At 41.4% G+C, this 57671-nt stretch carries 53 protein-coding genes, 1 other RNA gene, 1 pseudogene and 1 riboswitch (2 of these 56 only partly in view); of the genes and pseudogenes, 41 read left to right on the forward strand and 14 right to left on the reverse strand.

Annotation, left to right across the window (positions count from 1 at the left end):
- The 21 genes from FTV88_RS00740 to FTV88_RS00840 all read left to right on the forward strand — a co-directional run.
- Positions 1 to 157, forward strand: the 3' end of a protein-coding gene (locus tag FTV88_RS00740; protein ID WP_153723934.1) for a PrgI family mobile element protein. The gene continues 188 nt to the left of window position 1, outside the view; 157 of the gene's 345 nt are visible here — the last part of the coding sequence; the start codon falls outside the window, past its left edge; the stop codon is at positions 155 to 157.
- Positions 158 to 193: 36 nt separating this feature from the next.
- Positions 194 to 865 carry a hypothetical protein gene (locus FTV88_RS00745; protein WP_162007833.1) on the forward strand — a complete coding sequence of 224 codons (672 nt, stop codon included), beginning with the start codon at positions 194 to 196 and terminating at the stop codon, positions 863 to 865.
- 8 nt (positions 866 to 873) lie between these two features.
- Entirely contained in the window at positions 874 to 2799 is a 1926-nt protein-coding gene (locus FTV88_RS00750) for a VirB4 family type IV secretion system protein (RefSeq protein WP_153723936.1), read from the forward strand.
- Between the two features lie 100 nt (positions 2800 to 2899).
- The gene (locus FTV88_RS00755) at positions 2900 to 4834 is read left to right on the forward strand and encodes an MFS transporter (RefSeq protein ID WP_153723937.1); all 1935 of its coding nucleotides are present in this window, start codon (positions 2900 to 2902) and stop codon (positions 4832 to 4834) included.
- Positions 4835 to 4845: 11 nt separating this feature from the next.
- Positions 4846 to 6612, forward strand: coding sequence for a peptidoglycan DD-metalloendopeptidase family protein (locus FTV88_RS00760; RefSeq protein ID WP_153723938.1), 1767 nt, complete (start codon positions 4846 to 4848; stop codon positions 6610 to 6612).
- Positions 6613 to 6732: 120 nt separating this feature from the next.
- Positions 6733 to 7056 carry a hypothetical protein gene (locus FTV88_RS00765; RefSeq protein WP_162007834.1) on the forward strand — a complete coding sequence of 108 codons (324 nt, stop codon included), beginning with the start codon at positions 6733 to 6735 and terminating at the stop codon, positions 7054 to 7056.
- 27 nt (positions 7057 to 7083) lie between these two features.
- Entirely contained in the window at positions 7084 to 7284 is a 201-nt protein-coding gene (locus FTV88_RS00770) for a Sec-independent protein translocase family protein (protein WP_151620719.1), read from the forward strand.
- A 123-nt stretch (positions 7285 to 7407) separates the two neighbouring features.
- Positions 7408 to 8109 carry an SAF domain-containing protein gene (locus FTV88_RS00775; RefSeq protein WP_162007835.1) on the forward strand — a complete coding sequence of 234 codons (702 nt, stop codon included), beginning with the start codon at positions 7408 to 7410 and terminating at the stop codon, positions 8107 to 8109.
- A gap of 11 nt (positions 8110 to 8120) precedes the next feature.
- Positions 8121 to 9212: a ParA family protein gene (locus FTV88_RS00780; protein WP_153723941.1), complete on the forward strand. Its 1092-nt coding sequence runs from the start codon at positions 8121 to 8123 to the stop codon at positions 9210 to 9212.
- Complete coding sequence (locus FTV88_RS00785; protein ID WP_153723942.1) at positions 9148 to 10461, forward strand: ATPase, T2SS/T4P/T4SS family; 1314 nt, start codon at positions 9148 to 9150, stop codon at positions 10459 to 10461. Before FTV88_RS00780 ends, FTV88_RS00785 begins: the two co-directional genes overlap by 65 nt.
- Positions 10458 to 11351, forward strand: a complete 894-nt coding sequence (locus tag FTV88_RS00790) for a type II secretion system F family protein (protein WP_153723943.1) — start codon at positions 10458 to 10460, stop codon at positions 11349 to 11351. Before FTV88_RS00785 ends, FTV88_RS00790 begins: the two co-directional genes overlap by 4 nt.
- Complete coding sequence (locus FTV88_RS00795; RefSeq protein ID WP_153723944.1) at positions 11351 to 12142, forward strand: type II secretion system F family protein; 792 nt, start codon at positions 11351 to 11353, stop codon at positions 12140 to 12142. Before FTV88_RS00790 ends, FTV88_RS00795 begins: the two co-directional genes overlap by 1 nt.
- Complete coding sequence (locus tag FTV88_RS00800; protein ID WP_153723945.1) at positions 12139 to 12597, forward strand: prepilin peptidase; 459 nt, start codon at positions 12139 to 12141, stop codon at positions 12595 to 12597. The genes FTV88_RS00795 and FTV88_RS00800 overlap by 4 nt, the downstream gene beginning before the upstream one ends.
- A 47-nt stretch (positions 12598 to 12644) precedes the next feature.
- Entirely contained in the window at positions 12645 to 13526 is an 882-nt protein-coding gene (locus FTV88_RS00805) for a stalk domain-containing protein (RefSeq protein ID WP_153723946.1), read from the forward strand.
- Between the two features lie 145 nt (positions 13527 to 13671).
- Positions 13672 to 19914 (forward strand): hypothetical protein, encoded by a 6243-nt coding sequence (locus tag FTV88_RS00810; RefSeq protein ID WP_153723947.1) that lies wholly within the window; start codon positions 13672 to 13674, stop codon positions 19912 to 19914.
- An 89-nt stretch (positions 19915 to 20003) separates the two neighbouring features.
- Complete coding sequence (locus FTV88_RS00815) at positions 20004 to 21347, forward strand: CpaE/TadZ family protein (protein WP_243137419.1); 1344 nt, start codon at positions 20004 to 20006, stop codon at positions 21345 to 21347.
- A 9-nt stretch (positions 21348 to 21356) separates the two neighbouring features.
- Positions 21357 to 21818 (forward strand): TadE/TadG family type IV pilus assembly protein, encoded by a 462-nt coding sequence (locus tag FTV88_RS00820; protein ID WP_153723949.1) that lies wholly within the window; start codon positions 21357 to 21359, stop codon positions 21816 to 21818.
- A 22-nt stretch (positions 21819 to 21840) separates the two neighbouring features.
- The gene (locus FTV88_RS00825) at positions 21841 to 22386 is read left to right on the forward strand and encodes a hypothetical protein (protein ID WP_153723950.1); all 546 of its coding nucleotides are present in this window, start codon (positions 21841 to 21843) and stop codon (positions 22384 to 22386) included.
- Between the two features lie 8 nt (positions 22387 to 22394).
- Positions 22395 to 23012, forward strand: coding sequence for an HD-GYP domain-containing protein (locus FTV88_RS00830; protein ID WP_162007837.1), 618 nt, complete (start codon positions 22395 to 22397; stop codon positions 23010 to 23012).
- An 85-nt stretch (positions 23013 to 23097) separates the two neighbouring features.
- Complete coding sequence (locus FTV88_RS00835; protein ID WP_153723952.1) at positions 23098 to 23253, forward strand: hypothetical protein; 156 nt, start codon at positions 23098 to 23100, stop codon at positions 23251 to 23253.
- 243 nt (positions 23254 to 23496) lie between these two features.
- Positions 23497 to 25140, forward strand: a complete 1644-nt coding sequence (locus tag FTV88_RS00840; protein WP_162007838.1) for a recombinase family protein — start codon at positions 23497 to 23499, stop codon at positions 25138 to 25140.
- Positions 25141 to 25162: 22 nt separating this feature from the next.
- Here the strand turns inward: FTV88_RS00840 and FTV88_RS00845 are convergent.
- The 3 genes and pseudogenes from FTV88_RS00845 to FTV88_RS00855 form a co-directional block, all read right to left on the reverse strand.
- Positions 25163 to 25261 (reverse strand): annotated as a pseudogene (locus tag FTV88_RS00845) (manganese catalase family protein); the annotation flags it as partial.
- Positions 25262 to 25290: 29 nt separating this feature from the next.
- Positions 25291 to 25572, reverse strand: a complete 282-nt coding sequence (locus tag FTV88_RS00850) for a spore coat protein CotJB (RefSeq protein WP_153723954.1) — start codon at positions 25570 to 25572, stop codon at positions 25291 to 25293.
- Positions 25573 to 25590: 18 nt separating this feature from the next.
- Positions 25591 to 25821 carry a spore coat associated protein CotJA gene (locus FTV88_RS00855; protein ID WP_153723955.1) on the reverse strand — a complete coding sequence of 77 codons (231 nt, stop codon included), beginning with the start codon at positions 25819 to 25821 and terminating at the stop codon, positions 25591 to 25593.
- A 160-nt stretch (positions 25822 to 25981) separates the two neighbouring features.
- Between FTV88_RS00855 and FTV88_RS00860 the strand changes: the two genes are divergently transcribed.
- On the forward strand, positions 25982 to 26197 hold the full coding sequence (locus FTV88_RS00860; RefSeq protein ID WP_153723956.1) for a hypothetical protein: 216 nt from the start codon (positions 25982 to 25984) through the stop codon (positions 26195 to 26197).
- Positions 26198 to 26250: 53 nt separating this feature from the next.
- Here the strand turns inward: FTV88_RS00860 and FTV88_RS00865 are convergent, their stop codons facing one another.
- Positions 26251 to 27429: an MFS transporter gene (locus FTV88_RS00865; RefSeq protein ID WP_153723957.1), complete on the reverse strand. Its 1179-nt coding sequence runs from the start codon at positions 27427 to 27429 to the stop codon at positions 26251 to 26253.
- 200 nt (positions 27430 to 27629) lie between these two features.
- Between FTV88_RS00865 and FTV88_RS00870 the strand changes: the two genes are divergently transcribed.
- The gene (locus FTV88_RS00870; protein WP_153723958.1) at positions 27630 to 29066 is read left to right on the forward strand and encodes a PAS domain S-box protein; all 1437 of its coding nucleotides are present in this window, start codon (positions 27630 to 27632) and stop codon (positions 29064 to 29066) included.
- A gap of 86 nt (positions 29067 to 29152) precedes the next feature.
- Here FTV88_RS00870 and FTV88_RS00875 read toward each other — a convergent pair whose 3' ends face one another.
- Positions 29153 to 30019 (reverse strand): universal stress protein, encoded by an 867-nt coding sequence (locus tag FTV88_RS00875; protein WP_153723959.1) that lies wholly within the window; start codon positions 30017 to 30019, stop codon positions 29153 to 29155.
- A 284-nt stretch (positions 30020 to 30303) separates the two neighbouring features.
- Between FTV88_RS00875 and ssrA the strand changes: the two genes are divergently transcribed.
- The 7 genes from ssrA (at position 30304) to FTV88_RS00910 (ending at position 36631) form a co-directional block, all read left to right on the forward strand.
- Positions 30304 to 30659: a transfer-messenger RNA gene (ssrA, locus tag FTV88_RS00880) on the forward strand.
- Between the two features lie 269 nt (positions 30660 to 30928).
- A complete protein-coding gene (locus tag FTV88_RS00885) occupies positions 30929 to 31882 on the forward strand; it encodes a tyrosine-type recombinase/integrase (RefSeq protein ID WP_153723960.1) in 954 nt (317 codons plus the stop codon).
- Positions 31883 to 32468: 586 nt separating this feature from the next.
- Complete coding sequence (locus tag FTV88_RS00890) at positions 32469 to 33011, forward strand: hypothetical protein (RefSeq protein WP_153723961.1); 543 nt, start codon at positions 32469 to 32471, stop codon at positions 33009 to 33011.
- 346 nt (positions 33012 to 33357) lie between these two features.
- Positions 33358 to 34305: a hypothetical protein gene (locus FTV88_RS00895; protein ID WP_153723962.1), complete on the forward strand. Its 948-nt coding sequence runs from the start codon at positions 33358 to 33360 to the stop codon at positions 34303 to 34305.
- Positions 34306 to 34438: 133 nt separating this feature from the next.
- On the forward strand, positions 34439 to 35011 hold the full coding sequence (locus FTV88_RS00900) for a hypothetical protein (RefSeq protein WP_153723963.1): 573 nt from the start codon (positions 34439 to 34441) through the stop codon (positions 35009 to 35011).
- A gap of 23 nt (positions 35012 to 35034) precedes the next feature.
- On the forward strand, positions 35035 to 35532 hold the full coding sequence (locus FTV88_RS00905; RefSeq protein WP_153723964.1) for a hypothetical protein: 498 nt from the start codon (positions 35035 to 35037) through the stop codon (positions 35530 to 35532).
- Between the two features lie 199 nt (positions 35533 to 35731).
- On the forward strand, positions 35732 to 36631 hold the full coding sequence (locus FTV88_RS00910) for a tyrosine-type recombinase/integrase (RefSeq protein WP_153723965.1): 900 nt from the start codon (positions 35732 to 35734) through the stop codon (positions 36629 to 36631).
- Between the two features lie 854 nt (positions 36632 to 37485).
- Here FTV88_RS00910 and htpX read toward each other — a convergent pair.
- Together htpX and FTV88_RS00920 are read right to left on the reverse strand one after the other, a co-directional pair.
- Entirely contained in the window at positions 37486 to 38364 is an 879-nt protein-coding gene (gene htpX / locus FTV88_RS00915) for a zinc metalloprotease HtpX (protein ID WP_243137229.1), read from the reverse strand.
- A 19-nt stretch (positions 38365 to 38383) separates the two neighbouring features.
- The gene (locus FTV88_RS00920) at positions 38384 to 38932 is read right to left on the reverse strand and encodes a LemA family protein (protein ID WP_153723966.1); all 549 of its coding nucleotides are present in this window, start codon (positions 38930 to 38932) and stop codon (positions 38384 to 38386) included.
- Positions 38933 to 39318: 386 nt separating this feature from the next.
- Between FTV88_RS00920 and FTV88_RS15485 the strand changes: the two genes are divergently transcribed.
- From FTV88_RS15485 to FTV88_RS00945, 5 genes are all read left to right on the forward strand, one after another.
- Positions 39319 to 39516 (forward strand): aspartyl-phosphate phosphatase Spo0E family protein, encoded by a 198-nt coding sequence (locus FTV88_RS15485; protein WP_162007839.1) that lies wholly within the window; start codon positions 39319 to 39321, stop codon positions 39514 to 39516.
- A 393-nt stretch (positions 39517 to 39909) separates the two neighbouring features.
- Positions 39910 to 40341, forward strand: a complete 432-nt coding sequence (locus tag FTV88_RS00930) for a small multi-drug export protein (RefSeq protein ID WP_153723968.1) — start codon at positions 39910 to 39912, stop codon at positions 40339 to 40341.
- Positions 40342 to 40504: 163 nt separating this feature from the next.
- A riboswitch (ZMP/ZTP riboswitch) is annotated at positions 40505 to 40588 on the forward strand.
- Positions 40589 to 40728: 140 nt separating this feature from the next.
- Entirely contained in the window at positions 40729 to 42960 is a 2232-nt protein-coding gene (gene pflB, locus FTV88_RS00935; RefSeq protein WP_153723969.1) for a formate C-acetyltransferase, read from the forward strand.
- On the forward strand, positions 42947 to 43687 hold the full coding sequence (gene pflA / locus FTV88_RS00940) for a pyruvate formate-lyase-activating protein (protein WP_153723970.1): 741 nt from the start codon (positions 42947 to 42949) through the stop codon (positions 43685 to 43687). The genes pflB and pflA overlap by 14 nt, the downstream gene beginning before the upstream one ends.
- A 121-nt stretch (positions 43688 to 43808) precedes the next feature.
- Positions 43809 to 44675 carry a universal stress protein gene (locus tag FTV88_RS00945; RefSeq protein ID WP_153723971.1) on the forward strand — a complete coding sequence of 289 codons (867 nt, stop codon included), beginning with the start codon at positions 43809 to 43811 and terminating at the stop codon, positions 44673 to 44675.
- Between the two features lie 45 nt (positions 44676 to 44720).
- Here the strand turns inward: FTV88_RS00945 and FTV88_RS00950 are convergent, their stop codons facing one another.
- Positions 44721 to 45293, reverse strand: a complete 573-nt coding sequence (locus tag FTV88_RS00950; RefSeq protein ID WP_153723972.1) for a hypothetical protein — start codon at positions 45291 to 45293, stop codon at positions 44721 to 44723.
- Between the two features lie 167 nt (positions 45294 to 45460).
- Between FTV88_RS00950 and FTV88_RS00955 the strand changes: the two genes are divergently transcribed.
- The gene (locus FTV88_RS00955; RefSeq protein ID WP_153723973.1) at positions 45461 to 46174 is read left to right on the forward strand and encodes a YetF domain-containing protein; all 714 of its coding nucleotides are present in this window, start codon (positions 45461 to 45463) and stop codon (positions 46172 to 46174) included.
- Positions 46175 to 46808: 634 nt separating this feature from the next.
- On the opposite strand, the gene FTV88_RS00960 is transcribed toward FTV88_RS00955, so the two are convergent.
- From FTV88_RS00960 to FTV88_RS00985, 6 genes are all read right to left on the reverse strand, one after another.
- A complete protein-coding gene (locus FTV88_RS00960; RefSeq protein WP_153723974.1) occupies positions 46809 to 47999 on the reverse strand; it encodes a pyridoxal phosphate-dependent aminotransferase in 1191 nt (396 codons plus the stop codon).
- A 129-nt stretch (positions 48000 to 48128) separates the two neighbouring features.
- Complete coding sequence (locus FTV88_RS00965; RefSeq protein WP_153723975.1) at positions 48129 to 50213, reverse strand: thioredoxin domain-containing protein; 2085 nt, start codon at positions 50211 to 50213, stop codon at positions 48129 to 48131.
- A 141-nt stretch (positions 50214 to 50354) separates the two neighbouring features.
- Positions 50355 to 50705 (reverse strand): HepT-like ribonuclease domain-containing protein, encoded by a 351-nt coding sequence (locus FTV88_RS00970; protein ID WP_153723976.1) that lies wholly within the window; start codon positions 50703 to 50705, stop codon positions 50355 to 50357.
- Positions 50686 to 50988: a nucleotidyltransferase family protein gene (locus tag FTV88_RS00975; protein WP_153723977.1), complete on the reverse strand. Its 303-nt coding sequence runs from the start codon at positions 50986 to 50988 to the stop codon at positions 50686 to 50688. Before FTV88_RS00975 ends, FTV88_RS00970 begins: the two co-directional genes overlap by 20 nt.
- An 80-nt stretch (positions 50989 to 51068) precedes the next feature.
- On the reverse strand, positions 51069 to 51395 hold the full coding sequence (locus FTV88_RS16265) for a DUF255 domain-containing protein (protein WP_368277433.1): 327 nt from the start codon (positions 51393 to 51395) through the stop codon (positions 51069 to 51071).
- Between the two features lie 24 nt (positions 51396 to 51419).
- A complete protein-coding gene (locus tag FTV88_RS00985) occupies positions 51420 to 51812 on the reverse strand; it encodes a hypothetical protein (RefSeq protein ID WP_153723978.1) in 393 nt (130 codons plus the stop codon).
- Between the two features lie 312 nt (positions 51813 to 52124).
- Here FTV88_RS00985 and FTV88_RS00990 point away from each other — a divergent pair, with 312 nt between their 5' ends.
- From FTV88_RS00990 to FTV88_RS01010, 5 genes are all read left to right on the forward strand, one after another.
- On the forward strand, positions 52125 to 53219 hold the full coding sequence (locus tag FTV88_RS00990; RefSeq protein WP_153723979.1) for a permease: 1095 nt from the start codon (positions 52125 to 52127) through the stop codon (positions 53217 to 53219).
- Positions 53220 to 53325: 106 nt separating this feature from the next.
- Complete coding sequence (locus FTV88_RS00995; protein WP_162007840.1) at positions 53326 to 54225, forward strand: TIGR03943 family putative permease subunit; 900 nt, start codon at positions 53326 to 53328, stop codon at positions 54223 to 54225.
- 136 nt (positions 54226 to 54361) lie between these two features.
- Positions 54362 to 55753 carry an NAD(P)/FAD-dependent oxidoreductase gene (locus tag FTV88_RS01000; protein ID WP_153723981.1) on the forward strand — a complete coding sequence of 464 codons (1392 nt, stop codon included), beginning with the start codon at positions 54362 to 54364 and terminating at the stop codon, positions 55751 to 55753.
- 130 nt (positions 55754 to 55883) lie between these two features.
- Positions 55884 to 56429 (forward strand): DUF4397 domain-containing protein, encoded by a 546-nt coding sequence (locus FTV88_RS01005; RefSeq protein ID WP_243137230.1) that lies wholly within the window; start codon positions 55884 to 55886, stop codon positions 56427 to 56429.
- A 656-nt stretch (positions 56430 to 57085) separates the two neighbouring features.
- Positions 57086 to 57671, forward strand: partial view of an acetyl-CoA hydrolase/transferase C-terminal domain-containing protein gene (locus FTV88_RS01010; protein ID WP_153723982.1) — the beginning only. The gene runs 752 nt beyond the window's last position; only the first 586 of its 1338 coding nucleotides appear in the window; its start codon is at positions 57086 to 57088; the stop codon falls past the right edge of the window.

Raw genomic sequence — 57671 nt, forward strand, 5'->3', positions numbered from 1 at the left:
ACTTGGAGCATACATGGCTTTTTGGCGAATCGAAAAGCATGATATGACAGCGGATCAATACTGGAGATTCCGATTGCTTTATCAATATCGTGACAGAAAGTATCCCTATCGACAAGACAGGCTTGTCTCACTAATAGGTCATTCAAAAGGGGTCTGATTTTCACTGACTTATGTATTGGGCTTACTTAGTTTGTTGGCCGCCGTCTTTGGCGGCTTTTTTTTCTACGAAAAACATAGGCAGAAAAAAGAGAAAGAAGAAACTTTGCCGAGTGCCCAAGAATTTTTAAGGGTTGAAGACATTCGGTATAACACAATCTGTTTGGGTGATGGAGAGTACAGGGCTGCCATCGAATGTGGTTCCATAAACTATTTTTTGCTCAGCATGAATGAGCAGTATGCCATAGAGCAATCCTTTTCCCGCTATATAGCTGGCCTAACTAGAAATGTTCAGTTTCAAATTCAGACTCGTCAAGTAGATATGCGCTGGGCAATCACTCAGATCCGCGGGAATTCACAAAAACAAAACAATGCAGTCTTGCAGGGCTATGCCGATAATCTTGCAAAGTTTCTAGAAGACTGGTCAGCCCAAAGGTCTACTTTAATCCGAAAAAACTACATAGTTGTTTCGTCGAAAAACGAAAAGCCTGAAGAAGCTTATGGAGAGCTGAACAGGCTTGCTCAGACGACCATAGACGCTCTTAGTCGAATGGGAGTCAAATGCAAGGTCTTGAATACACAAGAACTTTTGGATGTTTTATATGTATCTCAAAATAAGGAAAGAGCATCTTATGCGCCTGGTCCAAGTAAAGCCGAAGAACTGGGTTACATGAGCTTACTTGTTGAAGGTAACAACCAAAGTAGGTGATAGCACACATGCTTGAGTGGTTCAGGAAAAAAGAAAAGAAACAAAACCAGGAAAGAAGTAAGCTTACAAAACCGAAAACGGAAGAGGAACTTCAGTTCTCGTTAGAAAGCGAAGAAGAAATAGTTTTCGGACAATCCCTTAAAGGCTCGGTACCGTCTATTAAGGATCTTGTTGCTCCTGATGGATACAAAGAAACAGAGAACTACATGCAAGTAGGCTCCAAAAGGTATTCTCGTGTCTTTGTAATCGCGCAATTACCTAGAATCGTACAGGTTGGATTTTTAGAAATTGTTTACGGCTTAGGTGATGTGGATGTATCCGTTCACCTGTATCCGGTAAACGGAAAAAGCGCGGTAGAGCAATTGACAAGGCAGATAACGCAGTTAGAATCACAAAGAATCATCGAAGAAAAACGTGGTGATATCTATAACCTATCATTGCTAACTGCCACTAGAGATGACCTTTGGCAACTTCGAGAAGCGATTCAAACAGGTAGAGAAAAACTATATCACACGACTATTTTGATCAATTTATCTGCTCATTCACCGGAAGACCTTGACCGAAAATCGCTAATTCTTGAAGAACGACTTGCTGGTAGAGGGATGGAACTACGCTCTATGTTTCTCAGGCAAGCAGAAGCTTATCGAAGTACCTTGCTTCTTGGTAGAAATGAAGTAATGGACATATATCGCACGCTGAACATGGGTGGAGCCTTATCACTTTTTCCTTTTCTAAATCCAGAACTAACACATGATTCGGGTATTTTCTTAGGACGAAATTTTCACACAGGAGCGCCGATCTTTTTTGATTCTTTCAAAGGACAAAACTATTCCATGGTACTTATCGGCACGGCTGGCGCTGGAAAGTCAGTGACCGTGAAAGCAGTGATCAACCGAGGCGCCATTGAAGGAATACGCTCTTTAATCGTCGATGTAGAAGGCGAGTACAAAAACACAACTCTCATGATAGGCGGTGCTCATATTCCCTTGTATCCTGATAAACCTGCAATGTTGAACCCCTTAGAGATCGAAGTAGATATTGACGATGATACAGGTGAAGAAGAAGTTAGGGTAAGGGAAAAAGTTGTTCAGGTAGCTGACCTACTCACAATCATGTGTATGGGTACCCATGGTGAAGCTATCTCTGCTGAAGAAAGGGCTATCATAGAAGAAGCCGTTTTAGAAACTTATAGGGACGACTTTGGTATTAACGAAAAACCAGATAGCCTTTACGAGGAAATTCCCATTGAGTCCAGTGAAGCAGAAGAGATCAATTTGGGATATCGACGAAAAGAGATGCCTACGATTTCTAACGTTTACAATCGAATCGTTCAAAAAGAAGGGGCAATAAGGCTATCTAGGATTCTCAAACCTTTTTTACGAACAGGCACGATGGGAATGTTTGATGGCCCTTCTCAAATCGACTTAAAAGATGTGCCTGTTATTTGTTTTAACTTAAAGCCTTTGGGTGAAAGTTTTTTAAGACCGCTTGCAATGTATATCGTATCTACCTGGGCATGGGAAACATGGATTAAAAGAAATCGTCATGTAAGAAAACGCTTTATAGCTGATGAAGCTTGGGTCATGATGGGATATGAAGAGATGGCTTCTTTTCTAGAGCTTCTTTCAAGGCGTGGTCGTAAATGGAACATTTCGCTCATGGTAGCCTCACAATCATTTGTGGAATTTGTTGAAAACCCAAAAGGAAAAGCAGTCTTAACCAATGCCATGACAAGACTTCTGATGAAACAGTCACCGACAGACATAGATGCTGTATGCGAAGTCTTTAAGCTCACTGAAGGGGAGAGAGAATTTATTGCATCTTGTGGTCAAGGTGAAGGTCTTCTACAGTATGACAAAGAAAAATTGGCCGTAGAGGTGGTGTGTACGCCTGAAGAGTTGGAGTTCTTTAACACAACACCACAAATTGCTTAGTATCACCCTACTAACAGGTGCTTTTTTCTTTGTAATAACGCCAGCATGGGCAAATGGTCCAACAATGCTCGAAAAAATGCTTGCATGGGTAGTCGAGGCAGTGACGACACCACTTACATTAACTTGGTTTGGCTTCAAAACACTTGGTGATTTAGTGACAAATCCAGAATGGTTTCCAAGTGGTGTAAAAACAGTGGCTACGCCAGTTGTGACCACTCTTGCTGCATTGGCTACAGTAATCATTGCTTTATCTCTCGCAAACCAAGGACGCAAACTGGCAACATCAGCAACAAGTAACCCCCAAGAAAGAGCGACAATACAACAGGTGCTTCTTAATCACCTGTTAGCGATTGTTTTGCTTTTTCTTGGGGGTATTATTTTTGAAATCGTTCATGCTTTGGACCAATACCTTGTTGCTGTTTTTTTACAAAATGTAGGCTCAGATTCCATTAGCTATGCGGCTATGATGGGAGAAAACGCAGCAACGTTACAAGCGGAAAGCCCTCTTCTATATGCGTTAACCAATCTAGTACTAACTGTCTTTGGAATCATAATGAACTTCCTCTATTTTAATCGCGACTTAATGCTCTTTACCTTGTGGGTACTAGCTCCTCTAGCGGCCATCGGTTGGGCAGGAGAATCTCGACAAGGATTTATTGTTTGGCTTACAGAGCTATTAAGTTACGGTTTAATGAGTACGGGTCATGCAGCTGCTATCGCTATACTGGCGATGTACAGTAGCGCAAGCGGCTCTCCTTTCTGGCATGTTTTTATCGTGATTCCCTCTTTGCTTCTGATTACAGCATTTATGAGAACTTTTACAGTTGCCTTTTTGGAAGTGGCTGGTGTATTTCCTCGAAAAGGATTAGGAGCTGCAACAGGCCTTGCATCGCTCATGGCAATTGGCGCAGGTGGACTAAGTGCCGTAGGTGCAATGGCAAGTGGTGGCTATGCTCGTTCTTACAGTCCCATAAGTCGATTTGGAATGGCTGGTACAAACACTTCTAGTTTCTCTCAAAATGGGAGTTCCTTAGATTCATCACGTGGGACTGAGTTTTCAGGAGCAGGAACAGGGGCTACTTTCGGAGGAAAAGTAGGTGGAATGGTTGGTGCAGGTGTAGGTTCCATCATAGGATTAGGTCTTGGTCCCATGGCAGGTGGGGTTGCAAGAACTTTCGGTGCTGCCGGTGCTCGTGTTGGCGGTGGTATCGGTGGAACTGTTGGTGCAACAGTTGGTGTAGCTAATCGTTTTCGTCAAAATGTATCGGGCAAAAGTTTAGAACTAGGTTCAAGTGATGGCTCACAAGGAACATTATTTCAAGATCCTAAGCCTACAACAGGAGAGGCTTTTAAGGATGCTCTTGGTCTTGATAGAAATGTAAGCGTTACGCAGGCTACAACAAGGTTCCTTGGCACAGTGGCAGGCGCTGGTCTTGGTGGATTATCTAGCACAAGAGGGGCTGAATCGGGTGCCCAAATGGGTGGTCGATTGGGTCAATGGACAGGAAGCGTTGCAGAAATTCCTGTTTCTAAGGCAATGGAAGTCGGTCAGAGAATTTTCTCGGGTAGTCAAAGTGGTGCTACACAAAACGATTCTTCCATGAGCGCGGTTCCAGATTTCAACACAAGAGCTGAAACGATAGGACAAGAGATCCAAGAGCTAAGGCAGTCTATGCCTTCACCGATAAATCAAGATGAACTTTTTTCTAACAATATGGAAGCAAGGTTGCCTTCCTCTGTAACTTTTCATGGAGGCGGTAAAATTGAAAAGAAAAAGTATGAACCACCTACTCACAAAGTCGATAAGTCTAGATATATTCCTGCAAGCTCCCAATCAGTTACCTCTGTACCTCAAAAAACTGTGAACTCAAGCCATCAAAACCACCCAAAACCGCAACAAAGAACAGGACAGCAGAAACGACAAAACAACAAGGAGACAATCATAAAACAAGAAAGTAACTCCGGTGAAAGAGGAAGTGGCAACAGGCCTGTTCAGAATGCGCCCAATCTATTAGACGGATACCGTCATCGGTAGGTGGGAATACAGTGAAAGATGAACAACAAGCAGGTCAGGTTGCACAAGAACTAATAAAATCAGGCTTATTAGTAGGAGGCAAAGTTGCGAATAAAGTAAGGATAGTCGCAACAAAAGCCCTATGGTTGGCTCTAAAAAAAGCATTATTGTGGCTGGTAGCTCTTCTTGGGTTACCAGCTATTTTAATGATGATGCTAATCTTTTTGCTTCTTGGTGTTTATGCTGTCGTTGCTTCAGGAGATTTAAATTACAGCAAGACTACACTTGGTGAAGATGATAAGGAAATCGCCAAACTTTACTTTGATGTGACAGACGAAATGAATAGGAATGCAGATAGGGATGGTTTCTTGAGAACGAAGCCACCTATCTCACAAGGAAGTTTAGAAGAGTACTACTACCTTGACTGGGAAATCGTCTACTCTGCCGATCTTTACGAGATACAAATAAGCAATCAGGGATTCAATCAAAAAGCGTTACAAAAAGCAAAGGTGTTACGACCTTACTTTAGTTATGAAAAGTCTACAGTTGTTACTTGTTACCCCTGTGGAGATGACGGAAGTACTTGCTGTGATATCGAAACGGTATATCTCCTAAAACGAGCAGATACCTATAAAGCTACATATACCCACTATTACGAACGAGTGAGCGAGACTGTCGGAGAGTACACGATCACCTATGATAAGCTGAATCGCATTGAAGAACTACCAGAGACGCGCTGGAAACGATTCGATGAAGCCTTGTCTTTATGGTACGGAGAAAGTGAGCAGGAGGCAAAAGAGGTCGCTAGAGAGCTAACTTTACAAGCTGCAGAAGGAGTTCGTATGCAGTCTCCTTGGCTAGATTGGCTTGCTACGAAAGATCAATATGTACAAACAATTCGTGATACATGGATGGCAGAAATACCTCCTGTATATCTAGAGTGGTTTAAAGATGCGGCAATAAAGTACGCAAGCCATTTTAATGAACAGGGAGATCCCATAATAGATTGGGCCTTACTTGCTGCGATTGCAAAGATCGAAAGCAGTTTTAATCCTTTAGCAATAGGTTCACCTAATTACACGGGGGAGCTCGCCCAAGGAATAATGCAATTTCTACCTTCGACGTGGAAGAAGTTTGGCGTAGACGCTGATGGTGACAGTGTAGCCAATCCTTTTAGTCCAAAAGATTCAATTTATGCTGCGTCCAATTACTTAAATTACGAGTTAGGGGGTGATGATGAAACTTCTTTGAGAAAAGCTCTTTTTGCCTACAATCGTTCTAATCAATATGTCGATAAAGTTTTACAGATAGCAAATTCACTACGATGGCAAGAGAAGTTTGGCCATGGAAAATACACACATCCCGTAAAGGGATGCTGGGTCGTTAGTAGTGGTTATGGGGAAACCAGATCAACGGGTAGTCATAGTGGTACAGATTTTGCAGGTGAAACAGGTACACCAATTGTGGCTGCAGTAGGTGGTGAAGTCATTCATACAGAAAGCGGCCATAGAAACTACGGAAGTATTAATCAAAATGTCTATGGTAACGTCGTTTGGGTTCGTGGGCATGACGGGAATATCTGGATCTATGCTCATTTAGACAGTCCAGGTCCAGTAGTTTCTGTGGGGATGAACGTAGCCATGGGACAAGTGATTGGTTATCTAGGTAATACAGGCTACTCTACAGGACCTCATTTGCATTTAGAAGTTCGCAATGGCACGGGTGTAGGTTTAAAAGATCCTGAGCAGCTTTTATTTGGTCATAGAGCGTATCGAGGCATGAAGGGATGTAATTCATAACGATGAAAGGGGGTGAACGTTGTTCGGCATATCGGTTTTCTAAGACTCTTTTTATTTTTATTTTTATTTCAGTGCCTGCTTTTGCCAGCAAATGCTGAAACAAATGAAGTACAGACAAAGGTGGTAGATAACGTAACAACAACAGAGCAGATGTTACAAAAGGCTTCAGGCGGTCAATATAGACCTGTTAGCTTAGAAGAAGCTTTTAATGAGTTTTCGGATAAAGGTGGTACTTTAATCACTGGAATTACAGGCGTTACAGGAATCATTGCTGTACTCGGGATACTTGGAGGTACTATATTAGCGGTCGTAGGAATGTTATTCGGTATCGATAAAGTAAAAGGCGCCGGAATCGGTGCTATTTTTATGGGCTTTTTGGCTTTGTTTTTAGCAGGCAGTTTATGGTATTGGGTTGGAGCTACAATGAGCGTTATTCCGAACTAAACTTACATAATGGAGGATTTATTTTTAATGAGTAATTTAAAAGCATGGTTCAAAGACAAAGTTGGAGGACCTTCGATTGAGACAGTTGCTATTATCGTATTTGTTGTTTTAGTGCTATTCGGTGGCTTGCGGTTTTTAGGTTCTACTTTGAGTGATACATTGCAGGGGACAGCAGAAGCGATTCAGGAGCATGCTGAGTCGGGACTTAGCGTAGGTTCAGACCTATAAAGTGGATGCAGTCAAAATTAGTTTCAGTGTAGTTTCATAAGAATAAAGAGAAAAGGCCGTTTCGAGGTACCTATAACTCGAAACGGCCTTTTATTTCTAATAAAGAAAGGTAGGGAGCGGTATTTGCAAAAACAAAAGGTCGTAAGGATAGTTCTTGCCACTGTGGTAGCTTTTGTAAGTTGGTATTTTGCTCTGACAGCAGAAGGTTTTAAAGACGTTGAAATTCGGCATTCTGTTGTCGTTGCAGTGAAACCTGTTCAGGCAGGAGCGGTGATCAATAATTCAATGGTTACAGTCATAGATATTCCTCAAAGTTTACGGGTAACCGATTCAGTGAAAAGTTTAGATCAGGTTGTTGGAAAGGTTAGTACAATCCCTATGGCTGCTAATGAAGTCGTAAGAGAATCACGACTAGAATCAGGACCCATCGTTTCATCAGAATACAGGATTATGCGACTTGGTGTTTCCATGATCACTTCAGGTACGACCATTAAGCCGGGAGATGAAGTAGACATCTTAGCCGTTTCTGATAACGAAACAGAAGTTATTCTGCCTGGTGCAAAAATTCGATTCGTTTATGACAAAGATGGCAAGACACTTTATAACCTTGATGGTACCAAAAGTAAGGAAGCAGCCACTATACCTTCGTTCATCGAAATCTATGTACCGAATGTTTACACTGCCTTGAAAATTCGTCAGGCGATTAAAAATGGTTGGGATTTAAGCGTAGTTGGATATGGCATTTCAGCAATTGTCAATGATGAAAGAGAAGAGAATGAACAAGTCATGGATGCAGAAACAGAAATTGTCGAAAATCTAATTTAGAAGGAGAGGCCATGACCAATAAGATTGGATTAGCCATACCTTGGCTTGAAGAGTTTTCTCTAGTTTTTAAAGAAGCACACTTAGATTGGACAGCAGGAAGTCAGGATTCCTTAAGAAAGATCTTGTCTAGTGAAAAGAAAGATGATTGTGATATTTTATTGCTTTCAAGCAAGCTTCCAGGGATTTTGGGTGCTGATGAACTGTTTGAGTGGGCAATGCAAATTAACTGCGTGAAAAGAGTAGCCTTATTGGAGAGCGACGAAGATGAGCTTGCAAGCAAACTACATAAAACCGGGTGGGAAGTACTACAGAACGGCATCACACCAATAGAGAAAGTAACTTCTTTGCTCGGCTTACATTTCAAAGAATGCATAGGAAACATTGTGAGTGTATTTACTCCTGCTGGTTCTCATACAGCAGTTATTTCGATGGAGCTGGCTTATCAACTGAATCGAAGAGGAAACCGAACGTTATTGGTGGATAGTGGTAGCGGTGCGGAAATATCCAGGCGCTTAAAATGGAGCGAAGGCAAAGGATTGGCTTATCTTATATCTGCCTATGAGGGGCAAGGAACCATTACAGAACAAGATATTGAGCAATCTTTAATCAATTGGTCTGGGGGCGTACTCATTCCGGGGTACAGTAGTTTGAATGACTTTAATCGACTTACAGAAGATTTTGCTATCAAGTTCTTTAAAAAAGCTCAAGAAATGTTTTCGTCGATTGTGGTGGATACTTCGACAATAGCTCTCTTGCCGTTTACCTTTTCAGCACTTTGCTCATCTACTCATATTATTACACCTTATAGAGCGAAGTGGGTTTATGAAATCAACAATGAACAAGTAAAAGAGTTGAATCAGGTGAAGAAAGATATTGAGGAAAAAGTAATTCCTGTAGCTGTAAATATGGAAGCACTTTCGGCAAAGAGCGAAAGAGTTGTATTCGATATGGCCAGGTCAGATGAGCCGATAGAAAAGTGGACAGGATTTGGAGAGCCATTACTTAAAAGAATTACGGTTCAAGAAGGAGGTGCTAGTTTTGGCGCTGGTATCACTGAAGGAAAAAGTAAGCGTGGGTTATTCTCAGTATTTAGATCTTTCTAGCTGGGGTCATCAGAGAGAAGAAATTGTCTCTCAAGTAGTAGCACGAGTTTCATCAGAACATAGTCGTATGTTCAAAGACATTTTTGCTGGAAATATTGAACCCAAAGCTGCTCTTCCCTTTGTTGAAAAAGCAATAAAAGACTTGTCAGTAAAAACCAACTTGCCTTTTTCGTACGAAGTTATTCAGGCAGATGCCTATAAGCGTCTTTTTGGTTATGGTCCTGTCCATGATCTTCTTGAAGAAGTTAGTGTTACGGATATTTTTCTGAACAAGCCCAACGAGATAATAAAGCGTGTCCGCGGTCGAGATGATATTAAGACCAACATTACTTTTTCACCGAAAGAATATGAGAACTTTATACGGTCTGTTGTTACCAGACTAGGTGGTAAAATTGATCCAGTTAACAACCTTCAAGACTTAAAAGATGGAGTCAATCGACTTCGCATTAGTGTAGGGTGGACTCCCTTAGCAGAATATCCTTGGATGAGCATTCGTAAACACCCTGAAGAACACTTTAGCTTGAAGCAGTTAGAAGAATCAGCTATGTTTCCTGAAAAACTAGGTGAGATGCTTCGCATGTTTTTTAGCAATCCATTCAATATCCTTATTTCAGGGCCAACAGGATCAGGGAAAACAACGCTTTTTACAGCAGGCGTGAATGAATGCGTTCCCAAAAGTGAGCGAGTTATGATCTGCGAATCAGAACGAGAAGCAGGGATTAATAGAGAAAACTGCTTACAGCTACAAGAAAAACGTATTGTTGATGAAAACGGAAAGCCCTTACAGGGGCATACTGAAATCAGTGACTTAATTCGAACTGGAATGCGTTCTGCCGTAAAACGTATCTATTTAGGTGAGATGCGAGGAAAAGAAGCTTTAAGTCTTATTCGCGCTTTCGGGAGCGGTCACGATGGTGGAGCTGCTACGTTACATGCTCGGAACATTCAATCAGCTTTACACCAGGCGGCATTTATGTCGTTGTATGCTCAAACGCCACTTACATATGATCAGATTCTATTAATGATTGTAGATACCGTAGATATAGCCATACATCTTGAAAATTTCAGAGTTATTGAAGTTGCTGAAATCGCAGGGCTTAAAGACCATGAGGTGTTGATTAACTATCTCTATAAGTTTGATATTAATGAAAAGACTGGTGAACCAATTCATCACTATTTCGAACCTTCTTCGGAATTCGCTAGAAAGCTACGATTGAGGAAGTTTGTACGCAAAGGGGGAGAAGGGTGAGTGTTTATTTAACAGCTTATCTTGCTTCTTTTTCTACGGCTTACTTAATTTGGATATTTCTAGAGAAGCCAAGCACTGTATGGGTTCCGAAGGTAAAAGAGACCTCTAAGGTAATAAAGAGCTACGAAAACCTAGAGTTATTGTTAAAAAAGTCTCTTATATTGCGTTTCAATGGCCATCCGATTCCCGGATGGGCTTTTTTAGTTTTATGTTTTTTTATAGGTACCATGGTAGGATGGCAATTTAAAGTTTGGCTTAATAACCCCATGGCAGGCGTTTTATTGGCAGGGCTTAGTGGATACATGGTTTTTCATGTTCTGAAAATAGAGTTGCGATGGAATAGAGAGCGTGTTGTGACTAGACTTCCAAGGCTTTTCTTAACACTTTTAAATCATCATCAAGCAACAGGCAATCCTGTACAATCGATGGCTGAAGTTTCAGATTACATGGATGAGCCATTAAGAAGCCTCACAGCAAATATCGCTGGTATGATTCAGTCTGGTGTAAGTGTAAAAGAAGCGGTTCGGCTGACACAAGAAAGAGTTGAGAACAGGCTTTTCATAGAGTTTCTAAAAGACTATGGACACATTGTAGAGTTCGGTGGTGATATGGCTTCTTGTATTAAAGCTTATGTAGAAGAAGCAATTGCTCAAAGTAACCGAGCAGAAAGCTATAAGACCGAAATGAGTGCCAACATAATGCTAGGATGGATTTTCCTTGGCATTACAATTGGTATGTTCTTTTACATGACCTCAACAAACCCTGAAATGATGAATTTACTAAGAACATCAAACCTGGGTAAATGGGCTGTTGTTGCTATTATCATCGTTTCAACATTTTCCATGTATATGACCTATCGATATGCACGATGGGAAGGTGAAGCTCAATAATGAAGGAATTATTGCAACCCCTATCGGTCGGAATGTTTTCTATCTCAATGGGATACCTTGCCTATATGCTAGCTGAAAGAAATCCGTTGAAACAAAGAACTAACAAGAAGAGAAAGGTTGGTTACCGAAAAAGGTTAGAATTTAAGCTACAACAATCAGGCGTTTCGTGGTCAGTTAAGGACTTTCTAGTCTATCAGCTTGGAGCAGCTTTTTTATCAATCCTCAGTTTTTTTATTTTAGAAGGTCTATTAGGAATTGCTGTAGCGGCTCTTGGTACAATGTTTCCTTTTATTTATCTTCAGGGAGAACGGAAAAAACGCGTCGCAGAAATTAGGCCCCATATACCAACAATGCTACGAAGAGTTCAGCGTGGTGTTGAACAAGGTTTGGGTTGGCGTGAGATATTACTTTCTCTTCCTGATTCAGTTCCAGAAGGTGCTTTGCGAGATGAACTAACAATGCTTGCTTCTACTTATATTGCAACACCTGTACTGAAAGATCGGCTAGAAGAGTTTGCCCGAAGAATTAATATGAGCGAGATTGACAGCTTTGCGTTAACACTTGGTCAAAGTGAATCAACAGGTCGAGTTGTTTTAATGCTTCAAAAGCTTGAGGAACTGATCAATCGAGAGATGGAGCATGAAGAGACAAGGAAGATGAAGAAAAAAGCAGAGGTAGCACCTGTTTTTCCGACGATAATGGTGCTAAATATCGTCATATTAATAGGTATGCCATTGTTATTAGCTTTCATGGGCGTGGGTACTGTTTTTAGTGGAGACGTTATGCCGTGATAACAATTAAGTTAGTTCTATTTTTTATTGGGCTTTCTGCGGCAGCATGGATAGATAGGAAGACATTTACAATACCCAATTGGCTCACTGCAAGTATGATTGCGGTGGGCCTCTTCTTTGGTTTTTTTCCAGATGGTTCATTTTTTGCAGAGGCAGGGTTGGTACGAATGATGGAGTCAGCGATCATATTCGTGTTAGTGCTTTTACCTTTTCTGCTGGGAAGGGCATGGTTACTACCGGGAGGTGACGGGAAGCTCTTTATTGCTATTACTGCTTTCACTGGTATATCTTTTGCTGTCTATGCAATTTTAGCTGGACTGATCGTGGCAGTTCTTGAAGCAGTGTTTATAGGTTGGAAAAGAAAGATGACAATTAAAGAACTAAGGCAATTGCAGATACCACTTGCCCCCTCAATTCTTATGGGTGTATTTTTTTCTATGGTTTTTCTCAAGTAGCATTAAACAACCTATCTGAAGATTTAATAATTGAGGAAGTGACAAATATGAATTTCCATAGGAGAATCATTACTGGCTTTCTTGTTGCAACGCTATTAGGAGCTGCCATTCCTATTTCTAGTGTAGATGCTTGGCCAAATGAAGCTTCCAAGCAAGACGCTATAGAATCAGGGAAAAGACATGAGCAACTTGATTCACATTTATTATGGACACCAAAGTATAATCCTCCAAATGACGGTACTGAATGGGCCATATGGAGGTTAGGTGATTCAATTTTTGTATCTGACTCTACCTACGTAGGCAATGAAGATGTTGCGGAAGCGATGCGTTCGGCAATGGATAGTCATGCTTCTAACTTTGGAAACTTTTATCCAGAGAGAGAACTGCTAGTTCTTAACGGAAAGCCATGGCGTACAGATGAGCAAAGGGTAAAAAAGGCTGTAGAAACAATTCGCGGTTTTAATAATGATCCAGAGCCATATCTAAATGGAGGGTGGCCTACTATTCCTCCTGAAGGAAAAAAGCAGCTAAATATGCATATTGGTCTTAGAGCTGTTGGAATTTGGACAAATAATAGTGCTAATGCGACTTATATGGATACTTCTCCTGCTAGAGTAGGTTCAGGCCTCTTTTTCCCTTCTACAGCACTGCGCCTGTTAGATGCAGATGTAAGTTGGAATGCACAAATAGGAGCTGTTGAAGTAAAAGCAAAAGGCAATGAATTTTTAATGGAGCCTGATAAAGTAGTCGCGTATGTAAACGGAAACCTGGTAAGTTTACCGAAGATGGTCATTCAAGATGGAAGAGCTTTGTTACCTGTTGAAATGTTGGAGTATATTGGATTTAGCTATCATTGGATGCACTATATTGATGATGTAGGAAAGGCAAGTAGACGTAATTATATTGAGCGAATTTCAATCGTCAATTAACAAGATTAAACCCCTCGATCTTAGCAAGGTCGAGGGGTTTTTGATTTTAAATGAAAGCTTCAAAAGGAGGTGTTTGCCTTGATTGAACGCTAAGAATTTTTAGAAAGAGGTGATGAAAAGAACAGGAAAGAAGAGGTGACTTTATTTGAACTATCTTACTCAAAAAAACAAAAGAATATCGATGCTGTTATTATTTACTTTTATCTTTACCACGATTATATCGTGGTTACCACCATCAGTTGCAGAGGCGGCTTTTCCTTCATCATGGAAATATTCCAAACCTATAAACAAAGGTGGTTATTTCGTTTCAGATAACAATGGTTTGATCGTTACCGTACCCACGAATGGATTCCCAAGAGATCCAGATATACATACAAGCTCCATTCAGATACCGGCAGGTAGATATGAAGTGTTTTGGGTTGACGGTGTACGAGTCGGAACTCAATCTTATCAGAACTCTGCAAGCTCACCATCTGTCTTAAATTTAAATCAAGTTGGAAGCCTCAAAGATGGCGGTTATCTCATTGTACCTTTCTCAGAACTCGATACGTGGGTGAATCGATTCAAAGGTAATAGAGATTTTGTTCGACATCATGCAGAGCAACATTCTATTACCATAAATGGTTTACGAGTCATCAATCTATCATTAGTAGCTGCTCTATGTGGAGCCATAGGAATTGACTCTGGTTACGACTGGACAAGTCCTTGGGGTAGATTTTCTATCACAAATCCACCTTCAGGTGGACTTAGAATTCTTAAAGGTAGCGCAACTATGAAGCCTGGAGAGGAGCTTGTCATCGGATTTGACGCACAAGCAAACAACGGGGGAGTAAAAAAAGGTTTTTACAACTTGAAGGTGAGCGCTAGTGCAAACTCATCAACAATGAATACCCTTAAAGAGGGTTGGTTTACAACGAGGATAAGTGATCAGACAGGTAATATTGGTGCTACTTTTACGCAACCTGGAACCTACTGGGTTACGCTCTATGTAAAAGACGGTGTTGGAAGAAACTCTGCTGGAACTTCATCAGAGAATTGGATTAACTGGGGAAGTTGGCCTTGGCATAGAGTTGATGCTTATATTGCGGCTACGTTGAAAGTAACTGTAACAAATACTACTTTACCACCAAAAGCACCAGAGCCAGCACCGCCACCAGCGCCAAGACCTCCGGAACCAACAAAGCCAAGGCCGGGAAGCCCTGTAGCTATAGCCACTGTAAACGGAGGTAAGGAAGCAGAAATTTTCGTTGGCGATACCGTTAGGTTACGAGATGCTTCCTATCACCCTTTTGAACCAGATGCATGGATTCGTGAACGCATGTGGATGTCAAAAACGAATCGTCAAGTTATATTTCGTACATGGAATGAACAAAATGCTCGATACACACCATTAAACATCACCTATGGCCCTAATAGTTACTATGACTCCGACATTCCCATGTACTTTGATGCTAAAAGCATGTATTACTTTAATACACCGGGTGTTCATGTTTTGGCATTGTCTGTAACAGGAAGCAATCCTATGTTTGCTGAAGATACTGTTCAAGTTATCGTCAAGGAAAGACCCAATATGGCTCCTATTGCAAAAATCAGTGCAAATCCAACAAGAGCAGTAGAAGGAAAAACGATAACGGTCAGCAACAACAGCAGACATCCTGGAGAGCCATTTGAAAAAATCACAGAATATAAGTGGGATATCTCTGGGAGAGCACCAATTATTCAGACAACAAAACAAAACCTTTCCTTTGGACCAGGGTTACCGTTAGGAATGTTGCCAGTAGGAACTCACACGATTAGCTTAACTGTAAAGGATCAAGATGGCGATATCTCAACGGATGTAACGACGGTTACGGTTTTAGAAGCGAAGCCAGTGGCGGCCATTAGAGCAAGCGCATCTTCAATCGATGAGTTTGAAAATGTTACGGTATTCAACGAAAGCTATCACCTAGGAGATCCCTTAAAGCAGATCGTTGAATATAGGTGGGAAGTACCGGGGCACGAACCTATCGTGCAAAATACAAAACAAAATTTGGTATTCAGTGTGGACTCGCCACTAGGGACGTTAGCCTCGGGTATCAACACGATCAAGCTTACGGTAAAAGATAATGTTGGTGATATTTCAACAGCAAGTACTAACATTGCCGTTAAGATGTTAGAACCGGTGGCTGATATAGCAGCAAGTAACTATTCGATCACAGAAGTTGATGATGTAACAATAATCAACAATAGCTATCATTCAGCGGCACCTAACCTAAGTATTACAGAATATAGATGGACAGTTCCATGGCTAGATGAACCGATTATCCAGACAACAAAGCAAAATATAGAATTTGGTGATAAGAAGCCCTTAGGACCAATACCTTCCGGCTCACAAACGATTACCTTAACAGTCAAAGATGATGAGGGTCGGATCTCGAGTGATAGTGTCACTATAGAGGTCGCTCCTGTTTATCCAACGGGTGAAATCAATATTACAGGTCATGATGGAGAGGTGATTGATAGAGCACTTGCAGGTAGACAGGTAATTATTGAAGGGACTGGTCGTGCCTACGGTGGTCGAAACATTAATAGCTCAAAGACACAGTGGCGTATTACTCATATTGATACTGAGAGCGGAAAAGAAACAGTTACAGAAATCAGTGGCACGATGGCACCAATCAACGATAGTTGGGACAATCCCTTCTTTAACAAAGACGGTGAATGGAAAATTGAGCTCAGACTGACTGATGATGCTCTAAGTCCGAGAAGTTCACAATGGATCAGTAAAAAAATCTGGATTATACAGGATAAGCCACCCATTCCTTTGTTTTCTGTTATACCAGAAGCACTTCGTAATATTATCGATGATTTTACGATTGAAGCTACCCACGGCAGTTATGTTCATCCCGTAGACATGACACTTGGCGATAGGTTGACAGGTATCACATGGAAGCTATTATTTGATGAGAATAATGACGGTACCTATACGAAAGGCCCTGTAGCGGAGCTTCACATGAATTTAGAAACAGGGGAAGTTACAACAACAGAAGATAAGCGTTATGGAAGCATTAGACCTGTTTACAAAGACGAAGGAGAGCTTGATTCAAGAAAAGTTCGGCTTCAATTTAATCAAGTTGGTAGGTTTAAGCTAGAGCTTGAGGCACATGAATCCTATGAAGGTTGGGGGAGAACCATACGAGGTCAGACCGGACATACTTTTCAAAAAGCTATCGAAGAAAAGGTTATTGAAGTGGATAATATTCCACCCTATGCGAATATCGATTTTAGCAAAGGTGATGTTGATTATTACCTTCCCTTTGTATTCAGTTTAGTTGATAACAGAGATCCTATAGTCGGATCGTTTAACGCGAACCAGTTTATGTTGATCAACGAAGGTAAAAGCAAAGGAATAAATCCAATTACTTCATTTACCGAGTATGCGCCTGACGAAGCAAAACAAGTAGACTCTGCTGTGGATTACATTATGAATAACTGGATTAACTATCCTAACAGTCTAGGTCAATGGCAGGTACATACGGCTGGTTCTGTTCCCTCTATTCGTTCAACCGTAAACACGCAGTGGACTGGTTTTTGGAGAGAAGATGATATTAACCGAACTGAAATTGAATTTGAGATGGGTGTTTCGCAGAATGATGGTGATGATGACTGGATCGGTTTTTCTTTTAGAATGAATAAATACGAACCAGGTCATCCCAATAATCCTTACAGTGGAAATATAGATGCGTATGACATGTACTTCTTTGCCATGGACAATCGCGGTATTCGCCATGCAGGACTTTATAAGCTAGAAAAAGCACCTTTTACAAATGATCATGCTGGCAGCCATAGTATGTGGACAGGTCGTTGGGCCGGTGGAGTTTGGACGAACGAGATATCTTACTTCACTCAAATTGGCTCGAATACGCCTAGACAAGAGAATAGCTTTTTACCCGGAAGTCCTGTTCCTGCAAATACCAAAGGAAGACTTCTCGCTTTACAAAAAACAAGTACAGATAACCTTCGTTGGAGATATCACGACTTTTATGGTGTAAAAATAGTTGCGGAAGGTAATCGAATTCAAATATGGGTAAATGGTAAGCTAGAGATCGATTACACGGATCATGATAAACCTATCGTAACTGGAGGTTATGGTCCTTTCGCAGCTAGCCAAGCTTACGGTACTTTCAGAAACATTAACATCAATGGAGCAAGCATTTTTGATGGTATCAGCTATGATGAGTTGCATGACTTGGTAGCGATACAATCATTTGATAAGCCGGCGGATATTAACAAGCGTTATCTCGCAGTTGTCATAGATGCAAGACTTCGTGAAGGTAACGTTACAATGCTTGAACTTATTGAATTGCTACGGGCTAAAGAAGTTACCCCCATCATCATTGCTCCTCCTAATGTTCAAGAGCAATTCATGCCACTACTTAATGAACTAGATGGTTTCGCAGTAGACTTGAACACAAACATGAGAATCCCAATGCTTGAAATAGCAAGACGTATTTTTGGTCAAACCGAAGATGGTACACCTAAAAATGTTATTCTCGTAAACCAACGTATTATAGCTCAAGCAGAAGAGTTTGATGCAGAAAAAGATACGATTACAAACGAAGGTAAGCGCTGGAAGTTTACGCATACAAAACCTTCGCTGGAATACCTCTGGATGGATACGCCTTGGGATACGATGAACTATTTCAACGCAAATAAATGGCATGAATCAGGCAATGAATTGCTGCCAACTAGTACATCTGTAACAAAACCACATTCAACTTGGGAGGGTTCCTTTAACAAGCCAGGACTATACGAAATCAGCTATCGAATTAAGGACCAACCTTCTAATACTCTTCAGCATCCTAACAATTTAAGCCATAGTCAAAATAGCAATCTAAACAAAGAATTCGATGAAGGTGGATATGCGAAGTGGTCTAACTCAGTGGCTGACTATCTCTTGGTAATAAGACCACCTCAAGCAGACTTTACGGTTACAACAACAACACATGGACAACCCATATGGGTAAAAGAAGATTCAGTTGCGCCAGATCGAATGAAAAAAGACGATCCTAATAAGGGAATCGTCCAGAGAGAATGGAGAATTAAGAAGTTAACAGATGATAGCTGGCGTTATGATTATATCCCCGACAGTTTACCGGAACCAGGCGAATGGATCTTTGCTTTAAGAGTTATGAACGAGTTTGGCTATTGGTCTCCGTGGACAGAGAAAATTGTACCTGTAAGCAATACGCCTCCAATCGCAAAGTTTTCGCCTAGTAAAGATCCAGTAACAAGAGGTTTAGCGATTGACTTGATAGATCAAAGTTATGATCCTAACCATGATAAGGTTGTAAAATGGCAGTGGACGATAGAGCATCCCAGCGGAACTATAACGAATGTACCCGTCATTACGAGTCCTATAACAAATGGTCATCTGTCAAATCGAATCTTTAACGAAAATGGTATTTACAGGGTACGGCTAAAAGTCTGGGATGAATTTGGAACAGAATCGTTATGGTACAGTCGAAGCTTTCCCGTAGTTCAACCAACGCCTCCACCAGTTGCTGACTTCGATATTGTCACATCAATAGGCGTACCAAACACTGAATTCATCATGCAACAGTACAGTACAAGAGATAAATCATATGCTTTCCATAATCCTGGCGATCCGACGAACCTGATCGAAAGATGGTTGTGGGAGCTAGAAGATCCTAACGGAAATAAAATTATGAATTGGCAGATCAACAGAAGCGAGCTGACAGGGACAACACTATCAATTCCAGATTTTCAACGAAGAATGTACAGCATAGGTCCAAACCCTAACTGGCCTAAACCGCAGAAGGTGGGCATGTACAGACTTCGCTTGCAAGTCATGGACACTTGGGGGCAAATATCGAATGTAGCTGTTAAGCAGTTACAAGTCATCGCACCTTTGAACTTCGTGAAGGAACCTGTTGCCAATCCTCAACCTGCCTTAGCAGGTGAGCGAGTGAAAATATCATTAGAAAGCGAAGGGTACGCCACGCATGCGTGGGTTCTTATACCTGCTTCTATCGTAGTTGAAGAAGAGAAAATGTTGCCACCTAACAAGGGAAGGGAACCAAGCCCAACGCCAACTGAAACAATTAATGGAGTAGGATATGTAGCCATTCCGTTGACGAAAAGAACCACCTTGTCTCATGAGTATCCCAGTGTAAATGGTATTCCTTTTATGAGGAAGTGGGAAGGAGAATTTATCGTCAATGTCTGGACCAAAGATGGTAAGTATCCAATCTACTATCGCATAGCAAGGCAAGAGCCACCAGGATTCGCGCCTGAAACAAAAATGACATCAGCAAGAGATTTTGAGGTTAAGTACAGTGTATATGACTTAGTGAAGCCAAGAAGAGTGGTCAATCCAAGAGAATAGCTTACGTCGAAGCCCGAAGTCATTCAATGCCTTCGGGCTTCTTTTATGTAGAAGCAAATTTTCACTAAAGGTAGGTGAGCAAGTTGAAAGTGCTTCTGGCAACGGGAGTCAAGCAAATAGATAATGTCGTTTCTCTTTTCACTGGCTTAGAGACGGTTTGGGTTGGCTATAGGGAGAGCGTAGTATTAATGGCTAAGAAAGAGAGCGTTAACCTCGTAATACTATCAGCGTTTTTGCCAGGTAGCGAAAAGATTGAGTGTATCATTACATCCCTTAGACTTGAAGAAATTCGAGTTATTTTACTGGCAGGATCGATTGCTTATGATGCTCCTTTAGTCACAGAGGCCATTCGGTGCGGTGTTTATGATGTCCTTTATAACCCAATAACACCAAGTAAACTTAAACAAGCAATCGAGTCTCCAGCTACCTATCGAGATGCTATGTTGCGGCTAGAGAAAGAAACAGACATTACCGTGAAAGATGGTGGTGATAGAGACAGAAATGACAATAGAAAAAAAGAAATATGCTTGAGCGATTTCCAAGAGCAGAGTAAAGCTTCTAGTAAGAAAAAAGAGATGAGTGAATCGCCCAGTGAAAAAGAAGAGGTCGATTCAGACAATTATGCTCTAAGAACATTAAAGGGTACTACTCTAGCAAAAGAAGTCATTGTTATCACCAGTCCAAAAGGAGGTACAGGTAAAACGGTAATGGCTGTCAATCTAGCTGCTGTAATCTATAAGATTACAAAACAACGTGTAGCACTTATTGACTTAGATCTACCCTGGGGCAATGTAGCGGCTCAACTACAGCTTTCTTTTAATGAGGACTTTTTTCTTTTGGAGTCATTGCCAGAAGTAATCCGAGAAAATGTTCTTTTGGAATTAATGCAAAAACACTCAAGTGGAATATATGTTCTCGCTAATCTTACAACAGGATTATCAGATGAGCAGTTCATAGATTCTAACGGGATAAAGAAGATTCTTTTTAACCTACCAAGGTTTTTTGATTATGTAGTCGTTGATACCGGATCAAATTTGCAGATACATACAATAGAGGCTATTCGTTATGCTACGAAGATCATTTGTTTGAATGGCTTCGATACGGCCACTTTACACAATACTAGGAAATGGTTAACTCAATTAAAAGCGAGAGAGTTAATCGGTGACTTTAATGATGTTGGGCAAGTCTTTAATCGAATTACAGGCAAGGAAGGGATTGATATTTCCGATGCCGAGGATTTCCTTCAGTCAAAAGCATATGGAGCAGTTCATTGGAAACCAGATATACAGAGGATAATCAACCAGGGCAAAATACCAGCTCTGGTTGATTCTTCTTTTGGCGATGAAATTGAAAGAATTGCTAGGAAGCTTTGCACGCAAGTTGAGATGTCAAATGGTATCTTAGACAGACTGAAAAAGTTAGTGTCACGGTAGGGGGAAAACATGTTAAAAACCTTCTGGCGTAATGAACGTGGCGGTGGAGAAGCTCTATCTTTTGCAGCGATAGCTATCATTCTTGCTTTTTTCGTTTTGGCCATGGTAGAGCCTATTCATCTCAGCAGAACGAGCGACAAAATAAACGGCCTTGCTCGTTACGCTCTAGTTCTTGCTGAATCACAGGGAGAATTAAGCAGCCAAGCTTTACAGGACGTACGCTCTAGAGCAGTTCAATTAGGTCTTGAAGTAAGCGAATTAGAAATAGACTTTAGAGCTTTTCACGATGATGGAACGGAAAAACTTAAGGGCGAAAGGGCTGAATACGGGGAAAGGATCGGAGTTCAACTAAGTTACACAAAAAAGTATGACAGAGTAACACTAACAAATTTTGTTTTAGCTTCAGAGAGTAAGACTGCGAAAATTTCATCTCCAGCCATGTACAGCGTGTCAACAAGTCATAAAAGATAGTAAGAAAGGGGTGATGTTTTATTTGTTTTTTAGAAAGTTTATCTATGATAACCGTGGAACAGGCACAGCGTTGACAGGTTTGATCATTGTAGTACTTTTGCTGATTGCATTCGTATCCATGGTAACGATGGCAGAGTATGTAACAAAGAGTAGAGTCATTTACAATGCCATTGATCATGCTTTGATGGCAAGCTATGGCAGTGTAAATAGAATTGATTTAGCAGACAGAAATATTTTCATAGAAGAGGATATGAGAAATAGCTTGATGGCAGATGCTAGAGAGCAATTTGTAGAGGTATGGAAAAAAGAATCTAAAGCGATAAGATATCTAACACTTGACGAAGAGCTAGGCGTTTCTAGCTTTGATGTTTTTAACTATGATGAGGATGGGAGGCTTGATGAAACGGCTCCAGCTCCACATCTTCACCGAATTACGTCCCCTGCTGTCTACGTTCATGTTGAAGGCATGATAAAAATGACTTTCTTGCCCAGTATTCCATTAAGCCTACATGTCTTAATAGATGTTCCTGATATTCCTGAGAGTGAACTGTACAGGTTTGTACGATAGCAAAGGATGTGTTAGAGCTGCAAGTCAACCTACTAAGAAACCATGACAATCTTGTTGAATGTACATTAAATAATATCTACTGTCCAAATCGTTGGTTATTGTTTCGTAAGATACGAGATTGGGATACAGAGCTATTTTCTCATTCTCTTCGAGTTGCGGCATACTCAAGATTTTTAGTCCAAGAACTTTTTAATGAGGATGAAGAAACCGAATCGATCGTGACAGCAGGAGCTTTTTTTCATGATATTGGAAAAACAACCTGGCCCAATAAATTTTCTCACAAAGAACTAACAGAGAGAGATCGTGAAATAGTGAGGTGTCATCCGACTACTGGAACTTATATAGTAGAAGAACTTTGGCCAAATGTCCCAATAGAGATTCTGACAATTATTCAAGAGCATCATGAACGACCCAATGGACAAGGCTATCCTACGGGTAAAAAGGTGACAAACCCACTATCTCTCATTGTTAGCGCAGCTGACATATTCGCTGCTTTGACAGAGCCAAGGCGGTATCGCAAAGTTGTTTATAATGCCGAGGCAGCGGCTCAAGAGCTAGTTCGGCAAGGTTACTCAACGAAAGTAGCAGAAGTTTTAGAAAAAGAATATGAGAGTATGATCGTTTAGAAGAAACACGCAAAAAAGACAGTTCTCCATGGTAGGAGTACCGTCTTTTTTGCTTAGAAGAGCTAAATCAGAGGAGGAAAGATTTATGAAGCCTAGTATTGTAGTTGCGCCTCCTGAAGAAACCCAAGTAAACAAGATTTTCATGGAAAAAACATATGAGTTGTTGGCTCGTTGGGCTATGGAAGATTTAAAACAACAAGCAGAAAATCATGCGAAAGTGCTTGAGAAAAAAGCAGGATAAGAGAAATAGGACAAAGCTCTCTCTGCATAACAATAAACCACAACCCTTTATAATGGCGGTGGTTCATTGTGAAAAGGAAAAAAGAATGGATAAAATACCATATATACCAATTACTTCTAAAATGGGCTATTGAAGATAAAAATGCAAATGATAAGCGGCGGTCAGGGTGAGGAACCCCGACCGCCTTTTTTTTTGAAGGACATATTTAATATTGCCGTTATGGAAATAAAGGGGATGTGTCAATTGGATAAACAAAAGTTTGAATTAGTTGATCCAAAACGTAATTACAAAAACATAGAGGAAATGCCACATTCCAAAGACACCTTAAATCAAAAAGGTATCGCTATTGGAGGTTATGTTCGTGTTTCTACGCAAAAAGAAGGTCAAAAGTCTAGTGTAGAGAATCAACAGAAGTACTTAACAGAATGGGCAGATGTTCATGGTTATCGATTGTTAAAAATGTATATTGATACAAAAAGTGGAGAATACATCAGCTATCGAAACGAACTACAGGAAATGATACAAGATATCCGAGCAGGAAAGATCCGAGGTATTGTAACTAAAGAAATAGCTCGCTCTTCTCGGGATGTAATGGACATTTTAGAGCTTAAGCGAACTTTATCCGATTATGGTGGCTTTATGATTAGCATACGTGAAAACTACGATAGCCGAACCGATGACGATGAATTTTTGCTGGTTATTCATGCGGCTATGGCACAAAAAGAACGAAAAACTACAAGTTCTCGAATTAAAGTAACGCAAATATTAAAAGCTAAGGAAGGTAAAGGAAATATTAAGCCACCTTTTGGCTATAGATACAGCGAAACAGAAAAAGGAAAGTACGAGCCAGATCCAGTTACAGGACCAATCTATAAAGAAATAATATCTCAGTTTCTTTCCGGTCAAGGAAGAGACAAAATAGCTCGTTGGTTAAACAGTAAAGGAATAAAAACTTCAAGGGGCGGTATTTGGAGAGAGAGTGCTATAAAAGTCTTATTAGAAAATCCTGCATACCTAGGATTTATGGTTTATAATACAACGACTCTGCTTCGAACTGCTACGGGTCAAAGAAAACGTGTTCGTCGCCCTATGGAAGAGTGGGTAATAGTAGAAGATGCACACCCTGCTTTAATTACTCAAGAGGAATGGGATAAAGTACACGAGATTATGCTTTCAAGACGAAAAATAGATAATCGACGTCGAATCAGTTTTGAGCGAAAATACCTTCTAAGTACTCTGTTGCGGTGTGGAATTTGTAAAGGAAATATGTATGGCGTAGAAAACAGGTCAAAGCACAAGAGAAAAAGTAAAAACGGAGAAGAAGTTACTTACTACTATTATCGATATGTCTGCCAAGGCCGTAATGGTCGGTGCGATGCCAAAGTAAAAGTCTATGAAATGGAGCGTGTGGATAAAGAAGTTTTCAAACAAATCAAAGCAAAGGTTATTATGTTAACGAATCCTAGTGAAGTAGTTCAATACGTTCAGTCTAGAAAGGATATCTTCACCGATGGATTAGAGAAAGAGCGTCGCAAAAGAGAAGAACTACAAGTTCGAATTAATAAAAATGAAAAAGCTATAAAACGTCAGCAAGAAGCTTACGAAGCCGAGGTAATTGAATTAGAAGAATATCGAATTAGAGTGACCGAGTTGCGTAAGGAAAAAGATGATTTGTTGTTGACGTTAGATACATTAAATAGAAAATTAGCAGAAGTAGACTCAGCCCACGAAACAATACTAAAACTAGCCGAACTAATGGTTGCTTATGTATCTACACTGGACGATTTGAGTCAAGAGAGAAAGCATGAACTTCTTCGTCTGATGGTGCAAGAAGTCTACCTTTATCCTGATTATAAGATAGAAATTAAGTGGTCTTTTGAGCCGTAATTTTTTTTGGAGGTACTTAACAGTCAGGTCCGCCATACTGCGCATAGAGATACTTCGCCATACCAAGGTCACACTTTTCCACCCGCACAGGATACTGCAACTTCTTCTCGTAAATCCACATAGGCCAATACTTCCCTCCCGGTCATCCAATCAATACTTTATCTCCCAGGGCCAAGGCGTTTCAATCCAGTTCCAGGGATAGCGCTCTGGGCAGTAGCCATAAATCGTCAAAAGGCCATACTTCTGCTCATAGGCCAGCTTTAACCGCTTTACTTCCTCAGAAACCCGAGCAAAATCACGTAAAGCCGCTTGCTCTTCAGGATGAGTATCTAAAAAAAGATTTAGCTCCAGAAGGACAAAATCAAGCTCCATAATGCGCTTTAATAGATCTCTCTGGTGGTGGTGATGGTGGTGGTGGTGATGTTGACTCATTCTACCGGCGCCTCCTTTCTAACACTTTTTTCGATGTTTATCTTTAATGTAAGGACGATAAAGGTCAGGAAAAAGCGTTCCTTTTTTCAACGCCTCTGTCGGAGAATAGAAGGGCGGACAATACTTCTGCCACAACACATAAGCTTCTGCCAACTTTGGAGAATCAGGCAACACATCGGGTCTATGCCTATGTGGTGGCGCACAGACAGGTGGCTTTGGAGCACAAACGGGCGGTTTGCATCGATCCATAAAAAATAGCACCTCCTTGTTTTCGCTCCATCATATGCCAAGGACCCCAAAATGGTCCCAGAGAAGATAAAAAAAGCATATTTTAAAGCAACGAAGGCCAAGCTAAAAAGCGTGAAAGGATAAACGAGAAAAGGGTAAGCGAATGATGAGGTGAAAAGCAATGAGTGAAAAAAACAACAAAATCGATGTAAGAAGTCAAATTGATAAATTAAACTGGGAAGAAGCCAAAAAGACAGGTTACACAGAGCGCGGCGTCCACAACGATGCCACCTTTACAGCTCGAACAGAATGCGAAACAGATCTTCGCCAAGACATGCTTGAAGTGGCTGATGAAGCCGAAGAAAGCCAGGAAAAAAACAACAAGAAAGAACAATAGAGAAATCCAATAAAGAACCTCAATTGCAAAAAGGAAAAGAACCTCCCTGCCAATTAAGCGCGGGAGGTTCTTCTTTTCATCTGTATAAAAAGCAAAAGCCCTATAAGAGGAAGAAGAGCCGATGAAAGATACATCAATTGAAAGCCGAGAAACTGACTTAAGCCTGCCCACAGCGCACCAGCTGATACACCCACATCAAAAAAGCTCGTATAAACCCCCATAGCACTGCCTCTTGTCGCTGCAGGTGTCTTCTCAATCACCAGAGCCGTTAAAGCTGGATACATAGCCCCAAAGCCCAGACCATAGAGTGTTGCCACCAGAAGCAGATAAGGCAAAGAGGAAGCAAAGGCGAGTGCCACCATGGCCACAGCCACGACGAGCAAAGAAAAAACAATCAGTTGATAAGAAGAAAAACGTTCTAAAAGTCCCGTAAAAAGACGAATCACCACAACGGCAACAGTATTAAAAACAAAAAATAGCTCAAAAGACGGAATCGCTTGCTGTAAAGCAAAAAGTGGCAACATGGTCACAATGGCACCATTCGTAAAAGTTATCGTAAAAAGGGTAAGACCGGGAATCAGTACGTAAGGACTGCGTAAAGTCTGACGAAAAGGAATGGGCGCAGCCGTAGCACCGCCTCGAGATACTGTTTTTTCCTTTAAAAATGGCAAAATCAAAGCGGTAACCAAAGCTAGGGAAAAACTCATCACCAAGAGAAGAGACAATCCTTCAAAGCGAAAAAAGATTAATAGTCCCAGCGCAGGTGCCATTCCCTTGGCTAGTACAAGAGATATGCTATGCACACCAATGGCTTGTCCTACCTGAGAAGAAGAAACGTTGTCCGTCACCAGGGCAATCACAAGAACGGTAAAAGCACCAATGGTATAGCCAAAAATCAACTGAGCCAAAGCCACCATAGACAGAGAAGGGAAAAACAAAAGCAAAGGTGCCAGCAATGTCAGAAGCACACAAGACCAGAGTAAACCTTTGCGGCCTCGCCGATCACCCAAATAACCAGCATAAATGCGTAAAAAAAGTGACGTAACAAAAAAAAGAGCCATCAAAAAGCCAATCTCAACTTTCGAAGCACCCAGATTGGCCATATGCAAAGGCAAAACAGACAAAAGCAGATAATAAGTTCCAGTAAAAAGAGTCGTCGCTAGAACCAACAAGGTAAAATGCTTCGACCAAAGACGTTCTTGTACGGGCTTCGATGCTTTTGAACCTATCATAACTTCGCCCAACTTCTTCCCCAATTAATCATAGTTGCAACAGAAGAGTGCTTTACAAATTTTTCACAACTCATATCGCTAGTATCTGCCATAACCACCTCTACCAATCAAAAAAATCTTTTACCACGACTTATTTCGACAAAAAAACAATCCTTTATAGTGTAAACTGTAATGAATACTGTATTACGGAGAGAGAAAAGATGAGCACATCCATAAAATGGAGGAAAATCAAAAGAAACATATCAAAAAATAACAAAATCCGCTTTTTTGACTTATCTTTTGACCTCCTCTGCATCACTGGTTTTGATGGATATCTTAAGCAAGTAAATCCAGCATTTTGCAGAATCGTTGGCTACACGGAAGAAGAGCTTTTATCTAGACCTTACATAGAATTTCTCCATAAAGAAGATCAAAGCAAGATAAAAAACTATGACTTCAACAGCTATGATAAAGAAACAATGCAGCTACCACACATGGAAGTGCGCTACATCTGTAAAGATGGAACTTACAAATGGATAGCATGGACAGCGACCATAGACATTAATGAAGAACTCATCTACGGTGTGGGTCGAGACATTACAGATAAAAAAACACTAGAAAAAACCAACATGGAATTAAACTCCATTGTAGAAGCTTCTACCGATGCTATCATAGTTATTGATAGAGACGGTATTATTCAAAGCTGGAATGGAGGCGCTGAAAAGCTTTTTGGCTATAGTCAATCAGAAATCATTGGTCAACCTATTCAAGTCTTTGCACCAGAAGAGAAAAAAGAAGAATGCGACAAAATTGTGCAAAAAGTCTTAGATAAAGGTGCTTTCGAACACTTTGAAACGATACGGCTCAAGAAAAACGGCCAACGCGTTCAGGTTTTTAACATTGTGACACCTATCAAAGATAAAGAGGGCAACGTAACGGGCATTATTGCCCTGATCAGAGACAATACAGAAAAAAAACAATTAGAAAACGAAATCGCTCATCTCGATCGCCTCAACGTCGTAGCCCAGATGGCGGCTGGCATAGGTCATGAGATTCGAAACCCTTTAATGAGCGTCCGAGGATTTCTACAACTTTTAGGAAGACAAGAGGAGTATCAAAAAGATAAAGACTACTTTCACTTGATGATTGATGAACTTGACAGAGCCAATGCTATCATTACCGAATTCTTAGCCATGACGAAAAGAAAACCCTCAAACCCTGAACGAGGCAATCTTAGCAAGGTTATTGAAGAATTATTGCCACTATTACAAGCTGAAGCGATTAACAACAATAAATGGATTGTCAAACAACTAGAACCTGTTCACGATCTTGTCTTTGACAACAAAGAAATCCGCCAATTACTTTACAACCTAGTCCTTAATGGATTAGAAGCCATGGAAACAGGGAAAAAGCTAACCATTCGCACCTATATGGAAGACGCCGAAGTCGTTCTAGCTGTGCAGGATGAAGGAAAAGGCATGCCTGCTGAAGTTTTAGAAAGATTGGGTACGCCTTTTTTGACAACCAAAGAAAATGGAACAGGTCTTGGCCTGGCTTTGGTTTTTCGCATTGCCAGACAACATAAAGCCAGAGTCTTTGTGAACTCAGGTCCAAGTGGTACAATTTTTCACATACGCTTTCCTACACATTCCTTCTAGATCGATAGAGAAAAGGAAAGCAATACAATACAAAGCAGAAAAGCTGCCTTCTAAGAAAAGGCAGCTTTTCTGCTTTAAAGAAACAATTAGGCCTGAGAAGGGGGTATTAGTAGAACAGGAATTAAAGACTTGCGAACGACACTATAGCTCACACTACCTAGAAGCAACTCTTGCATAAATCCTTTACCTTGGCTGCCCATAATGACAACAGAATGCTTCTTCGAGCGAACTTTCTCTAGAATTAACTCTTTGGGCGAGCCAAAGGGGACTTCCAGTTTCACCTCAGGAGCACCGAGAGAGAGAAGTTTTTCTTTAAGAGGTGTTAGTTCATTAATAATAGCACGATTAATATCTTCTAAGCGCTGCAAATAATAAGTCTCCGAGATACTACGATCTTGCACATGCATTAATGTAACAGGACATTGTAACGTTTCTACCACTTTTTCAAGATAGGAAAAAGCAGCACTGGAAGTATCAGAGAAATCGGTGCAGAAAAGCGGTGCAGAGAAAAGCTCTTCAAAAGACTGTTGCATTCTGTCTTCCTTGTTGAGCTCTACGCGTACGAGCAAAATCGGTTTAGAAGTTCTATGTAGTATTTCTGTGGAAACACTACCTAAAGCCGCCTTTTTGAAGATGCCTTTGCCATGGGAACCGACAATAATTGCATCAACAGCATGCTTTTCAGCAGTCTCCGTTAATGTTGGGGCTGGAATGCCTAAGGGCATTTCTGTAGTTACTTTGAACCCTTTATTTTCTAGCGTCTCTTTTTGACTTTGCATACGCAACGTTCTTTTGGCCATAATCTCTGCTTCTAGAACAGGATTATGAGCCTGGAAGACAGCATGAACTAGCAAAACTTCTTCAAGGCCTACTTTTTTTAATGTTTCTACAGCCTGCAGTAAAAGTTCTGATGGCGGTGATAAATCAGTGCATAACAAGACTTTCTTAAACATACACAGCGCCCCCTTTTTTAAGATATCAAAAAAACTTTTGTTATTTTAATGGTAAAGGAGGGATGAACTTGTGTCAAGCGTTCTTTAAGAACAAAGAGCGCGCCTTTTGGGTTGACTTTTTCTTGCCATATGATATACTGTATTGACCTGGTAGAGCGAACTGTTCTGTAGCAAGTGGTAGCAGATAACAAGCTAATAGCAGAATCTGCCTAGCACGAACTATGATCACCCATAGTATGGCTACAGTAACAAGCTTTTGTTCGAAGGGGCATCCTTTATAATATGGGGGCGTAATGGTTTCGACGGGGAACGTATTTGCATAGGAAGCGAGCCGGGTTGCCGCCAGGACCGTAAAAAGGGCGGAAGGCTTTAATTGCCGAAGATAACTACGCTTTAGCAGCTTAAATGCCGCTAACCTCCTACCTTCTGTGCTCTCGGTGAGGGATTTAGGGGGTCATTAATAGAGAGCTAGCTTCTCACCAATTCTCGGAGGTCTGAAGCGAACTTTATCGAGATAGCCTGACCAACGCTTTGTCTGTCGTGCGGAAGGAAGGCGAAATCTAAAACGAGAGACTACGCTCGTAGATGCCTATGTGGGTATTTCTTCGGACGCTGGGTTCGACTCCCGCCGCCTCCACCAGTACTTAAGCGAAAAAGCTTGATATAATAGGCTTTTTTGCATCGACGATACTTTCATTTTAGGCAAAAAAATGCTAGGTCCGAAGGACTTAGAACCATCGATTTTACTCCTTCGGACTCGCTTTAAGTCGTTCGGACTCTAAGTCATTTGAACTCTCACGTAAAATATAAGCTTAAGTCATTCGGACCAACGTTATATCGTTCGGACTTTTTGGACTGAACAAGACGTTGTATCACCTTTTTTGCAGAGAGCAGAGAGGTGGTTTTTTTATGCCCAAGAAACGTTCCCGTGTTGAAAATCTTAACGAAATTAAAAGGGAGATTAGCTGGGAGAAGGCCGTTAGTAATTTTTTAACCTGGAAAAGAGCAGAAGGTCGAGCGGAAAGAACATTGAAGGATTATTCCTACCACTTAGCTCGATTTCAGAAGCTTTATCCTGACGTTCAACTTACCAATGATGACAACTTACGTGAAAAGCTATGGGACTATATGGCCGATGACGTAAAGCCTGCTTATTACAATAACAAACTTGTTTACTTAAGGACTTTTTTGAACTGGTTGGTCGAAGAAGGTTTTTTGACAGATAATCCCTTAAAAAAACTAAAGAAACGAAAAGCAGACGATCGGATTGTTCGCTTAGATGCTGATACGTTGAAGCAACTACTTGCTTTGCCTGATCAGAAAACTTACTCTGGCCTTCGTGACTATGCTCTATTGCTTTTTCAAATCGACACAGGTGTTAGACCAAAAGAAGCACTAACTCTTTTAGTATCAGATCTGAATCTCAAAGCTTACGAAATAAGGATTCAAGCAGAACATGCTAAAACGAGAATTTCCAGAACGTTGCCGATCAGTAGCATAACAGCCAAGGCTATACATAAGCTGATCCATGTAAGGCCTACAGATTGGGATGACTCTGTTACTGTCTTCTGTACTTATGAAGGCAACGATATGAGCGTTGATAGCTGGTACAAGCGAGTAAGCTTTTACGGTTCTCAATTAGGTCAAACAATTTACCCTTATCAACTACGACATACTTTTGCAATCGAATTTTTACGCAATGGTGGCAATGCTTTTGCTTTGCAAAAAGCGATGGGCCATTCTGATATGAATATGACGAAAAAGTATATAGCATTAGCAGACAGCGACTTAAAAGAACAGCATTTGTTAGCTTCGCCGATTTCTAACCTTGTGCAAGAGAAAAAACGTATTAAGAAGATATGATCTTGTTCTAGCTCCTTACTACTATATTCCGTTTTTATATATAAAACGTGACGAAAGCAGCCTTGCTTTCGTTATTTTTTTTGCAACGAAAATGAATAGTCACGAAATAGATAAAAATAAGGAATTATAGTAGCAGTTCATTGTTTTTTGTTTTAAGACCTTTATTCAACAAAATGTTTTTTCTCTTTTTAGTAGTGGCGAAGCACCCTTGAGCGAAGCGAAAGGGTTTGTTTCTTGCTCCAAGTTTCCTTCTCTAAGATACAAAGAAGTAGAGATACAGGGAAGGAACAAAAGACAAAGATACAGGAGAAGAAATTCAGTCTGTTCGCCTCGCTCCAGTCTGAATTTGGCTTCGCCACTTTTACTAAGAAAGAATAAATTTTCATTCTTGGTTATGGGATATATTTTCGTTGAATGATTCAATTCTTATAGGAGGGATAATAAAGGACGCTTTAGCACAAAGGCCGAAAAACCTTGATATATCAACGTTTATAGACTGTTATAGCTTAAAAAAGTGTTTACTGGACTGAACAAAGACGTTCAAAGAAATAAACATGATTCTGGATTTTATTAGGAAGGGGTAAAGATGACTAAGCAATTTATTGATCCCGAAACAGGCGAAATAATCAGTGTTGTTGAAGGTAACGGAAAGTTTAAGAACAAGAGCGACACAGAGCAGTATGTCTTAGTTAAAGCTGAACAAGGTGCTACAGTATCACAGAAAAAATATAATAAGTTTACAAAGACTAAAGAGCCATTCGCAATGATCTACACGGAAGCATTACAAGAACTTTTGTTGAATAATCAAGATTCGTTGATAGGCTCAGAGAAAGAATTCTTATTTACGATAATTCCTTTCATCTCATACGATGGGATACTTTATAAAAAAAATAAATACGATCAAGAAGAGCCGATCAATTATTCGATCATAATGGAGCTAATGGGCTGGAAAAGCAGAGCGACGACCAACAAAGTAATGAATAGCTTGCTGAGGAAAGGGATCATTAACATTGTCAAAAATGGTTCTTCTAAGCATGTAGAGATTAATCCAAGATACTTTTTTCGTGGTCGTAAAGATACGAGAGATAAGAAGATAAATGCCTTTATGGAGCGTTGGCAAGTATCGTGATAAGAGGGGTACTGCTCGCTGAATCTTTAATATATGAAGAAGCGAAGAGGACGCCTGACACGATTCAGGACGTCCTTTTTCGTTGCGTAATATGAAGTAACTGAAAGGTTGAGGGATCAGATAATGGCAGCATGAAAAACGGTAACAGAAATTGTTTTCGAATATAGAGTAAGAGAAAAAATTTACTAGTTATTTCTCATCAAAGCTATGGTGTTGGAAACGCTTCGAAATAAAGCAAAAACAAACATGAAAAAAGAGGAATTTATGTATACAACAAAGAAAGAAAAATAATACAGGTATTACATTTGATTCTTTTGTAAAAGAGGGGAAAAGTGAGGCTGTCATCATGAAAAATATAATTTGTCCCTTATGTGGAGAAGAGACTCAAAACAAATCTAGTGAAGCTGATCGTAGTAGATCAATAACGACATTAGAGTGTAGAACTTGTGGGAAATATTCTTATACAGATGAAGTATTTGAAGATCGCTTAAAATTTATAGAGAAAGAAAAAAGTTTTCTTTCTGCAGTAATTCGAGAAATGACAATCCATAATCGACCTAAGCCTACCATTGTTAATAATTCAAGTTTAGCACATATGCAACAGCCTTTTTACCCTGGTCCATTTTTGGAGATTGTACAACTTATTAACTTATATCCAAAAACGATATCTGATAAACTAGACAGATCACTTAATAATCTGGCAAAGCTATCAGAGTATGCAGGACATGGACATAAGCTAGATTCGAATATAGATTTTCCAATTTTCTTTGCAGAAAACAGAACAGCATATTATTTTCTATTAGATCATCTTAAGTCAGAAGAGCTAGTCAAAGTAAATTCAAACGGATGCTTTTTAACAATAAGAGGTTGGAGTAAAGTAGCAGAAATTGAAAGAACGAAAGAGCAGATATCTGATCAGTGCTTTGTTGCTATGTGGTTTGATCCATCATTAACTCAAGCTTGGGAAGAAGGTATATCTAAAGCTGTAAAAGAGTCAGGTTATCGGCCTGTAAGAATCGACGAAATACATCATAACAACAAAATCTGTGATGAGATAATTGCTGAAATCAGAAAAAGTAAGTTTCTTGTTTGTGATTTTACTGGAAATCGTGGTGGTGTTTACTTTGAAGCAGGATTTGGAATGGGACTGGGCTTGCCTGTTATTTGGACATGCCGTAAAGATGATATAGGTACTATTCACTTCGATACTAGGCAATATAACCATATTTTGTGGGAAAGTGAAGAAGACTTATTTAATCAACTTTACAATAGAATAAGAGCTACTATTTATTGAAAAATATTCTCTTACTTCAAATTCCGAATAATCTTCCATACTAATTCTTCGCTTTATTCATAAAAAGCCTCAATTAATTCTTGTTACTGGCGATCTTGATTTTTAATAACACTAAAACATAGGAGGGTACAAATTGAGAATATTAACCGTCTTTGTTTGTGGAATTTTCCTTTTTATAATTTTATCAGGTTGCACTAATTCTGCCACTCACACTGAAAAGGAATTGAAAGTTAATGAATCAGTTGACAAAAAAGTAAATAGTGAACAAGTAACAATGAGTGAAGCTGAGTACCTTATTCAAAGTGCTACGTCAGACTTAGATTCAGTTGAAAGACTAAATTGGGCTGTTAAGTCAATAACAACATTAAGTGGTTATAAGCCAAATGATGATAAATGGAAAAAGGAGTTAGATAATATTATACTCCAAGTTTCTAATGAACTTGAGAGTTATAAAAAGATTAATCCACCAAAAAACTATTCAGAGCATCACAAAGAAATTCAAAAAGGTCTTGCTGCTGAAGAATTATTTTTCAAAACATTAAAATCCTATGCTGAATCAGGATACTCTTATGTGAGGATTAATTCCGACATTACATTAATGGATTATTTAGAGGCTTCCTTAAAACATGCCAATAATGCTAGGAATATAGTTGAAACATATCGTAAAAGTAAGATAGATGATCAAGTAAATCAGAGAATACAATAGTTTTAACGAAAGGTAGAAAAAGAATGATTTATAAAAAAAGCTATATATTGCCTTCTACATTAATGCTTTTCTTTATATTCCTTTTATTATCTGGGTGTAACACTAAACAAGAAGTTGCAGAAGAAGAAATAAAAGTAGAAAAAATTGACGTAGCAATAGATTTTAGTTATAAAGTGAATAGTAATCGTTTTATTCAATTTACTGTTACTACAAATCTTCCAGATGGAATGAAATTAGGATTAGGAATATCAAATAATGATGGTTATAGTGCAGGAGATAATGTAGTTGTCAAAAACGGAATGGTTAAGAGTACTTGGTTTAGTAACTACAAAAATCTAAATAGCAGTCTAGATCCTGGGGAATATAAGTTTAGAGTTTTTTCAATTGTTCCCAATTTACAGCCAGTAAGCGTAAGGGAATATATTGGTGAAGAAGGAGAAAACTTAACTGGAGAATATGTTAAATATGACTCTATTAGTGGAAATTTAATAAGATTTGAAAAGTATTTTACAATTGAATAGAATTTCAAGTCTGATATATATAAATAGAACCGACACAATTGTACAAGACGATCTATATTTGTAGGTCGTCTTTTTGTTCCTTAACGTCATATTCTCTATACATATATGACAAGTTAATGCTATACTAGAGCCAGAAAGCCTGTAGTTTCGTCTCAGTATCTCCGAAAAATCTTGTCATATATGTGAAGGAGAATAGAATATGCTCAACGATTTTCTTGATTCGCTGAAGCTGCAAGGCAAATCCGATTTGACGATTCAACAATATCAGAGTACATGGAATCGATTAGAAAAATGGTGGATTAACGCTAATAACGACCCCCTACATACCCCCCATACCCCTATCTATGTCCTGCAAAGTATAACTCAATTAGACATAGCAAATTTCAAGCGTTACCTTACCAATAAGTACAAGCCATCTACAACTTCTATCACCTTGACACAACTACGGGTGATATTTCAGTTTTACGTTAATAAAGGCATTATCCCTGATAATCCTGCAACCTATGTTGATAATGTCCCTGTGACGATTTCTTCGCCGAAATGGTTGAACCGTAACGAACAAAACAGCCTTATTCGTGAAGTACGAAAAAATAGTAACCTTCGAGAGATTACTATCATAACATTGCTCTTGCATACAGGCCTTCGAGTAGAAGAAGCTGTAGAGTTAAAACTAACCGATATTCGCTTAACCGATCGTAAAGGTATGATATTCGTAAGAAAGGGTAAAGGTGGAAAGTATCGAGAAATTCCGCTGAATAAAGACGCTAGACAAGCTCTTCAACGTTACTTAGAAGAACACAAGCCGAAAGGACTGTACTTGATCGATACTCAGCGATCAGATAAAACGACAACAAGAGCTATACAGCATATCGTCGAAAAGTACAGAAAGAAAACAGAGATCGATCACCTAACCTGCCATTCTCTTCGCCATACTTTCGGTCATGAACTGGCTCAAAGAAAAATTCCGTTGGATGTAATCGCTAGGCTAATGGGCCATACCAAATCCGATGGCACACCGAATCTTACAATGACCAGTCGATATACCCAACCTGGGGAAGAAGATCTAACGAAAGCAGTAGAAGAGCTAAACTGGACATAGTATCAGTACACTCTAAAATCCTTTCTAAGCCGCTCTAATGTTCTCTAGGTAACAATCTATTAGAAGAAAAATAGAATGGCTTAGAGAGGCAACTATTCAAGATTAACAAAGATATTCGTCTAGAATAAAATGGTTCAAGAAAGATTGAAAAGCTTTCAACCTATATCAACTTAAATTATATTGCTAAAGAACCAAAGTAACTAAGAAACAAATTTTTACAAGGCCAAAGCCAAGTCCTTCGGACCTTATGTCAAATAAATGTTGATGGAACAAGGAAAATAGCGTATGATTAGGTCGGAACCAGTCCTTCGGACCTATAATTCGCATCTCTGATTAAAAAAGGTAGCTCCGAATGAGTTAGAGCTGATATATAACGAAATATGAGGGTAAAAATGACATTAGCTTCTCACCAATTCTCGGAGGTCTGAAGCGAACTTTATCGAGATAGCCTGACCAACGCTTTGTCTGTCGTGCGGAAGGAAGGCGAAATCTAAAACGAGAGACTACGCTCGTAGATGCCTATGTGGGTATTTCTTCGGACGCTGGGTTCGACTCCCGCCGCCTCCACCAAAAACCTTGATTTATAAGGCTTTGTGGACATTTTGATGGATTAAAAATCAACCTGTTCGAAAGACAAAAATAACTTCGAACACCCTACGTCAAATGAAAGATGTGGGGTGTTTTTTCGATATCAGGGGAGACTGATATCGCTAAGCTAACATCTACGCAGCGGGAAAAAACGAGCCGACTCCTGTAAGTTTTGCAGGAGTCGGCTTCTATTTTATAGTCCATTGTTTGCCTACTTCTTGACTAAATAGTATGCTGGGTCTGAACCTCTAGCCGATTTGTTGCAGTCACATCTTCCTCAATCGTGCGACCCGTTCTTCCACAGGTGGGTGCGTTGCAAAGAGGCGGCTCACTTTTTTCTTCAGCGGATCCGCAATATATAAGGCAGCCGAACTTGCTTTGGCACTTTCCACAGGTTCGGGGTGGGTGCTGATTTTTTCTAAAGCACGAGCCAAAGCTTCCGGGTTGCGATTCAGAGCGGCCCCATCGCTGTCGGCTAAGAACTCTCGATTGCGAGAGAGCGCCAGTTGGATAAAAGTGGCCACAAGGGGCGACAAGATAACAAAGATCAAAGCAATGACCAGAATGGCTGGGTGAAGGTTATTATTATTTCGGCGCTTGCCGAAGAAGAACATGCGCATGCCAAAGTCACTGATGATGGCCACGACAGCGACCAAGGCGATGGCGATAGTCGCTAAGCGGACATCGTAGTTGCGGATATGAGCAATTTCATGGGCCACCACCGCTTCCACTTCTTCGCGGTTCAATCGATCAAGCAATCCAGATGTGACCGCAACTGTGGCAGATTCCGGTTTTAATCCGGCGGCGAAGGCATTCGGCGAAGGATCGGATATGATGTACACTTGAGGCATGGGGATGCGAGCTGCTAAAGCGAGACCTTCCACGGTATGCCAAAGGAAAGGATGATGGTCCCTCGATTCAATTCTTTGGGCTCCATTCAGGCGCATGAGCATACGTGTTGACTGGAAGAGTACAAAAGCGACATAAATGACAGCAATAACAGCAGCGGTGATTGCGCCGGAGAGCCAATCGCCTGTTTGAGCGTAACTCAACAAGCCTCCTAAGAGGAGGATGAAAGAAACAAAAGCAAGAACGATGAAAATGCTCTTACGCTTATTGCTTTCGATTTGCTGGTATAATATCATCGTCATTCCTCATGTGCTGTCAAAACTGAACGCGGACGTTTTCACGTTCAGCTTCAGGGATTTGCAGTAACTGTTCTTCCTTGAAACCATGCACAGTCGCTACAAAGTTCGTCGGGATGCTCTGAATCTTGGTGTTATACTTCATGACGGTGTTGTTATACAGTTGGCGTGCATAAGCGATTTTATTTTCAGTCCCGCTTAGTTCTTCTTGTAACCGAAGAAAGTTTTGGTTCGCTTTGAGATCCGGATAGGCCTCGGAAAGGGCAAAGATGGAGCGCAGTGCACCTGTGATCATATTATTGGCTTCAATTTTATCCTGCGGGGAGTTTTCGGGAGAAATCAGTAAATTACGCGCCTTAATAACTTTCTCCAAAGTTTCTTGTTCATGTTTGGCATATCCTTTGACTGTTTCCACCAGGTTAGGGATCAGGTCATAGCGGCGACGCAATTGCACATCAATCTGCGCCCACGATTCTCGCACCCAGTTGCGGTATTTGATCAGCGAATTATAGCTGATAACCCAAAATAATCCAATGATCAAGACGGCAACTATCGTAGGTAGAAGCATGACGTAACCTCCTTTGTGACACTATCTTATGATTTGCTTGTGCTTATATTGAATACCTGAATCTTTTTGCCATAAAAAATGTTCCTGTGGGTAACTGAAAAACCTCTAAATTCCAAGCTTCTCTATTTTTCGAGATCGAAACTTCTAACACGTGATCACAATCACTGTCGAAATAACATAAAAATGATACAATAATTCTGAAAAATGGAAATAAAGCAAAACATTCACTGTCGAAAGCCTTTTTACCTGACACAACTCCTTGCTCAAGCATGCAAAAAGTCAAAAAAGTAATTGAAAAAACTATCACCCAAAAGAAGGTATTTGTAACTACTTGTCGAACTAAGGAAAAAATGGCAACCACGACCTATTATGAAGGAATGAGGGGTATGAAAGAAAAAATCGCCTTGCTCAGGAAAATTAACAAAAAACGGGAGGCCATGTATCAAGCCGTTGAAGCGGGAGAAGCCTACGACAAAGTGTACAAGCTTTCTTGTGAGTTAGATCTTTTAATTGTTGACTATATGAAGAAATATCAGCACTATAAGCAACAAGGATGCAGCAACGGTGCCTTAACATGCTGTTAGTCCAAATAGATAAAGCCTGTGAGACATAAGTCTTCTTCAGAGATAGAGACAGACCTCATTAGCAAAGCAATAAATAAAAAGCCTAGAACTTTTGATCTAGGCTTTCTTCTATTTCTTCGCACCAACTTCCACATTCTACGCACATACTCTTTAGCTTCCTTATCTCTTTTAGGTCACGACACCCGTACCCCTTACTCATATTTACTCCCTCAGCGACCCATAAGCAAACAGAGCCTCTCAGGCATATAATGAAAAAATAGCACGTAAAAGCGAGTTATCCTTGAGAATTTTACTCATTTTACGTTATAATGATTTTAATAACCTAAAAGGAAGTATTAACAAAACTTTGGTACGCGTTTTTCCATTACGTCTTTGTAAAAGAGGTCTGCATCGATGGAGTATATCTTACTGTGTCTAACGGCTTGGTTTCTTGGCTTTGCTCCTACACTCGGTATTTACGTTGCCGTCCCAAGTACCATGCTTATGGGACTTGATCCTATCTCAACGATTATTTGGGCCGGTATAGGTAACTTCTTACCGATTCCACTTCTTGTATACTTTTACGACCAATTTACAAAAGTAGAATGGATTAAGAAGCGATTAGAAGCCCTGAAACAGCATCGTTTTCGCAAGCAAGTCAAAGAGTACGGAGCCTACATGGTACTTGTCACAACACCTTTTATCGGTACTTGGGTAATTGGTGTACTAGCTCGAGCCTTTGGCATGGGGAAGACGAAACTTTTTGCATCCTCTGCAATCAGCATAGCTGCCTATAGTATTGTATTTGCTGCTCTAACCAAAATGGGTGCTGACTTTGTAAAATAAAGAAAACCATGGTTTACAGAGAAGAATCACAGTTGCCTTGCCTTGGAGGCAAGGCTTTTTTCTTGCGAACCCCCATGTCCACCCACAGTTTTTTTTCACCTTGACAGAAAGATGTACACCGACCTATAATCACAGTATACAAATCATCAACAGCAACTGCATAAAGGGGTCACATAACTGGCGGAAGTGGAGTTTACCACAGGGAGTGTGACTATATCTTAAAAAGCCGACCGCCTGGGCGATCTTTGTCCAGGCGGTCTCTCTATTTTAAACACTAGAGTATAGCAAAAAATAGAGAACCCGGACAAGAGAACTATTTTTCACGAAATGTAACACCATCGACCTTAAGCAGCATTGTCAATCAACGCAGAGCAGGAGGTAAAACTCATGAGCAAATCCTGGAATGGATTCAAAGGTGAAAAGTGGAAGAAAGAAATCGATGTCCGGGCATTTATACAAGATAACTACAAACCTTACCATGGTACGAAAGACTTTCTAACAGAAGCAACAGCAAGAACGAAAGAGCTGTTCTCTCAACTTTCTGAGGAAATGAAAATAGAACGACAGCGCGGCGGCGTTTACGACGTAGACACCAACAAGGTTAGCACTATCACTTCTCATGCTCCCGGTTATATTGAACGCGAAAATGAGCAGATCGTAGGTCTACAAACCGATCAAGTCTTAAAGCGATCGGTCATGCCCTTTGCCGGCATCCGTATGGTAAAGCAATCTTGTGAAGCCTACGGCTATGAGCTCAACCCAGAAATCGAGCGTATTTTCACCGAATATCGTCAAACCCATAACCAAGCTGTCATGGATGCGTACACACCAGAGATGCGCAAAGCCCGCAAATCAGGCTTAATCACAGGCCTTCCTGACGCTTATGGACGTGGACGAATCATTGGCGATTATCGTCGTGTAGCTCTTTATGGTGTCGAGCGGTTGATCGAAGAGAAAAAAAGAGAACTCTCTACAGTGGGTCTCGTCTATATGGATGAAGAGAGCATTCGCCTGCGCGAAGAATTGCAACAGCAAATAGTTTCATTAAAAGATCTGATTACCATGGCACAATCCTACGGCTTCGACATTCGTCGTCCTGCAGAAAATAGCCAAGAAGCCATTCAGTGGCTCTATTTTGCCTACCTTGGCGCTGTAAAAGAGCAAAACGGTGCAGCCATGAGCCTAGGTCGCGTCTCTACCTTCTTAGATATTTATATGGAACGAGATTTAGAGCAAGGCCTTTATACAGAGCAAGAAATCCAAGAATTGATGGATCACTTTATCATGAAGCTTCGTGCTGTTCGCTTTCTCCGTCCCCCCGCTTATAACGAACTTTTTAGTGGTGACCCCACCTGGATTACAGAGTGTATCGGCGGCATGGGTCTAGATGGGCGTACTCTAGTAACGAAAAACGCCTATCGCACCTTGCAGAGCTTACGAAATCTCGGACCTGCGCCGGAGCCGAACTTGACGGTACTCTGGTCAGCGCAATTGCCCGAACCTTTTAAGCGTTTTTGTGCCGAACTTTCCGCAGCAACATCAGCCATCCAATATGAAAACGACGATCTCATGCGTCCCTACTGGGGCGACGATTACGGCATTGCCTGCTGTGTATCGGCCATGCGCTTAGGAAAGCAGATGCAGTTTTTTGGAGCTCGTGCCAATCTAGCAAAAGCCCTACTTTACGCCATCAACGGTGGTAAAGACGAATTAACAGGGGAACAAGTGGGTGCGCCTTTTACCCCTATCACCGCGGAAGTTCTTGACTATCATGAAGTGATGGAACGTTATGACACCTTCTTAGAATGGTTAGCACGCCTCTATATGGACACGCTAAATATAATCCATGCCATGCACGACAAGTATGCCTATGAAAGCTTACAGATGGCTCTTCATGATCGAGATATTGTACGGACCATGGCCTGCGGCTTTGCTGGATTTTCTGTTGTTGTCGACTCACTATCAGCCATTCGCTACGCCAAAGTTTCTACCATTCGCAACGAAGCGGGTCTGGTTGTTGATTACAGCATAGAAGGAGACTATCCTGCCTTCGGCAACGACGATCCGAGAGTCGACCAGATTGCTGTTGACATGGTCAAGCGTTTTATGAACAAGTTACGCAACTGCAAAAGTTATCGTCAATCGGTGCCTACGCAAAGCATACTAACGATTACCTCTAACGTTGTATACGGCAAAATGACCGGGAATACACCCGATGGAAGAAGAAGTGGAGAGCCTTTTGCACCCGGTGCCAACCCCATGTGTGGACGAGATCGCAAAGGTGTTTTAGCCGTCATGAACTCTCTGGCTACGTTACCCTATGAACATAGCCAGGATGGCATATCCTACACTTTCTCCATCGTACCCCAGGCGCTCGGAAGCACAGCGGAAGAAAGAATCAACCATCTTACGGCACTCTTAGATGGTTACTTTCAGCAAGGAGGACATCACATCAACGTGAACGTCATAGACCGCCAGCAACTGATCGAAGCCATGGAGCAACCCGAGAAATACCCTCAACTCACCATCCGTGTCTCCGGTTATGCTGTTAACTTCATTAAATTGACTCGAGAACAACAGCTCGACGTCATCCAACGAACTTTCCATGAAAAGTTTTAACGATATAGCAGCGCCTGTTCACTCTATCGAAACATTGGGCACGGTAGATGGTCCAGGCATTCGCTTTATTCTCTTTCTAGCAGGCTGTCCACTGCGCTGTCTTTACTGTCACAATAGCGATACCTGGGATCCATCAGTAGGAAAAGAAACAACAGTATCAGAAGTCATTGCAGAAATAAAACGTTATAAAGCTTTTTACGATCGCTCCGGAGGCGGACTCACCGTCTCCGGCGGCGAACCGACTTTACATGCTTATTTTTTGGCTGAATTGTTTCAACGTTGTCAGGGAGAAGGGATTCATACTTGTCTTGATACATCGGGCTTTTGCGATCAAGAGAAGGCTGAACTTTTTCTCCCTTATACTGATCTTGTTCTACTTGATATTAAGCATATGGATCCGCAAAAACATCGCCAAATCACAGGCGTTGACGCCTACAAGAGCATTGCTTTTTCTCAGTATGTAACAGAAAAAAACATAGCCACCTGGATTCGCTACGTCTTAGTGCCAGGCTACACCGACGCAACAGAAGATATAGAAAAGCTTTGCGCTTATGTAGCTACCATGAATAAGGTAGAACGAATTACATTTTTGCCCTTTCATCAACTAGGCAGCGCCAAGCGTGAAGCACTTGGAATCGCCAATCCTCTCGCCGATCTAAAAGCACCTTCTCCAGAAAAAATAGCAGAAGCACAAGAGATTGCTCAAAAGTATGGCTTAAAAATATAAGCACTTCTTGACGCAGGATAAACAATACTTTACCATTATATTACGAAAGCTTTCACAATGGACAAAGTTGCGAAAGCCCTGTCGTGGTAGTAATCGAAGGTATCAAGAAGGGGGAAGAGCCATGCTAGAGAAAGCACTACTATGCACAGACCTATCCCCACCTGCGGAGAAGCTGTCTTTGTTTGCGGAAAAGCTCGGAAGTGCTGGACTCAAAGAACTTATCCTTGCACACATTATGACAAAAGCACGACACGATGAAGAAGATAGTAAGGTTTCAGAAGAAGTTCTAGAAAAGCTAGAGCAACAAAAGAAAATACTAGAACAACAGGGGCTGTCAGTTACCGTAGAAGTAACCATTGGAGTCCCTGCTGTAGAATTGGTAAAAATCGCGGAAAAAGAAAATGTATCCGTGATCATAATCGGCTCTCACGGCAAAGGCATATTCAAGAAGCTCGCCATTGGTAGCGTTTCTTCTGAAGTTTTACAAAATACATCGAGAGCCTGCCTTTTCATACCTATCTCACTCACCGATGCCGAAGAAACTTATCAACTGCCTTCTGAGAATCTCTGCTCGAACATTCTATACTGTACGGACTTCTCAGAAGCATCGGAGCAAGCTTTTGTGCAGGTAAAAAGAATCGTTCAAAAGTTTGGTTGCACCGTCACGATGTTACATGTACAAGATCGAAGTCTCATTGAAACATATTACTGGCAGCAAATCGACGACATTGCCGATGAAATGTATGACAATCTTAAAAAGCAAAGTCAAGAATTAGTCGAACTAGGGGCCAGAGAAGCCCACATAAAACTAACCTATGGCTACCCCAAAGAACTAATAGTCGACAAGCTAAAAAGTGAAGATTTTTCTCTCGTCATTATGGGTAGCCAGGGAAAAGGGTTTATACAAGAACTTTTTCTAGGCAGTGTAAGTTATAACGTCCTTCGCAACTCGCCTGTTCCCGTTCTCCTAATTCCGCCAAAACGATAAAAAGAAAGCCTTGAGGATCAGAAATCCTTAAGGCTTTTTCTTCCTTTAAAGATGAAGCAGTAACCGTTTTACGGGACTGTCGTTGAAAAGTATTTTTTTCAACTTCAATAGAGGGATGGAAAATTCTTTTTGATTTATAATCACAACAAGATCCTTAAAGGTTAAAAAATAATCATTTTCTTTTGGGAAGGGTTCTCTGAAGGGCTCTGCTGTCACCACGAATGGAAAGGTAAATATTTTCTCATAGTCACTTTCTTTGTCAAAGAGATCGGGCAATGTTAGCTTTTTACCGGTAAAGAGATCAAAGTTTAATGATTTCATCATCGAGTAAAGAGTCTCTTGGTTGGTTCGTTGTGAAAAGACTTCTTGGCTCAAACTGAGCAGATACTTGGTATTTAAGTTAATTTTATATCGTCCTGTGATCATAACCGATTCATGATCTTGAGCACATGTTTGAATCATCTGTTGAACAAGATTTTTGATCTGCTCATTGACTGATTCTTCAATTGAATAATCACAAAAATTGACCAATCGTGGATGAGTTACATTAAGTCGAGGCCCTGTGACTTTCTGGCTGATAATTTTGGGATCACAAGGTACTTCATAAAGATAGATCATTTGGCGCTCTCTCCTTTTATGATGGGAGAAGACTAAGCACTTTTAACCATTTTATGTAAAAAATAAAGGTTTGGAACATTTTCTTTTTCTATGGCTTTAAAAAAGCGAACAAAATGTCATAAGCTGTCTTATTAGGAGAGATAATGCTCATAGAAAGGAGGCTTTCCTTGGAAGAATTTATCAAAGTACTTTGGAAATCAATCGCTGTTTTCTTCATACTGATTATTTTAAGTAGAGTCATTGGTAAGAAATTACTTTCTCAATTGACTTTTTTTGATTTTGTCATTGGCATTGTTATGGGCACCGTAGCAGGTGCTTTTATTGTCACAGAAGTAGAAGGGCGCTGGGTCCTTTTAAGTCCGCTGATCTTAACCATCTGTATTATCGCTACGTCTTTTTTTACAACAAGCAATCTTTCCGCTCGCAAAATTTTAGAAGGTGAACCTGTTGTAGTAATTCAAAATGGAAAAATCCTTGAGCACAACATGCTCAAATTACGGCTTCATCTAGACGATCTAGAGATGCAACTACGAGAAAAAGGAATTTTTGATATCAGGGAAGTAGAATTTGCTGTCTTTGAACCCCACGGCTATCTAAGTGTCCTCAAAAAATCACAATACCAGCCTGTCACCATGAAAGACCTAGGTCGACCCACAACCTATAAAGGATTGGCCACTGAAATTATCAAAGACGGTGATGTGATAGAGCAGAACTTAAAGCAGAACAACCTTACCTTTAGTTGGCTTTATGATGAATTGCGAAGAAGAAAAATCGAGCGTATCTCCGATGTATTCTACGCATCTTTAGAAAGCGATGGGACTCTCTATGTTGATCTTTACAAAGACAAGCTAGAGTACATTCACAAAGTAGAAGACTCTTAAGCTCAAAATATCAAAGTACAAAAAAAGAGTCCCCCCATAAAAGGGACTCTTTTGGTGGCACAGGGACGTTTCGTTTGGCAGCGTGTCACGGGGACGTTTCGTTTGCCACGCAATTTTCATCGTTGGTTGTGCCCAACCAGGCATGACTGGTTAGTCCGAAAATAGCTACTGTGGTGGGTCAGGCGTTATGATTTCCTTCCGAACGGACTCATCCCACGCCATGAGCGGCAGCAAGCTGCCGATGGCTGAGGTCTGAAGTCCTCTCTCCAGGAAGTCATAACGCCTGACCCAGGTACATTTTGCTGGTTGTGACTGAGTTTTGGCCTATTGCATTGCAAATACAATAGGTAGTTGCGTATAGAAGATAGTTTCGCCAAGCTATGTCAACGGGAGTAACAATCAGCAAAAAACGCTCTGGGCCAGGGCATCACGCTTTCCGCAGCGGGACTTGGGACCTCAGCGCATCAGTAGCTTGCTGGCGGTAACAGCGTGGGACCAGTCCAGAGCGGAGGAAAGCGTGATGCCCTGGCCCTCTGCAAGAAGTAACCCCAACGTGATCAGAAAAACTTGATTTTCATCGTTGGTTGTGCCCGACCGGGCATGACGAGTTCGCACAAAAGCGGCACAAAAGCCTTTACTTCGGTAGTCCCAATTCCTTAGCCAACGCCGTAAAAGCAGGCAAAGAACGCTCAATCATTGCCTTATCAACACAATAAGCAATACGGAAGTACCCAGGCTGTCCAAAGCCGCTGCCAGGCACAACGAGAATATTGTGCTTCTGCGCAGCCTCCACAAAATCAATGTCTTTTTCCAGAGGAGACTTCGGGAAAAGATAAAAAGCCCCTTCTGGCTTGACCATTTCAAAACCAATCGAAGTCAAATGATTGTATAGCAAATCTCGCTTTTCTTGATACGCTTGTATATCAACACTTTCTCTTTGAATGCCTGCGACCAGTCGTTGCATAAGTGCAGGCGCATTCACAAAGCCGAGGATGCGGTTGCAAAAGACAAGACCATCGACAAGAAGCGCTACTTGGTCAATGCGAGGACTGACAGCAATATAACCAATACGCTCACCGGGCAAAGCCAGATCCTTACTATGAGACGTTACAACAATGCTATTGCGAATATGTCCCAACACAGGAGGTACTTTGACTTGATCGTAAACAATTTTCGCATAAGGCTCATCAGAAACTACATAAATGGTGCGACCATATTGAGCGCTTTTTTCTTCCACCAGCTGGTGGAGTTGATCAAGGCTTTTGCCACTGTAGACAACGCCTGTAGGATTGTTGGGAGAGTTAATAATAATCGCTTTGGTCTTCTCTGTAATGGCCGCGCCAATGGCTTCTAGATCAAGCTGAAAATCTTCACGGCTTTGAACCACCACAGGCGTGCCACCGTGATTGGTAATATAGAATTTATACTCTACAAAAAAAGGTGCAGAGATTATCACTTCATCTTCTGGATCGAGAAGGGCCTTGAAAATCACATTGAGACCACCACCGGCACCAACTGTCATAATTACATGATCAGCTTGTACATCTTCGCCACTGTCTTCGCGCAATACTTCCGCAATCGCGCCACGAGTCTCAGCATAGCCGGCATTGCTCATATAACGATGCATACCGGGGACAGGATGGGTGGCGATTTCTTGTAAAGCTTGTCGGAAAGCCTGTGGAGGCTCATCAGTAGGATTTCCTAAAGTAAAATCATAGACTTTGTCAGCGCCATAAATAGCTTTTAGCCGGCCGCCTTCTTCGAACATCTTACGAATCCATGATGATTGGGACAACTGTGTCTCAATCTTTTTTGCGATAGGAATAAAAATCGCCCCTTTCCATCTTACTCCTATCTATTGTAGAGCTTGTTGCACTATAGCACAACTATAAAAATATCTTTTCGGATCATCATCTTGTTTCTCTCTACAATCTTCTTGCTATTGACATTTTTCTTAATGGGCCTCTAGGCTTGCTTTGACATCATCAAGATTGGTCGTCGGTTGCTGACAAGCAAAGTCACGACAGACGTAGAAGGTCAGGTGATGATCGACCGTTTTCATATCTCGGACAAAAGGCGCCATCTCTTCAATCGCTTTATAATCGGGGCCTGCAAAACGATAAAGGAAAACAGTTTCCGGCAAAAACTGTTGCTCAAGATCCTTCAAGCTTTCCTGCGCTTCTTCAAGATTTTTATCGGCCACGATGACCACTTCATTATTGGGTGTAAAAGCGAAAAAGAGTGCCATCAAAGAATAGCAATGCCCAGCAGGATAGGCAGAGATCTGGGCAGAAAAAGCATTCAGAAGCTCCATCCCTTGATCTTCCCAGGCACTATCACCGGTTAAGCGAGCAAGGCGCAGCAAATTGAGGGCCGAGACAGCATTTCCAGAAGGCGTAGCACCATCGTATATCTGTTTAGGGCGAACTGGCAAAGATTCCCCGTCTCTGCCATAGAAGAAAAAGCCGCCTTCTTCTTGATCCCAGAATAAAGCTGTCTGCGCCTTTTGCAGCGCTATCGTTTTTTGCAGATATTCTGCTTTCTTGCTTGTATGATAAAGCTCTAAGGAAGCGTTAATCAGATAGGCATAATCATCAAGATAGGCTAGGTGCGCTGCTTCCCCATCGCGATAGCGAGCTAGCAAACGGCCTTGATCGTTGCGCAAATGCTTCCATATAAAATGAAAGGATTTTTCAGCCGCCACCAAGTACTGCTCATCCTGCAGAATTCGCGCTCCCATAGCGAGGGCCGCAATCACCATACCGTTCCAAGACGTTAAAATCTTATCATCTTTGTAGGGATGCACTCTTTTTTCACGAAGGACCCATAGCTTTTGCTGCGCTGCAAAAAGCTTGTCTCTCCACTCTTCTTCACCATAGGGAGGACAAAAAGCTTGCTCCCGACCCTTAATACGGTTTAAGATACTCTGCCCCTCGAAGTTGCCTTTTTCAGTTACGTCATAATACTGACAGAAAAGCGTACCCATCTCTTCGCCAAGAGCGGCTTTAATTTCTTGGGGCGTCCAGACATAGAACTTTCCTTCCACGCCTTCAGAATCAGCATCTTCAGCCGAATAGAAACCACCCTCTCGATCGGTCATATCACGAAGCACATAACTGAAAATATCTCGGGCGACTTGGGCGTAAAAGTCATTGCCCGTCGCTTGATAGCATTCTAGATACGCAATGGCTAGCAAAGCATTGTCGTACAGCATTTTTTCAAAGTGCGGTACAAGCCACCTATCGTCGGTTGAATAACGGGAAAAGCCATAGCCAAGATGATCATAAATCCCGCCAGCGTGCATGGATTGCAAAGTTTTCTCAACCATGGCCAAGGCTTCTTCGCTACGGCCATATTTCCAATAGCGCAGCAAAAAAGAGAGATTATGAGGTGTTGGAAATTTAGGCGCATGACCAAAGCCGCCATAGTTTTTGTCAAATTGATTGCGTAACCATTGATAGCCCTCACGCAGAACTTCCGCTCGTAGCTCCTCGTCAGAGCGAGAAGCCACTTCTTTTTGAAGAGACGTAATGGCTCTTTGACCGATAATCTCTAAGTTCGGCCGTTCTGTCTGCCACTTTTCCTGAATCACTGACAATAAATCCATCATGCCAGGCCGTCCGTGCTTGCTATGCTTGGGAAAGTAAGTACCTACAAAAAAAGGTTTTTTATCAGGCGTCAAAAAGACAGTCAAAGGCCAACCACCGTGGCCCGTCATAGATTGGCAAACAGTCATGTAGATATGATCAATATCGGGACGTTCTTCCCGATCTACTTTTACAGCAATAAAAGACTCTTTTAAAAGAGCGGCCACTTCTTCATCTTCGAAGGATTCTTTTTGCATTACGTGACACCAGTGACAAGTGCTATAACCGATGGAGAGGAAGATGGGCTTGTCTTCTTTTTTTGCTTTTTCGAAAGCCTCTTCGCTCCAAGGATACCAGTCCACAGGATTGTAAGCATGCTGCAGGAGATAGGGGCTTTTGGAGTGGATGAGGCTGTTTGGTTTGCGCTTGTGGGGGTTTTGGGTTAGGGCCATATGAAGTAAGACCTCCTAAAAAATGTACATTCCTAGTATGTACAAAAAAGGAAGCCTTACAGCCTCTCTATGGACAGTTTCGTTATTAAAGAAATTAAAAAAGCCAACCATTGCAGTGCCTCTCCAGCAATAGAGGTACTTTTATGGTTGGCTTTCATTTAATAAGCAAACTAGACGATTCTTTAATTCTGGAAGGTTGTGGACATAAGTATCCCAGACAATTTCGAGGTCAACACCGAAGTATTCATGGATAAGCATATTACGCATTGATATTATCATGGACCAAGGAATACCGACATTTCGTTGTTGAAATTCACGAGAAACTTTATTTGCTGCTTCTCCAATAATCTCTAATCGACGAATTACAGCATCTTGTAGCTGTGTTGACTGATAGAACTCTTCTTGGGAAATTACTTGAAGGTAGGTTTCAATTTTTTCAATTGAATCAAGCATATGAATAAGATAGATACGATCACGCTGATTTATTATCATAGATCACCCTCTTTTCTTTTTCCACAATATCTCGAAGGAAAGGGGAGAGTCCCTTTACCGTCACAACATCGACGTCGCGACCTAGTTCATCTTTTAGTTCTTCAATCATCTTGCAAAAATCAAACATAGATTTTCTTGCGTTAGGGGCATATTCAATTAACAAATCAATATCACTATTTTCTGTTTCTTCTCCACGGGCGAAAGAGCCGAAAATAAAAGCCTGTACAACACCATAACGTGAGAAGATAGGCTCTACTTTTTTTTGGATGGCTTGTAGATTCATGTTCTCTCACCTCGAGACTATTATAAATGAAATATGAAAAAATTACCATATTGTTTTACTGATTTCTTATGTAGTTGAGTTTACCGACATGACAACCAGTGGCAGGTGCTATAGCAAATACTTAGAAAAACTGTCTTATCTCCCCTTTTTGCTTTTTCAAAAGCTTCGTCGCACCATTGGTACCAGTCCACGAATTGTAAGCATGCTATAGGAGAGAGGGGCTTTTCGAATGGATCAGGCTGTTTGCTTTGCGATTGTGAGGGTTTTGGATTAGAGCCATTACACATAATCCTTCTAAAAAACGTACAGCTCCAGTATGTACAAAAAAGGAAGTTTTTCAGCCATACGATGATAAAAGCCAGTGAATGCGGACTTGCATTCACTGGCTCAATGTAACGACATGCCATCAGTTGTAGACTTGTCTTCAGCAATCAAGAAATCTTAGCGAGCCGCTCTCGTGAAGATGAGGAAACTACACCATCCTTTACGGGCAGTGCCTCCATCTGATCTAGCAACGCCACCCACTCCGCAGCTGAAAGCTCTAAGGTAGTGCTTTCTTTGAAATGGGACTCAAAGGCACACGTGGTCGGCTTGGGGAACTTCTTGTATCTCCAACTGCCCAAGGTAACGGTAAAGGGAGATTGATCGGGCGAGGTCAGACGGTAATTAACTTGGATGAGATGACCGTTAGGAAAGCGCAGGACAAATGTCTCATAACCGAGATGAACATGATTTTGTTCAATATAATCATAGAATTTTTCCGGCAATAGATCCCGGAGGACCGAAGGCTTCTTCTGAAACAGTCGTTTCCAATACTCGCGCATATGTATCCTGCCTTCCACAAATAAATTAAAGTTTTCACAATATGGGCATTTGAAAAGGCAACCTGGCACCCTGTAAAAGGTTTGCCCAACATTGCCCCTGTCTTTGTCTATGTTTTGATTATAGTGGAAAGCTGCTCATAAATACAATGCATATTTTATATAGAGGGTATAAATATAGATCATATCAAGGTCACAAAAAAGATGTTATGATATTTTTAGAAAAGAAAAAATAAGATGGTAAAAGACGAGTGGAAGAGACAAGCAGAAATACACAATTGTCTCAGATTAATAAATAAAAGGTGATCACAAGAGATGGTACTTTTCAAGCGCTTCGAGCGTATCCTTTTTACCCTCATCTTACTGATGGCGGGAATCATTGTCGTCATTCAGATGCCACACTTCACCAACTTAGAAAGTGGGTCTTTGCTTACACCGCACTTACAAGCTTTTGTAACCATTTTTCTAGCCATTGCCATTGAGGCAACCCCCTTCATCTTGCTAGGCATTTTCGGCTCCGCCTTCTTAGAAGTCTTTGTCAGCGAAAAAGCTTTACAGAAAGTCTTGCCCAAAAACCCTTACATAGGAACACCATTAGCGGGGCTCCTCGGTATTCTTTTTCCTTTCTGCGAATGTGGCATGGTACCCATCGCCAGGCGACTCCTGCTCAAAGGTGTTCGGCCCTCCCAAGTCTTCCCTTTTATGCTCGCCGCTCCGATTATCAACCCCATTACAGCCATTTCTACCTACTACGCCTTTTATGGACAAATGGATATGGTGGCTTTACGCTTTGTCGGCGCTTTTGTTATCGTACTCTTCGTAGGCTACATATTGCTTGTACTAGAAAAAAGAAAAGGAGAGCATAACCTACGTACAGAAATAATACGTCCTCAGGCAAAGATAACAACAGAAGCTTGCGGCTGTAGCCATGGCCATAGTAGCTGTGGACAGAGCCATGGACATCACCATCACCATGGGCAAAACAGCACCATAAAAAGCATTCTTAGCAAGACCAACAACTTTCTTCGCCATGCTGTCGACGAATTCTTCACCGTAGGCGCCTACCTCCTCGTAGGTGCCGCACTTGCCGCAGCCGCCCAGGTCTGGTTGCCCCAATCAAGCTTACAAGTCCTCGGCCAAGAAACCCTTCTAGCTGTACTCACCATGATGCTGCTTGGCTTTGCTTTGTCGATCTGTACAGCGGCCGATGCCTTCGTAGCCGCTGGATTTGTCGGCACCTTCACACCCGGTGCCATCCTAACCTTTCTTATCTTTGGCCCCATGATTGACGTCAAAAACACCCTCATGATGCTAGGCTTCTTCCGCCGCAGCTATGTTTTCTTACTAATAGCCATCGTCTCCACAGCAGCATTACTAGTAGGATTATCAATCGACACCTTTTTTTTCTAGGACCATCCTCCTTATGGAATGCCCCCACCACAAGGTAACTATTTCATAACACAGCAGAACCGCTCCCTGTGTCAATGTGTTATGTAGAAAAGAGGCTGATCATAAAGTGAAGCATCTAACACTAGAAAGAAAGCCCCTCCTACAGGGTCTGCTTCTGCTTCTTTTTAGCATATACCTCTGGCAACTGTACTTTACCGGCAACCTGCCCTACTATATTCACCCTCGCTATATTCCTTTCACAGTAGTAGCTGCCAATGTTTTAACTCTCTTAGCCCTTTACTGCCTTATTCGCAGCATCAAAAGTAGAACCAAAAACAGCACCACGCAAAGCCCTCGCTGGCCCTACGCTGTCTTTAGCGTCATGCTTCTCCTTGGTTTTCTCTTACCACCGCAACCACTTGACCTCTCCTTAAGCAGTCAGAAAAACTTTCGACCCTTCGGCTTTAGCAATCAACCAACGATGGAAGCAAGTACTGGCGGTAGAGGAGAGACCCCTGGCTTTAGGGCCTTTACAGAACTGGATTGGGGCGATTGGGAAGAGTTTGGAGAACTTGAATGGCAAGAAGAACTTGAATACTGTGAAACAGATTGGAACGAATGGGCTATCTTAGAAGCCAATCCTCGTGGCTCCGACGAACAGCCGCCGCATCAAGGCACCATAGTCTTTACCGATCTGAACTTTGTGTCTTATCTCACAGCCATCTTGTCATCACCGCAACAATACTACCAACGGCACGTTGAGATCGAAGGATTTGTCTATCGTGAAGGAGACTACCAAGACAATCACTTTGTCTTGGGCCGTTACGCCATTGTCTGCTGTATCGCCGATGCATCCGTCGTTGGCTTGCTCGCCATCAGTCAAGAGGATCCTGACGTAGATAGTTGGATCAAAGCAAGAGGTACCATCATACCAGGGAGTTATCAAGGCTTTGAGATGCCTGTTCTTCAGATTGAGCGTTGGGAGGAAGTCCAAGATCTACCTTTTCCCTATGTCTACGCACCGTAAAGCATTCTCCAACATTTTTTCCAGCAAAAAACATGGCTTTTCTAGTAAAAAAAGATATACAGCAGCACAAGATTGCAGTATAATACCTATCGGTTTTGTTCTTTTTTTACAGTGAAGATATAGAGGGGAGCTCGCCTTGAATAAAAAATATCATATTGCCATCGTTGGGGGCGGACCATCGGCCATTTTTGCAGCCTATGAACTGATGCAATACAACCACAATCTGAGAATCATTCTATTAGAAGCAGGCCACGACATTTACCAACGCAGTTGTCCCATCGCAGAAAAGAAAGTAAACCACTGCATTGGATGCAAACCTTGTGACATCATGCGTGGCTTTGGAGGAGCAGGCGCCTTCTCCGATGGAAAATATAATTTCACCACAGAATTTGGCGGATGGCTCCAAGAATACATCTCTGACAACGACGTATTGGAACTGATCAATTATGTAGACAAAATCAACCTAGAACGAGGTGCTCCAACAGAATACTTCACAACGGAGAAAAGCAATCTAGGCAAAAAAGTCCTGGCCCAAGACATTCATCTTCTCCAAGCAAAAGTACGACATCTAGGCACTGAAAACAACCTACGTATCTTAGAAAAATTATATGAAGAATTAAAAAGCCAGATCACCTTATGTTGCAACAGTCGCGTAAAGCAGATTCAACCACACGAAGGAATTTTTACACTTTTCGTAGAAGGGCTAGGAGAGCTAGATAGCATCGAGGCCGACTACGTCATTGCTGCACCAGGTCGAGCTGGATCGGAATGGTTTGCAGGACAATGCAAAGAACTAGGTCTTTCCTTATTTAATAACCAAGTTGACGTAGGCGTGCGAGTTGAAATTCCAGCAGAAATCTTTGAACACATTACGGAAGATGTTTATGAAGCCAAGCTCGTCTATCGAACGAAACAATACGGCGACCTCGTCCGAACCTTCTGCATGAACCCCAAAGGCTACGTTGTCGCTGAAAACACAGACGGCATCATCACCGTCAATGGCCACAGCTATCGCGACGAGAAAAAGCACAGCAAAAACACCAACTTCGCCTTGCTCGTCAGCAATCGTTTTACCGAACCCTTTCAAGAACCGCACCAATATGGAAAACGAATCGCTTCCTTTTCTAACCTCCTAGGAGGCGGAGTATTGGTACAACGATTCGGCGATCTGATCAAAGGCAGGAGAACGAACGAACACCGTCTATCTCAAAGCTTTACCAGACCAACCTTGCAAGCTGTACCGGGTGACCTAAGTCTTGTCTTACCAAAGCGTCATCTCGACAATATCATCGAAATGATTTATGCACTTGACAAAATTGCACCCGGCATGGCCAACGACGATACACTACTTTATGGCGTGGAAGTCAAATTCTACAGCTCACGGCTGAAGCTAACCAAAGAACTAGAAACAGAGATTCCGAACATGTTTGCCATTGGCGATGGTGCAGGTGTCACTCGAGGCTTGTCTCAAGCAAGCGCCAGTGGTGTTCACGTAGCTAGAGTGATTCATCAAAGAATAGTAAAATAAAGCCAAAAGCGCTGATCGCAAGGTCAGCGCTTTTGGCTTTCTCTATAGCCCTCCAACAGGCAAAATCACCAAAACACACAGAAAAGCATACTGATGGGAAGGGAAAGTAACTAAGAAAGGTGTGATCCTTGTGAATCCCAGGTTAGCCTACCTGCGATTTCTTCATGCCTCGCCCGATGCACCGGGTGTAGACATTTACGCTAACGGCGTACGAGTTGCACGGAACTTGCGCTATCAAGGTTTTACCCAATATCTTTCGGCGCCACCTGGACGGTATCGCATTCGCGTCTTTCCTGCTGGACAGACGACGAATCCCGTCGTTGACACAGTCATCACCCTATTACCCCAATCTGTCTCAACAGATGCACTCATTGGGCGACTGGCTGATATACAACTACTGCCCATTCGAGAACTGCGCCAACCAATCCGACCAGGACGACTCTACCTACGTTTTGCCCACCTATCGCCGGATGCACCACCGGTCGATCTCACATTGGCCGATGGAACAAGGCTATTTAGAGGTGTAGGCTTTACAGAATCCACGGATTATGTGGAACTAGCACCAGGCACGTACAACTTCCAGCTACGCCTCGTTGGTACCGATGATATTGTACTCCGAGTTCCCAATATCACTTTGCGCCCCGATCGTTTTTACACCATCTATGCAGTAGCTTAGCCGAAGGAAGACCGGGCTTACAAGTGCTCATTCCTTTAGACGGCATCTCCTATTTACCAGTCTAAGTTCCTTTACAGTCCCATATAAAGAAGTATCCAATCTGCGGAACAAAAAAAAAGATATGTATAAACATTTTTAGACAGAAAAAACAAGAAAAAACGCAACAACCATTACCATTTTCTTCCTCCTGGCATATAGATACAGTATCTCTTAGAAAAGGGGGGGGACAAATGAATCGTCGCCGTCGTGTTCTTTCTGTTACCTTGAGACCTGGTGATGTACTATCTGTGCGTTGCGGTCGTCGTCGCAGAATCGCCACTACAACTGTATAGTTTCTTTTCATTTCACCAAGAGGGTACGTAGTAACGTGCCCTTTTTTTTATGCTTTGAGGGCTACCTCTTATCTACAAAAAAACCCTTCCCTTTCCCTTGCTTGCTGAGAGCACTTGTAAAATTTCCAAATGCCATCCAGTTTGCAGAAACAACAGAGCATGGCAAAAAAGTAGAAATTACTATAGATTGAGAGAAGGCGGATAAGATATAAAAAGTATTAGCACAGCTATTGCGATGACTCGAGAAAGTACATTACAATCGTATATGTAACAATAAAGACCCTTGGTATAAGTAGTTGATGACAATTACAAGGGGGAACACCAATGAACTTGCAAGAAAAATACAGCTCTAAAATCATTTCAGCTGAAGCAGCGGCCCAAATGGTCCAATCGGGAGACTGGATAGAATACGGTTTTTGCACCACAGCACCTAGAGCTTTTGACGAAGCCCTGGCCAAGCGCACAGGCGAATTATCCGATGTAGATATTCGCGTCGGTGTATCGGTCTATCCACCAGCTGTTGTAGCTGCTGATCCGGATGGTAAAGTTTTCACCTTCAATTCTTGGCACTACAGCGGCCTCGATCGACGCCTCAGTGCCAGCGGACCTGTATTCTACAACCCTATGAAATTCTCAGAATTGCCACGCTATGTCTTGGAAAATACACCTACTGACGTTTTTGTCGTACAAGTTGCACCCATGGACAAATTTGGCTTTTTCAGCTTTGGTGGCAATGCCAGTCATCACTATGGCGTCATCGAAAGAGCCAAAAAAATCATCGTAGAAGTGAATGAACAAATGCCACGAGTCCATGGTGGTCATGGTCACGGCATTCACATTGATGAAGTCGATTACATCATCGAAGGTGCCAGCCTGCCTTTAACAGAACTTCATCCGGCCCAGGTCAGCG

The sequence above is a fragment of the Heliorestis convoluta genome (assembly GCF_009649955.1).
In the GTDB taxonomy this organism is placed as follows: Bacteria; Bacillota; Desulfitobacteriia; order Heliobacteriales; family Heliobacteriaceae; genus Heliorestis; species Heliorestis convoluta.

Excerpts from the sequence above, each read along its gene's own strand:
- FTV88_RS00750 (WP_153723936.1), top strand. The coding sequence starts at position 874 with ATGCTTGAGTGGTTCAGGAAAAAAGAAAAGAAACAAAACCAGGAAAGA.
- FTV88_RS00770 (WP_151620719.1), top strand. The coding sequence starts at position 7,084 with ATGAGTAATTTAAAAGCATGGTTCAAAGACAAAGTTGGAGGACCTTCG.
- FTV88_RS00780 (WP_153723941.1), top strand. The coding sequence starts at position 8,121 with ATGACCAATAAGATTGGATTAGCCATACCTTGGCTTGAAGAGTTTTCT.
- FTV88_RS00795 (WP_153723944.1), top strand. The coding sequence starts at position 11,351 with ATGAAGGAATTATTGCAACCCCTATCGGTCGGAATGTTTTCTATCTCA.
- FTV88_RS00805 (WP_153723946.1), top strand. The coding sequence starts at position 12,645 with ATGAATTTCCATAGGAGAATCATTACTGGCTTTCTTGTTGCAACGCTA.
- FTV88_RS00820 (WP_153723949.1), top strand. The coding sequence starts at position 21,357 with ATGTTAAAAACCTTCTGGCGTAATGAACGTGGCGGTGGAGAAGCTCTA.
- FTV88_RS00835 (WP_153723952.1), top strand. The coding sequence starts at position 23,098 with ATGAAGCCTAGTATTGTAGTTGCGCCTCCTGAAGAAACCCAAGTAAAC.
- FTV88_RS00850 (WP_153723954.1), bottom strand. The coding sequence starts at position 25,572 with ATGAGTCAACATCACCACCACCACCATCACCACCACCAGAGAGATCTA.
- FTV88_RS00855 (WP_153723955.1), bottom strand. The coding sequence starts at position 25,821 with ATGGATCGATGCAAACCGCCCGTTTGTGCTCCAAAGCCACCTGTCTGT.
- FTV88_RS00860 (WP_153723956.1), top strand. The coding sequence starts at position 25,982 with ATGAGTGAAAAAAACAACAAAATCGATGTAAGAAGTCAAATTGATAAA.
- FTV88_RS00865 (WP_153723957.1), bottom strand. The coding sequence starts at position 27,429 with ATGATAGGTTCAAAAGCATCGAAGCCCGTACAAGAACGTCTTTGGTCG.
- FTV88_RS00870 (WP_153723958.1), top strand. The coding sequence starts at position 27,630 with ATGAGCACATCCATAAAATGGAGGAAAATCAAAAGAAACATATCAAAA.
- FTV88_RS00875 (WP_153723959.1), bottom strand. The coding sequence starts at position 30,019 with ATGTTTAAGAAAGTCTTGTTATGCACTGATTTATCACCGCCATCAGAA.
- FTV88_RS00885 (WP_153723960.1), top strand. The coding sequence starts at position 30,929 with ATGCCCAAGAAACGTTCCCGTGTTGAAAATCTTAACGAAATTAAAAGG.
- FTV88_RS00890 (WP_153723961.1), top strand. The coding sequence starts at position 32,469 with ATGACTAAGCAATTTATTGATCCCGAAACAGGCGAAATAATCAGTGTT.
- FTV88_RS00895 (WP_153723962.1), top strand. The coding sequence starts at position 33,358 with ATGAAAAATATAATTTGTCCCTTATGTGGAGAAGAGACTCAAAACAAA.
- FTV88_RS00905 (WP_153723964.1), top strand. The coding sequence starts at position 35,035 with ATGATTTATAAAAAAAGCTATATATTGCCTTCTACATTAATGCTTTTC.
- FTV88_RS00910 (WP_153723965.1), top strand. The coding sequence starts at position 35,732 with ATGCTCAACGATTTTCTTGATTCGCTGAAGCTGCAAGGCAAATCCGAT.
- htpX (WP_243137229.1), bottom strand. The coding sequence starts at position 38,364 with ATGATATTATACCAGCAAATCGAAAGCAATAAGCGTAAGAGCATTTTC.
- FTV88_RS00920 (WP_153723966.1), bottom strand. The coding sequence starts at position 38,932 with ATGCTTCTACCTACGATAGTTGCCGTCTTGATCATTGGATTATTTTGG.
- FTV88_RS15485 (WP_162007839.1), top strand. The coding sequence starts at position 39,319 with ATGAAAGAAAAAATCGCCTTGCTCAGGAAAATTAACAAAAAACGGGAG.
- FTV88_RS00930 (WP_153723968.1), top strand. The coding sequence starts at position 39,910 with ATGGAGTATATCTTACTGTGTCTAACGGCTTGGTTTCTTGGCTTTGCT.
- pflB (WP_153723969.1), top strand. The coding sequence starts at position 40,729 with ATGAGCAAATCCTGGAATGGATTCAAAGGTGAAAAGTGGAAGAAAGAA.
- pflA (WP_153723970.1), top strand. The coding sequence starts at position 42,947 with ATGAAAAGTTTTAACGATATAGCAGCGCCTGTTCACTCTATCGAAACA.
- FTV88_RS00945 (WP_153723971.1), top strand. The coding sequence starts at position 43,809 with ATGCTAGAGAAAGCACTACTATGCACAGACCTATCCCCACCTGCGGAG.
- FTV88_RS00950 (WP_153723972.1), bottom strand. The coding sequence starts at position 45,293 with ATGATCTATCTTTATGAAGTACCTTGTGATCCCAAAATTATCAGCCAG.
- FTV88_RS00965 (WP_153723975.1), bottom strand. The coding sequence starts at position 50,213 with ATGGCCCTAACCCAAAACCCCCACAAGCGCAAACCAAACAGCCTCATC.
- FTV88_RS00970 (WP_153723976.1), bottom strand. The coding sequence starts at position 50,705 with ATGATAATAAATCAGCGTGATCGTATCTATCTTATTCATATGCTTGAT.
- FTV88_RS00975 (WP_153723977.1), bottom strand. The coding sequence starts at position 50,988 with ATGAATCTACAAGCCATCCAAAAAAAAGTAGAGCCTATCTTCTCACGT.
- FTV88_RS16265 (WP_368277433.1), bottom strand. The coding sequence starts at position 51,395 with ATGGCATGTCGTTACATTGAGCCAGTGAATGCAAGTCCGCATTCACTG.
- FTV88_RS00985 (WP_153723978.1), bottom strand. The coding sequence starts at position 51,812 with ATGCGCGAGTATTGGAAACGACTGTTTCAGAAGAAGCCTTCGGTCCTC.
- FTV88_RS00990 (WP_153723979.1), top strand. The coding sequence starts at position 52,125 with ATGGTACTTTTCAAGCGCTTCGAGCGTATCCTTTTTACCCTCATCTTA.